The 56,478-nt window shown below is 72.5% G+C and carries 48 protein-coding genes (2 of these 48 running past the window's edge); 24 read left to right on the top strand and 24 right to left on the bottom strand.

Annotated features, from left to right (window positions below; all coding sequences use genetic code 11):
* A protein-coding gene (locus EDD54_RS17365; protein WP_133674029.1) for a methyl-accepting chemotaxis protein crosses the window boundary here: on the top strand, window positions 1-1,350 show its 3' portion. 345 nt of this gene lie to the left of the window's left edge; the window shows 1,350 of its 1,695 coding nt (coding positions 346-1,695); its start codon lies off the left edge, out of view; it ends in the stop codon at window positions 1,348-1,350.
* Between the two features lie 89 nt (window positions 1,351-1,439).
* Here EDD54_RS17365 and EDD54_RS17360 read toward each other — a convergent pair whose 3' ends face one another.
* The gene (locus tag EDD54_RS17360; protein WP_126538554.1) at window positions 1,440-3,089 is read right to left on the bottom strand and encodes a multicopper oxidase family protein; all 1,650 of its coding nucleotides are present in this window, start codon (window positions 3,087-3,089) and stop codon (window positions 1,440-1,442) included.
* Between the two features lie 150 nt (window positions 3,090-3,239).
* Window positions 3,240-3,635 (bottom strand): diacylglycerol kinase, encoded by a 396-nt coding sequence (locus EDD54_RS17355; RefSeq protein WP_126538552.1) that lies wholly within the window; start codon window positions 3,633-3,635, stop codon window positions 3,240-3,242.
* 144 nt (window positions 3,636-3,779) lie between these two features.
* Here EDD54_RS17355 and EDD54_RS17350 point away from each other — a divergent pair, with 144 nt between their 5' ends.
* Window positions 3,780-4,043 carry a hypothetical protein gene (locus tag EDD54_RS17350; protein ID WP_126538550.1) on the top strand — a complete coding sequence of 88 codons (264 nt, stop codon included), beginning with the start codon at window positions 3,780-3,782 and terminating at the stop codon, window positions 4,041-4,043.
* Between the two features lie 80 nt (window positions 4,044-4,123).
* On the top strand, window positions 4,124-5,842 hold the full coding sequence (gene ade, locus EDD54_RS17345) for an adenine deaminase (protein WP_126538548.1): 1,719 nt from the start codon (window positions 4,124-4,126) through the stop codon (window positions 5,840-5,842).
* 4 nt (window positions 5,843-5,846) lie between these two features.
* Here ade and EDD54_RS17340 read toward each other — a convergent pair whose 3' ends face one another.
* The gene (locus EDD54_RS17340; RefSeq protein WP_126538546.1) at window positions 5,847-6,779 is read right to left on the bottom strand and encodes a dihydrodipicolinate synthase family protein; all 933 of its coding nucleotides are present in this window, start codon (window positions 6,777-6,779) and stop codon (window positions 5,847-5,849) included.
* A gap of 390 nt (window positions 6,780-7,169) precedes the next feature.
* Here EDD54_RS17340 and EDD54_RS17335 point away from each other — a divergent pair, with 390 nt between their 5' ends.
* Window positions 7,170-7,541, top strand: coding sequence for an SPW repeat domain-containing protein (locus EDD54_RS17335; RefSeq protein ID WP_126538543.1), 372 nt, complete (start codon window positions 7,170-7,172; stop codon window positions 7,539-7,541).
* Window positions 7,542-7,758: 217 nt separating this feature from the next.
* On the opposite strand, the gene hutX is transcribed toward EDD54_RS17335, so the two are convergent.
* Genes hutX through EDD54_RS17320 form a run of 3 tightly spaced genes read right to left on the bottom strand, consistent with a single transcriptional unit; the run spans window position 7,759 to window position 10,747 of the window.
* Window positions 7,759-8,289 carry a heme utilization cystosolic carrier protein HutX gene (hutX, locus tag EDD54_RS17330; protein ID WP_126538541.1) on the bottom strand — a complete coding sequence of 177 codons (531 nt, stop codon included), beginning with the start codon at window positions 8,287-8,289 and terminating at the stop codon, window positions 7,759-7,761.
* Entirely contained in the window at window positions 8,286-8,630 is a 345-nt protein-coding gene (gene hmuQ, locus EDD54_RS17325; protein ID WP_126538539.1) for a heme-degrading protein HmuQ, read from the bottom strand. Before hmuQ ends, hutX begins: the two co-directional genes overlap by 4 nt.
* A 26-nt stretch (window positions 8,631-8,656) precedes the next feature.
* Entirely contained in the window at window positions 8,657-10,747 is a 2,091-nt protein-coding gene (locus EDD54_RS17320) for a TonB-dependent hemoglobin/transferrin/lactoferrin family receptor (protein WP_165644932.1), read from the bottom strand.
* Window positions 10,748-10,995: 248 nt separating this feature from the next.
* On the opposite strand from EDD54_RS17320, the gene EDD54_RS23260 reads away from it, so the two are divergent.
* Genes EDD54_RS23260 through EDD54_RS17305 form a run of 3 tightly spaced genes read left to right on the top strand, consistent with a single transcriptional unit; the run spans window position 10,996 to window position 13,758 of the window.
* Window positions 10,996-11,877 carry a heme/hemin ABC transporter substrate-binding protein gene (locus tag EDD54_RS23260; RefSeq protein ID WP_126538535.1) on the top strand — a complete coding sequence of 294 codons (882 nt, stop codon included), beginning with the start codon at window positions 10,996-10,998 and terminating at the stop codon, window positions 11,875-11,877.
* A complete protein-coding gene (locus EDD54_RS23255; protein WP_126538533.1) occupies window positions 11,874-12,953 on the top strand; it encodes a FecCD family ABC transporter permease in 1,080 nt (359 codons plus the stop codon). The genes EDD54_RS23260 and EDD54_RS23255 overlap by 4 nt, the downstream gene beginning before the upstream one ends.
* 4 nt (window positions 12,954-12,957) lie before the next feature.
* Window positions 12,958-13,758: a heme ABC transporter ATP-binding protein gene (locus EDD54_RS17305; RefSeq protein WP_126538531.1), complete on the top strand. Its 801-nt coding sequence runs from the start codon at window positions 12,958-12,960 to the stop codon at window positions 13,756-13,758.
* A gap of 14 nt (window positions 13,759-13,772) precedes the next feature.
* On the opposite strand, the gene EDD54_RS17300 is transcribed toward EDD54_RS17305, so the two are convergent.
* Window positions 13,773-14,639: a hypothetical protein gene (locus EDD54_RS17300; protein WP_126538529.1), complete on the bottom strand. Its 867-nt coding sequence runs from the start codon at window positions 14,637-14,639 to the stop codon at window positions 13,773-13,775.
* A 203-nt stretch (window positions 14,640-14,842) separates the two neighbouring features.
* Between EDD54_RS17300 and EDD54_RS17295 the strand changes: the two genes are divergently transcribed.
* Complete coding sequence (locus EDD54_RS17295) at window positions 14,843-17,167, top strand: S8 family peptidase (RefSeq protein WP_126538527.1); 2,325 nt, start codon at window positions 14,843-14,845, stop codon at window positions 17,165-17,167.
* Between the two features lie 122 nt (window positions 17,168-17,289).
* Entirely contained in the window at window positions 17,290-17,676 is a 387-nt protein-coding gene (locus EDD54_RS17290) for a hypothetical protein (protein ID WP_126538525.1), read from the top strand.
* 95 nt (window positions 17,677-17,771) lie between these two features.
* Here the strand turns inward: EDD54_RS17290 and EDD54_RS17285 are convergent, their stop codons facing one another.
* The 6 genes from EDD54_RS17285 to EDD54_RS17260 all read right to left on the bottom strand — a co-directional run bounded on the left by EDD54_RS17285 (window position 17,772) and on the right by EDD54_RS17260 (window position 28,972).
* A complete protein-coding gene (locus tag EDD54_RS17285) occupies window positions 17,772-20,159 on the bottom strand; it encodes a methyl-accepting chemotaxis protein (protein ID WP_126538523.1) in 2,388 nt (795 codons plus the stop codon).
* Window positions 20,160-20,371: 212 nt separating this feature from the next.
* Window positions 20,372-23,107 (bottom strand): bifunctional acetate--CoA ligase family protein/GNAT family N-acetyltransferase, encoded by a 2,736-nt coding sequence (locus EDD54_RS17280; protein WP_126538521.1) that lies wholly within the window; start codon window positions 23,105-23,107, stop codon window positions 20,372-20,374.
* A gap of 188 nt (window positions 23,108-23,295) precedes the next feature.
* Complete coding sequence (locus tag EDD54_RS17275; protein ID WP_126538519.1) at window positions 23,296-24,126, bottom strand: universal stress protein; 831 nt, start codon at window positions 24,124-24,126, stop codon at window positions 23,296-23,298.
* Between the two features lie 205 nt (window positions 24,127-24,331).
* A complete protein-coding gene (locus EDD54_RS17270; RefSeq protein ID WP_126538517.1) occupies window positions 24,332-26,497 on the bottom strand; it encodes a malate synthase G in 2,166 nt (721 codons plus the stop codon).
* A gap of 574 nt (window positions 26,498-27,071) precedes the next feature.
* Window positions 27,072-28,025 (bottom strand): choline/ethanolamine kinase family protein, encoded by a 954-nt coding sequence (locus EDD54_RS17265; RefSeq protein ID WP_126538515.1) that lies wholly within the window; start codon window positions 28,023-28,025, stop codon window positions 27,072-27,074.
* Complete coding sequence (locus EDD54_RS17260) at window positions 28,025-28,972, bottom strand: phosphotransferase family protein (protein WP_126538513.1); 948 nt, start codon at window positions 28,970-28,972, stop codon at window positions 28,025-28,027. Before EDD54_RS17260 ends, EDD54_RS17265 begins: the two co-directional genes overlap by 1 nt.
* Before the next feature lie 214 nt (window positions 28,973-29,186).
* Here EDD54_RS17260 and EDD54_RS17255 point away from each other — a divergent pair, with 214 nt between their 5' ends.
* The 4 genes from EDD54_RS17255 to EDD54_RS17240 all read left to right on the top strand — a co-directional run bounded on the left by EDD54_RS17255 (window position 29,187) and on the right by EDD54_RS17240 (window position 33,810).
* Window positions 29,187-30,587: an amidase gene (locus EDD54_RS17255; RefSeq protein WP_126538511.1), complete on the top strand. Its 1,401-nt coding sequence runs from the start codon at window positions 29,187-29,189 to the stop codon at window positions 30,585-30,587.
* On the top strand, window positions 30,584-31,804 hold the full coding sequence (locus tag EDD54_RS17250; protein ID WP_126538509.1) for an allantoate amidohydrolase: 1,221 nt from the start codon (window positions 30,584-30,586) through the stop codon (window positions 31,802-31,804). The genes EDD54_RS17255 and EDD54_RS17250 overlap by 4 nt, the downstream gene beginning before the upstream one ends.
* A 115-nt stretch (window positions 31,805-31,919) precedes the next feature.
* Entirely contained in the window at window positions 31,920-32,627 is a 708-nt protein-coding gene (locus EDD54_RS17245; RefSeq protein WP_126538507.1) for a hypothetical protein, read from the top strand.
* 40 nt (window positions 32,628-32,667) lie between these two features.
* Window positions 32,668-33,810, top strand: a complete 1,143-nt coding sequence (locus EDD54_RS17240; protein WP_126538505.1) for a M64 family metallopeptidase — start codon at window positions 32,668-32,670, stop codon at window positions 33,808-33,810.
* Between the two features lie 31 nt (window positions 33,811-33,841).
* Here EDD54_RS17240 and pdeM read toward each other — a convergent pair whose 3' ends face one another.
* The 3 genes from pdeM to xseA all read right to left on the bottom strand — a co-directional run bounded on the left by pdeM (window position 33,842) and on the right by xseA (window position 38,691).
* Window positions 33,842-34,567, bottom strand: a complete 726-nt coding sequence (gene pdeM, locus EDD54_RS17235) for a ligase-associated DNA damage response endonuclease PdeM (protein WP_245515801.1) — start codon at window positions 34,565-34,567, stop codon at window positions 33,842-33,844.
* Between the two features lie 85 nt (window positions 34,568-34,652).
* Entirely contained in the window at window positions 34,653-37,157 is a 2,505-nt protein-coding gene (locus EDD54_RS17230) for a ligase-associated DNA damage response DEXH box helicase (RefSeq protein ID WP_126538503.1), read from the bottom strand.
* A 97-nt stretch (window positions 37,158-37,254) separates the two neighbouring features.
* On the bottom strand, window positions 37,255-38,691 hold the full coding sequence (gene xseA / locus EDD54_RS17225; protein WP_126538501.1) for an exodeoxyribonuclease VII large subunit: 1,437 nt from the start codon (window positions 38,689-38,691) through the stop codon (window positions 37,255-37,257).
* Window positions 38,692-38,839: 148 nt separating this feature from the next.
* On the opposite strand from xseA, the gene EDD54_RS17220 reads away from it, so the two are divergent.
* Together EDD54_RS17220 and EDD54_RS17215 are read left to right on the top strand one after the other, a co-directional pair.
* Entirely contained in the window at window positions 38,840-39,451 is a 612-nt protein-coding gene (locus EDD54_RS17220; RefSeq protein ID WP_126538499.1) for a LysE family translocator, read from the top strand.
* A gap of 221 nt (window positions 39,452-39,672) precedes the next feature.
* Window positions 39,673-40,614 carry a DMT family transporter gene (locus tag EDD54_RS17215; RefSeq protein WP_126538497.1) on the top strand — a complete coding sequence of 314 codons (942 nt, stop codon included), beginning with the start codon at window positions 39,673-39,675 and terminating at the stop codon, window positions 40,612-40,614.
* A gap of 19 nt (window positions 40,615-40,633) precedes the next feature.
* On the opposite strand, the gene EDD54_RS17210 is transcribed toward EDD54_RS17215, so the two are convergent.
* Window positions 40,634-41,527: a LysR substrate-binding domain-containing protein gene (locus tag EDD54_RS17210; protein WP_126538495.1), complete on the bottom strand. Its 894-nt coding sequence runs from the start codon at window positions 41,525-41,527 to the stop codon at window positions 40,634-40,636.
* Window positions 41,528-41,757: 230 nt separating this feature from the next.
* Here EDD54_RS17210 and EDD54_RS17205 point away from each other — a divergent pair, with 230 nt between their 5' ends.
* The 4 genes from EDD54_RS17205 (at window position 41,758) to EDD54_RS17190 (ending at window position 43,968) form a co-directional block, all read left to right on the top strand.
* On the top strand, window positions 41,758-42,084 hold the full coding sequence (locus EDD54_RS17205) for a YjiS-like domain-containing protein (RefSeq protein WP_126538493.1): 327 nt from the start codon (window positions 41,758-41,760) through the stop codon (window positions 42,082-42,084).
* A gap of 177 nt (window positions 42,085-42,261) precedes the next feature.
* The gene (locus EDD54_RS17200; RefSeq protein WP_126538491.1) at window positions 42,262-42,600 is read left to right on the top strand and encodes a DUF1127 domain-containing protein; all 339 of its coding nucleotides are present in this window, start codon (window positions 42,262-42,264) and stop codon (window positions 42,598-42,600) included.
* Window positions 42,597-42,848, top strand: coding sequence for a hypothetical protein (locus tag EDD54_RS17195; RefSeq protein ID WP_321184135.1), 252 nt, complete (start codon window positions 42,597-42,599; stop codon window positions 42,846-42,848). The genes EDD54_RS17200 and EDD54_RS17195 overlap by 4 nt, the downstream gene beginning before the upstream one ends.
* A gap of 373 nt (window positions 42,849-43,221) precedes the next feature.
* Window positions 43,222-43,968, top strand: a complete 747-nt coding sequence (locus tag EDD54_RS17190; protein WP_126538489.1) for a 16S rRNA (uracil(1498)-N(3))-methyltransferase — start codon at window positions 43,222-43,224, stop codon at window positions 43,966-43,968.
* A 22-nt stretch (window positions 43,969-43,990) separates the two neighbouring features.
* Here the strand turns inward: EDD54_RS17190 and EDD54_RS17185 are convergent, their stop codons facing one another.
* Window positions 43,991-44,734, bottom strand: coding sequence for a type 1 glutamine amidotransferase (locus EDD54_RS17185; RefSeq protein ID WP_126538487.1), 744 nt, complete (start codon window positions 44,732-44,734; stop codon window positions 43,991-43,993).
* A 198-nt stretch (window positions 44,735-44,932) separates the two neighbouring features.
* On the opposite strand from EDD54_RS17185, the gene EDD54_RS17180 reads away from it, so the two are divergent.
* Entirely contained in the window at window positions 44,933-46,306 is a 1,374-nt protein-coding gene (locus tag EDD54_RS17180; protein WP_126538485.1) for a glutamate--cysteine ligase, read from the top strand.
* A 67-nt stretch (window positions 46,307-46,373) separates the two neighbouring features.
* The gene (locus tag EDD54_RS17175; protein ID WP_126538483.1) at window positions 46,374-47,060 is read left to right on the top strand and encodes a DUF937 domain-containing protein; all 687 of its coding nucleotides are present in this window, start codon (window positions 46,374-46,376) and stop codon (window positions 47,058-47,060) included.
* A 44-nt stretch (window positions 47,061-47,104) separates the two neighbouring features.
* Here the strand turns inward: EDD54_RS17175 and EDD54_RS17170 are convergent, their stop codons facing one another.
* From EDD54_RS17170 to EDD54_RS17150, 5 genes are read right to left on the bottom strand one after another with little or no spacing between them, the layout of a single operon-like run.
* The gene (locus EDD54_RS17170) at window positions 47,105-47,776 is read right to left on the bottom strand and encodes a LutC/YkgG family protein (RefSeq protein WP_126538481.1); all 672 of its coding nucleotides are present in this window, start codon (window positions 47,774-47,776) and stop codon (window positions 47,105-47,107) included.
* Window positions 47,773-49,194: a LutB/LldF family L-lactate oxidation iron-sulfur protein gene (locus EDD54_RS17165; protein WP_126538479.1), complete on the bottom strand. Its 1,422-nt coding sequence runs from the start codon at window positions 49,192-49,194 to the stop codon at window positions 47,773-47,775. Before EDD54_RS17165 ends, EDD54_RS17170 begins: the two co-directional genes overlap by 4 nt.
* A gap of 11 nt (window positions 49,195-49,205) precedes the next feature.
* Window positions 49,206-49,670 carry a DUF29 domain-containing protein gene (locus EDD54_RS17160; RefSeq protein WP_126538477.1) on the bottom strand — a complete coding sequence of 155 codons (465 nt, stop codon included), beginning with the start codon at window positions 49,668-49,670 and terminating at the stop codon, window positions 49,206-49,208.
* Window positions 49,671-49,709: 39 nt separating this feature from the next.
* Window positions 49,710-50,483, bottom strand: a complete 774-nt coding sequence (locus EDD54_RS17155) for a (Fe-S)-binding protein (protein ID WP_126538475.1) — start codon at window positions 50,481-50,483, stop codon at window positions 49,710-49,712.
* On the bottom strand, window positions 50,480-51,331 hold the full coding sequence (locus EDD54_RS17150; protein ID WP_126538473.1) for a GntR family transcriptional regulator: 852 nt from the start codon (window positions 51,329-51,331) through the stop codon (window positions 50,480-50,482). The genes EDD54_RS17155 and EDD54_RS17150 overlap by 4 nt, the downstream gene beginning before the upstream one ends.
* A gap of 199 nt (window positions 51,332-51,530) precedes the next feature.
* Between EDD54_RS17150 and EDD54_RS17145 the strand changes: the two genes are divergently transcribed.
* On the top strand, window positions 51,531-52,847 hold the full coding sequence (locus EDD54_RS17145) for a DUF3422 family protein (protein WP_126538471.1): 1,317 nt from the start codon (window positions 51,531-51,533) through the stop codon (window positions 52,845-52,847).
* Window positions 52,848-52,861: 14 nt separating this feature from the next.
* Here EDD54_RS17145 and EDD54_RS17140 read toward each other — a convergent pair whose 3' ends face one another.
* Window positions 52,862-53,797, bottom strand: coding sequence for a LysR family transcriptional regulator (locus tag EDD54_RS17140; RefSeq protein WP_126538469.1), 936 nt, complete (start codon window positions 53,795-53,797; stop codon window positions 52,862-52,864).
* Window positions 53,798-54,408: 611 nt separating this feature from the next.
* On the opposite strand from EDD54_RS17140, the gene EDD54_RS17135 reads away from it, so the two are divergent.
* Both EDD54_RS17135 and glcE read left to right on the top strand, forming a co-directional pair.
* Entirely contained in the window at window positions 54,409-55,902 is a 1,494-nt protein-coding gene (locus EDD54_RS17135) for an FAD-linked oxidase C-terminal domain-containing protein (RefSeq protein ID WP_133674026.1), read from the top strand.
* Window positions 55,902-56,478, top strand: the 5' portion of a protein-coding gene (glcE, locus tag EDD54_RS17130; protein WP_126538467.1) for a glycolate oxidase subunit GlcE. 608 nt of this gene lie beyond the right edge of the window; 577 of the gene's 1,185 nt are visible here — the first part of the coding sequence; the start codon lies at window positions 55,902-55,904; its stop codon lies off the right edge, out of view. The genes EDD54_RS17135 and glcE overlap by 1 nt, the downstream gene beginning before the upstream one ends.

The raw sequence follows: 56,478 nt of genomic DNA, 5'->3' as shown, positions 1-56,478 counted from the left end.
TCCGCCGCCGAAGTCGACGCCGCCATGGCGGGACCCTGCGGCAAGGCGATCCAGATGTCCAACAGCACGGACCCCGCCGAAAATGCCAAGGCACTCGACGTCATCGGCAACGAATGCGCGCCGCAGCTCACCAAGACCCAGACGGCCCTGGTCGGCTTCAACGACAAGCTGATCGCCGGTCTGAACAAGGAATCCGCCGACTACGCCGCCACCGCGCAGGCCAGCGCGCTGAAGTCGCTCGGCGGTGTCGCCCTCGCCACCGCCCTGGTGGTCGCGCTCGCGGTCTGGCTGATGCGCTCCGGCGTCACCGGCCCGCTGACCCGGCTGCTCGGCACCATGCGCCACCTGCAGGACGGCGACTATGCGGTGACCGTCGAGGGCCGCGAGCGCCGCGACGAGATCGGCGCCGTTGCGACCGGCCTCGAGGCCTTCCGCGAGGGTCTCGCCGCGGCCGAGGCTCAGCGCCGTGCCCAGGAGGCGGCCAAGGCCGCCGAGGCCGAGCAGACCCGCGCCCGTGCCGCCATGGCCGAGGCCTTCGTCGGCCGGATGCAGGAACTCGCGGCCTCCTTCGCCGCCTCGTCCGGCGAGGTCGCCGGTGCCGCCCGCAACCTGTCGGCCACCGCCGAGGAGACCTCGCGGCAGGCCCAGGCCGTGGCGGGCGCCGCCGAGGAGGCGTCGAGCAACGTCCAGACCGTCGCCGCCGGTGCCGAGGAACTCTCCGCCTCGATCCGCGAGATCGGCGGTCAGGTCGAGAACTCCAGCCGGATCGCCCGCGAAGCGGCCTCCGAGGCCGAGGCCAGCAGCCGCAACGTGCAGGCGTTGTCCGCGGCCGCCCAGCAGATCGGCGAGGTCGTCGAGCTGATCTCGAACATCGCCGCGCAGACCAACCTGCTCGCCCTCAACGCCACCATCGAGGCGGCGCGGGCCGGCGAGGCCGGCCGCGGCTTCGCGGTCGTCGCCGCCGAAGTCAAGGAACTCGCCAACCAGACCGCCAAGGCGACCGACGAGATCGGCCGCAAGATCGGCGAGATCCAGACCGCCACCAACACCACGGTGGACTCGATCTCCCGCATCGTCCGCACCATCGGTACGATCCAGGAGGCCTCCTCGGCGATCTCCGCCGCGGTCGAGCAGCAGGGCGCGGCGACCGGCGAGATCGCGGCCAACACCCAGCGCGCGGCGACCGGCGCCAACGACGTCACCGGCAACATCGCCGGCGTCGGCACCGCCGCCGAGATGACCGGCTCGGCCTCGACCCAGCTGATGAGCCTGTCCGACCGCCTCAACCAGCAGTCGTCGACGCTGCAGCGCGAGGTCTCCGACTTCGTGACGCGCCTCAAGGCCGCCTGACGGGGGCGACAGACCGGCGAAGGACCCGGAAACGAAGAGGCCCCGGCCGGAGCGATCCGGCCGGGGCCTTCTGGTTTCGGAGCTCGGTATCAGACCAGCTCGAACCAGCGCATCATCTCGCAATCCTCGTGTTCGAGGATGTGGCAGTGGAAGGCGTACTTGCCGGGATAGCCCTCGAAGCGGCCGATCAGGCGGATCGTCTCGCCGGGATGGAGCTGCCAGGTGTCCTTGACCACGCCCGGCCCCTCGGCGCTGCCGGCGGCCGGCGTGCCCGGCGGCGAGATCCGGCCGAGCAACTGCATCTGCGCGAGATGGACGTGGACCGGATGGGTGTCCACCGTCTCGTTGGTGAACTCCCAGATCTCGACGTCGCCGGCCTTCACCTTGAAGGGCAGCGGGTCCGACCACTGGATCTTGCCGGCCTCGTCGCGGATCGCCGGGGTGAAGCCGCCGGCGTTGACGCAGATCGCGGTGCCGGTGTTCGTCGCCTCGATCAGCGTGAAGCGGCGCGTCGCCTTGGCTGCGCTCTCGGGGATCTTCTCGAGGTACTGCGAGGTGGTCCAGCGCGTCTGCTGCGGTACCGACGGCAGCACCGTGCGCAGCTTGGTCGGCAGCGCGGCGGTGTGGCCGTAGGCCGAGCCGACGCGAAAGGCCATCACGTTCTCCGGCACCGCCGCGTTGCCGCCGCCCGGATAGGGCGCCGGCGCCAGCCGGTTGACGAGGACGATCCCCGCGCCGGGCCTGTCGCGCTGGAAGTCGGCCACGATCTCGACGCGCTCGCCCGGCGCGAGCCGCACCGACGTGCGGATCTCCGGTGCCGGCAGGAGGCCCTGGTCGGACGCGATCTGCGCGAAGGCGCGGCCGTCGGCGAAGGCGAGGTCGAGGAACTTCGAATTGCAGCCGTTGACGACGCGGAACCGATACTTGCCGCGGGCGACGTCGAGGTAGGGCCAGACCTTGCCGTTGACGACGTTGACGTCGCCGAAGAACTCCGGCGCGAGGTCGAGCGGGTAGGAGATCCGGCCGAGGCTGGTCAGCATCCGGTCCTGCACGATCAACGGCACGTCGTAGGCGCCCTTCGGCAGCGGCAGGGCGTTCTCCCAGCCGTCCTTGATCACGTAGGCGCCGGCGAGGCCCATCATCACGTTGAGCCGGGTGATGCCGAGCGCGTGGTCGTGGTACCAGAGCGTCGCCGCTTCCTGGAAGTTCGGGTAGAGGTAGGGCTTGGTCGAGCGGCCCGGCAGCACGATCTCCTCGGGCCAGCCGTCGGCGTCCGGCGGCACGCGGCCGCCGTGGAGATGGGCGACGGTGCGCGCCGCGTCGGGGCTGGTGCCGCCGATCCCCGGCCCGTGCGCCGCCGCGAAGGCCGGCGACCACAAGGGATGCGGCGCGTTCGGCAGGCCGTTGACCCATTGCACGTAGAGCGGACGGCCCGAGACCGCCGAGATCGTCGGCCCGGGATAGCTGCCGTTGTAGCCCCACACCGTCGAAAGCGGCAGGTCGCGGTGGAAGCGGTGAGCCAGCGTGCCGACCGTCATGCGGTAGACGTCCGCGGTCGGGTAGGGCCCGACGAGCGCCTTGCCGACGGGCTTTGCCGGCGGCGGCACCGGCAGCCGGTCGACGAAGGGCGTCAGCCCGGCGGCGGCGACGGCCGGACGGCCGCCCGGCAACGCCCCGGCCATGGCGGCGCCCGCCGCGAGCGAGGTACCCGCGAGGAAGCGCCTGCGCGTGATGGTCATGATGTCGAATTCCCCCCCGGCCCCGTGTCACGCCGCATCGCCCGGAAACATAGGGAATTGATTAAAATCTGGCAACAATTCGAGTCGATTTCGTACAAATGTCATACGAGATCGTCGGAATTGGGGGCAGGAGCACCCGCCTTCGTGCGCTCAACCGGCCACCAGCCACTTCGGGTCGAACCAGCGGTCGGCCGGGCCGTCGTAGGGCAGGCGATTGATGTCCCAGTGCCGGATGTGGCGGGCGTAGACGTCCCACACCGGCGGGCCGCCGCCGACGTAGACCACACGGTCGGGAAAGCGCGACAGCACCTCCTCGGGATCCTCGTGCGAGCGGATCACCACCAGCGTGCGGTCGCCGCGGGCGAAGTCCGGGATGGCGCCGATCGTCTTCGGGCCGGCGATCAGCACGTGGCCGCGGGTGATGTCGAAGAAGCGGGCGACGTCGGCGACGAACTCGGGCCGCTGGTCGCCTTCCCACGGCAGGTGACCGTGGAGACCGAGCTGGCCCGAGAGACCGATGGCGCAGATGGAACGGACGTCGGGCACGGGTTCTCTTCCTCCTCGGACGGGGGTTCCTTGAAGCACATCCCCCGCGGACGTGGGAAGCGCGGAACGCGGGGCGGGCGCATGCCGTTGTCGCACCGAAGGGAACGGCGGCGTGTCCGTTCCCGCGAGATCCGGAGCGTCCCCATGTTCGCCGCCCCCGCTTCCTTCCGCACCGCCCGCCGGACCACCGTCCTTCCCGCCGTGCTCTCCGCGATCGGCAATGCCGCGGGCCTGACCATCGCCCTGTTCGCGGCCTGGGCCTGCCTCACCGTCGTCGGCATGGCCGCGGTCGGCGGGCTCGCCAGCTTCGCCGGCGACCCGCTCGTCGCCCGCCTCGGCGACCGGATGGCCCTGATCGCCCTCCTGCCCACCGCCGCGATCGCCGCGCTGGCGCTGCTCGACGGCTGACGCGCGGGGAAGGGCTATCCAAGCGGGACCGGGGACGGGATAGTCGGAACGGACCGACCACCGCCGAGGAAGCCCCGCGCATGACGCAGCCCGACGCCGAAACGCTCGCCCGCATGATCGACGCCGGCCAGGGTCGCGTGCCCGCCGACCTCGTGGTGCGGAACGTCCGCCTCCTCGACGTCATGACCGGCGCGGTGACCGAGACCGACGTCGCGGTGGTGGCGGACCGCATCGTCGGCACCCACGCCTGCTACGACGGCATCCGCGTCGTCGACGGCCGCGGCCGTTTCTGCGTGCCGGGCTTCATCGACACCCATCTCCACGTCGAATCCTCGCTGGTGACGCCGTTCGAGTTCGATCGCGGCGTGCTGCCGCACGGCGTCACCACCGCGATCTGCGACCCGCACGAGATCGCCAACGTCGTCGGCACCGAGGGCATCCGCTACTTCCTCGCCGCCGCCGAGCGCACGGTGATGGACCTCAGGGTCAACCTGTCGTCCTGCGTGCCCGCCACCGACTTCGAGACCTCCGGCGCCCGGCTCGGCGTCGAGGACCTCCTGCCGCTCGCCGGTCATCCCAAGGTGATCGGCCTCGCCGAGATGATGAACTTCCCCGGCGTGCTCGCCAAGGCGCCCGACGTGCTCGCCAAGCTCGCCGCCTTCCAGGGCCGCCACGTCGACGGCCACGCGCCGCTGCTCGGCGGCCTTGCGCTCAACGGCTATCTCGCCGCCGGCATCCGCACCGACCACGAAGCCACCACCGCCCGCGAGGCACGCGCGAAGCTCGCCAAGGGCATGGCGATCCTGATCCGCGACGGCTCGGTCTCCAAGGACTTGCCGGCGCTCGCCGAGGTGCTCGACGAGAACACCTCGTCCTTCGTGGCGCTGTGCACCGACGACCGCAATCCGCTCGACATCATCGAGCACGGCCATCTCGACGGCATGATCCGGGCGCTGATCGCCCGCGGCCGGCCGCGCCACCACGTCTACCGGGCTGCCAGCTGGTCGGCGGCGCGGATCTTCGGCCTTTCCGACCGCGGGCTGGTGGCGCCCGGCTGGCGCGCCGACTTCGTGCTCGTCGACGACCTCGACCGCTGCGACGTCACCGACGTCGTCTCCGCCGGCCGGCTGGTCGAGCCGGCGTTGTTCGACGCCCGCGAGATCGTGCCGCCGGTCGGCCTCGGCTCGATGCGGGCGCCGGCGGTCGGCGCCGCCGACTTCCGGATCGACGCCCGCGGCAACGCCGGGCCGCGTCCGGTGATCGGCGTCGAGGCCGGGCTGATCATCACCCGCCGGCGCGAGGCGGTGCTGCCGGTCGAGGACGGCGCGGTGCGGCCCGATCCGGCACAGGATGTCGTCAAGGTCTGCGTCGTCGAACGCCACGGCAAGTCCGGCTCGATCGGCCGCGCCTTCGTCCACGGTTTCGGGATGCGACGCGGCGCGATCGCCTCCTCGGTCGGCCACGACAGCCACAACGTCACCGTGGTCGGCGTCGACGACGCCGACATGGCGCTGGCGGTCAACCGCCTCCAGGCGATCGGCGGCGGTTTCGCGGTCGCCGAGGGCGGCCGCATCCTCGCCGAACTGGCGCTGCCGGTGGCCGGGCTGATGAGCCTCGAGCCCTTCGCGGTGGTGCAGGATGCCCTCGTGGAACTGCGCACGGCCGCGCGCGCCCTCGGCTGCACGCTGCCGGAGCCCTTCCTCCAGGTCGCCTTCCTGCCGCTGCCGGTGATCCCGCACCTCAAGATCACCGACCGCGGCCTGTTCGACGTCGACGCCTTCGCCTTCGTGGAGGAGTGATGCCTTACAGTGGTCCGCGGACGCCGAGGCCGCGGCGGACGACGCGATCGTAGAGATAGTCGACCTCGGCGCGGGCGGCCGGCGTCAGACCGGCGCCCGGCCGGCGCTGCGCGTCGGAGGCGATGACGCCGCGGCGGGCGAGCACGTGCTTGCGCACCGCGAGGCCCGCGGCGGGCTGCTGCTCGTAGCGGATCAGCGGCAGGTGGGCGTCGAAGAGGTCGTGCGCCTCGTCGCGGCGGCCGGCGCGGGCGAGGGCGACGAGGTCGACCAGCATCTCCGGGAAGGCGTAGCCGGTCATGGCGCCGTCGGCGCCGCGCTCGGTCTCGAAGTCGAGGAACAGGCCGCCGTTGCCGCACAGGATCGAGATCCGCCGCATCGTGCCCTCGGCGGAGAAGCGGCGCAGCGTCGAGATCTTCTCGAGGCCGGGCCAGTCCTCGTGTTTCAGCATCACGCAGGACGGATGCGCCGCGACGATGCGGCGGATGACGCCCGGTGCGATCACGACACCGATGATCAGCGGATAGTCCTGCAGCACGAAGGGCACGTCGTCACCGATCGCGGCGACCGCCTCGGCGTAGTAGCCGACGATCTGGTCGTCGGTGCGCAGCGCCGGCGGCGGCGCGATCATCACGCCGGCCGCACCCACCTCCATCGCCTCGCGGGCGAGGGCGCGCATCGCCGCGAAGCCGGGTGCCGACACGCCCACCACCACCGGCACGCCGGCCCGGCCGATCACCGTGCGCGCGACCGCGAGCGACTCCGCCGGCTCGAGCTTCTGCGCCTCGCCCATGATGCCGAGGATGGTGATGCCGTCGACGCCGGCGCCGACGTAGAAGTCGGTCAGGCGCTCGAGCGACGGCAAGTCGAGCGCCCCGTCCGGGTGGAACGGCGTGGCGGCGATGGTGAAGACGCCGGATGCGGTCTCGTCGAGGGCCATGGCTGGGTGTCCGGAGGCGGGGGAGGGCGGGCGTCCAGGGAGCCGCCGCGGGCGGGGTTGTCAAGCGCCGCGGTGCGGCGGCCTGCGGGAACGCATGGCTGTCGGCGTGGTTGTCCGGATGAGCGCAAGGGGGGCGGCTCCGCGACGGGCGGGGTCCGGAGCCGCCGACGATCGGCGTCAGCGTTTCCGCATCCGGTCCCCGTCCCACGAAATCGACACGGGTCGGTCAGAATTCCGAAACGAAGGGCTGGCATTTTGTGCGCTGCGGTGGTGCACTGCGAAGGAAGGTCACGTCCACGCCCGCACCGTGGCGTACGTCCTCCCCAGATCGGCCCGACCTTCGGCACCTGGTTCCAACCGGCCCGCATAGACGAGAGGAGCGACTTCGACATGCAGGCCAGCAAGAGCACGCAGCGGACCGTGGTCCGCGTCCTCGCCGCCCTCGCCGGGACGGCCCTCCTGTTCTCGCCCTTCGTCCTCGGGCTGACCGCCGCGACCGCCGCGGCGTGGAGCGCCTGGGCGATCGGCTTCGCGATCTTCGCCGGCAACATGTCGATGGCCGTCGACGACCGCCGCCGGCCCGACGTCGCCAACCTGGCGCTCGGGGCCGCGGCGATCGTGGCGCCGTCGCTCGCCGGCTTCTCGGACGAGCCGGGTGCGCTGTGGATCCACGGCGTCACCGGCCTCGCGACGCTGTCGCTCGGCGCCTACGCCCTGTGGGCGCTGGTCGCCCCGCGCCGCGGCGCCGCCGAAGCCGCCTGATACCGAGCTCGCAAAGTTCCGACCTGTGGTCGGAGCTTTCCGGGCGAGGAGCGCCCGACCGGGCGCCGGCCTTATGGCCGAAACCTCGCAAATTCCCGACGAGTCGGGAGTTTGCGAGACTGGTATGAGTCGCCGCCGCGGTCCGCGACGGTCCCGAACGCGAAAGCCCCGCGCGAGCGATCGCACGGGGCTTGCGACGTTTCGTTTCGCGGGCGGGTCAGCCCGCCGCCATCAGCGCCTCGAAGCGGGCGAGGGCGTCCGGATCGAGGGCGCGCGCCGCGTCGCGCGGCACGAACACCTTGAACATCGCCTCGCCGTTCCCGTCGAGGAACCACACCGAGCAGGAGCGCCGGCCGTGGAACGGTCGGTCGACCAGCGCGATCGCCGCGCAGGCCTCCTTGCGGATGTGGCCGCCGATCGGGCTGTCGCCGTGGACGTTGAACCAGCCGTGGCCCTCGCTGCCGGCGGGAAGCGACCCCTTCACCTCCAGCACCACCGTGTCGGTGTGGACGATGAAGAGCACCTCCCGCCACGTGCCGAGCGCGGTCCAGACCTCGCCGAAGCGGTCGGCGGCGAGCAGCACCACCTCGCCGGAGGGCATGGCGGCGAGTACGTCTCGCGGGCTGACGCCGACGTCGCGGGCGATCGCCTCGACGATGCCGTCGGGCTTGGCGGCGAGCGCCGCCGCGAGCCGTTCGGCGCGCGTGTCGGCCGGTGCGGCCGGTGCGGCCGAGGCGGCCGCGCTCACGCCGCGGCCTCGTCGCTGCGGCGGCCGTCGCGGTCCTCGACCAGGATCACCTCGAAGCCCTCGAAATGCGGGCCGCCGAGGTAGTTGACCTTGGTCTCGCCGGCCCGGGCGTGGGCGGCGCGGAACTGCTCGGACTTGGTCCAGGCGAGGAAGTGCGCATGGCTCTCCCACACGGTGTGCGAGGCGTAGAGGCGGTGGTCCTCGGCGAGCGGGCCCTTGAGAAGGTGGAACTCGAGGTAGCCCGGCACCTCCGAGAGGCGGCGCTCGCGCTGGCGCCAGACGGTCTCGAAGGTCTCCTCGTGGCCGAGGGCGACGCGGAAGCGGTTCATGGCGATGTACATGGGACGATCCTCCAGTTGGAAACGGATCAGCCGCCGAGGCGGGCGTCGAGGGTGAACATGACCGAGAGACCCGGCGACGGGTCGTCGTTGAGGTACTCGGTGTACTGGACGTCGAAGACGTTCTTCACGTCCAGCCCCAGCGAGAGATTCTCGGTGAGTTCGTAGGACGCGAACAGGTTGACGAGGTTGTAGGCCTTGCTCGGCGAGGTGCCCGAGGGCACGTCCTTCTGGCCGGCGACCCACTCCCACTGGCCGCCGACGGTGAGCGCGTCGTCGAGGAAGCGGAAGCCGAGGGTGCCGACCACCTTGTCGGCCGGCACCGAGCCGAGCGCCTCGCCGGTGTCGTCGTCCTCGCCGTCGGTGTGGGCGTAGGTGAGGCCGGCGAAGGCCCGGCCCATGTCGTAGCTCGCCTCGAGCTCGACGCCCTGCAGCGTGGCGCTCGACACGTTCTGGTACTGGTAGGTCAGGCCGGTGCCGGGGACGAAGCCGACGCGGCCGTCGATGAAGTCGTCGACCGAATTGTGGAACCAGCCGGCCTTCAGGCGCAGGGCGTCGCCGGCGGTGAAGAGGTCGTCGCGGCGGAAGTTGACGCCGACCTCGAAGTTGTGCGCGGTCTCCGGCTTCAGGTCCGGGTTCGGCAGGAACACGAAGCCCGGATGCGGGCCCGACACCAGCGTCTCGGTGATCGACGGCGCGCGGTAGCCCTCTGCATAGGAGCCGTAGAGCTCGAGGCCGCGGGCGGCGGTGCCCTCGAACGGCGTGACGCCGACCGCGAGCTTCGGCGACAGGCGGGTGCCGTCGCCCTTCACGGCGTTGCCGTCGGCGTCGTCGCCGTCGAAGTCGTAGCCGTCGAAGCGCAGCGCGCCGGTCAGCTTCAGCCAGTCGGAGAAGGCCATCTCGTCCTGGACGAAGGCGCCGTAGACGGTGCGCTTGCCCGACGGCGTCGACACCGCGCCGGTGCCGCCGGCGACGTCGCGGGTGTCGACGTCGTCGGAGAACAGGTCGGCGCCGACGGTGACCGCGTGCGCGATCGGCCCGGTGTCGAAGCGGGTGGTGTTGGCCGCGTCGAAGCCGAAGGTGCCGACGTCGAAGCTGCGCTCGCGGCCGGCGTTGGTGCCGAAGACGTATTCCTCGGTCTTGTCCGTGCCGGTCCAGTAGCCCGAGACGTCGAAGTCGAACCACTTGTCGTCGGGGTTGTCGTAGCTCCACTTGGCCGCGGCGACCTGGTTGTAGACGGTGCTGTCGTAGGCCGAGGTGGCCGAGGCGGAGCGGGTGTAGTCGACGTGGTTGCCGAGGTAGGACGCGGTGACCTTGTTGAAGTCGTTGATCTGCATCTCGGCCTTGAGCAGGCCGTCGAAGTCGTCGTGCGGGGAGCCCGTGATCGGCTCGCCCTCGCCGTCCTTCAGCGTGGCGCTGCCCTTGTAGGAGAGGGCGCCGAGCACGGTGAACTGGTCGCTCAGGCGGTAGGCGCCGCGAAGGCCGGTCCGGCGACCGTCGCCGTTGGTCTCGTAGGAGGCGCGCGACTCGATCGCCCAGGTCTGGCCCTCGCCGAGCAGGTCGGCGGCCGACAGGCTGTCGAAGGAGACGACGCCGCCGATGGCGCCGGAGCCGTAGACGTTGGCGATCGGTCCGCGCACCACGGTCGCCTTGCCGATCAGGTAGGGGTCCGGCAGGAACACGCCGGTGGTGCCGTGGCCGTTCTGGCTGAAGTTCTGGCGCGCGCCGTCGACGGTGACGGCGACGCGGCCGGAGTCCTGCAGGCCGCGGATGTTGAGCAACGTGCTCTGGTCCGAGCCGTCGGTGGCGACCGCGACACCCGGGACGGCGGCGAGGAGGTCGGTCGCGCGCCGTGCCGAGGCCGTCGCCGGCTGGTCCGGCCGGACCACGCTGACGCCGCCGAGGGCTTCGATCGGGGCTCCCTCGGTGCGGTCGACCGACAGCGTGATGGTGTCGAGCGTGATGGTGCCGTCGTCCTGGCGGCAGGGCTGGCCGGCCGGGCACTCGACCGCCGGTTTCGCCGCGGCGCCTCCGGCTTCCTGCGCGAGCGCACCGGAGGCCGGCAGCGTCAGCGCCGTGGAGACGAGGAGGGTCAGGCGAAGGATCGGCGTTCTGGACATGGCTCCCCCATGGCCGCGGATCACGATGGACGCGCGGACCGGTGGCGCGACTGGCGCGCAAGACATTCGAGACTTTGGCGGAATCGGATCGGCACGATGGCCGTTCCGCGACCGGCCCTTGCGTCCATATTTAAAGCTGAGTATGGGAGTCAAGTTATTTGTTGCGAACGCCTCGCAACATTGGAACCGTTCCAAACCGCGCAACTGGCCGCCCCTCCGCCGGCGCGGCCCCGTCAGGAGACGCCTCGATGCCGCCCCGTCCCTTCCGCGCGCCGGCTCGTGCCGCCGCTCTCGCCCTCGCCGTCGTCGCCGCCCTGCCGGCGGCCGCGGCCGAGCGGATCGTGTCGATCGGCGGCGCCGTCACGGAGATCGCCTTCGCGCTCGGCGCCGCCGACCGCGTCGTCGCGGTCGACAGCACCAGCACCTTCCCGGCCGAGGCCGACGGGCGGCCGGACGTCGGTTACATGCGGCAGCTCGCCGCCGAGGGCGTGCTGTCGGTCGCGCCCGACCTCGTCCTGCTCCAGGCCGGCTCCGGCCCGCCCGACGCGCTGGCGGTGATCCGCGCCGCGGTGAAGGTTGCCGACGTGCCGGAGACGCCGAGCGCGGCCGGCATCGGCGACAAGATCCGCGCGGTCGGCACGGCGCTCGGCAAGTCCGCCGAGGCCGAGGCGCTCGCCGCCGACGTCGCCGCCCGCTTCGCCGCGCTGGAGCGCGAGGTGTCGGCGTTCGGCGAGCGACGGCGGGTGCTGTTCGTGCTGTCGATGTCGGGCGGGCGCATCGTCGCCGGCGGCCGCGACACCACCGCCGACGCCGCCATCCGGCTCGCCGGCGGGATCAACGCCGCCGACGGCTTCTCCGGCTTCAAGCCGATGGTGGACGAGGCGGTGATCGCCGCCGCCCCGGACGTCGTGGTGGTGATGAACCGCGGCGACCACGCGCTCGCCCCCGACGACGTCTTCGCGCTGCCGGCCTTCGCCTCCACCCCGGCGGCGGCCGGCAAGGCGCTGATCGCCATGGACGGGCTCTACCTGCTCGGCTTCGGCCCGCGCGAGCCGGAAGCGGTCCGCGATCTCGCCGCCGCGCTCTACCCGGGCCGGATCGCGCCCGCGACCGCGACGGTGGCGCCGTGACCGCGGTGGCCGGCCGTTTCCTCGCCGCCGCGCCGCCCGGCGACCGCGGCCGCCGCGGCCTCGTCGTGGTGCTGCTCGCGGCCGTGCTGGCGCTCGCCGCGGCGCTGGTCTCGCTCGCCGCCGGGCCGACCGGCGTCGGCCTTTCCGACCTCTTCGCCTGGCTCGCCGGCGACGCCGTTTCCGAGCGCGACCGCCTGATCCTCGAAGCGGTGCGGCTGCCGCGCGCGGCGCTCGGGGCCATGGTCGGCGCCGGGCTGGCGGTCTCCGGCGCGATGATGCAGGGCCTCTTCCGCAACCCGCTCGCCGATCCCGGCCTCGTCGGCGTCTCCTCGGGCGCGGCGACCGCGGCGGTGGCGGTGATCGTGCTGGGCGGCGCGCTTCCGGCGGCGCTGCCGGCGTTCTTCGGCCCCTATCTGCTGCCGACCGCGGCCTTCGCCGGCGGCCTCGCCAACACCGCGCTGCTCTACGCCCTAGCCACCCGGGGTGGGCGCACCGACACCGCGACGCTGATCCTCGCCGGCATCGCCGTCGCCTCGGTCGCCGGGGCGGTGACCGGCCTGATGCTGTTCATTGCCGACGACGCGGCGCTCCGCGACGTCGCGTTCTGGAGCCTCGGCTCGCTCGGCGGCGCCACCGCGACCAAGGTCGCCGCGGTCGCGCCCTTCGTGATCGGCGCGCTCGCCGCCACGCCCTTCGCCGCCCGCGGCCTCGACGCCCTGCTGCTCGGCGAGGCCGAGGCGGTCCACCTCGGCGTGCCGGTGGAGCGGCTGAAGCGGGTGGTGATCGTGGCCGTCGCCGCCGCCTCGGGTGCCACCGTGGCGGTGACCGGCGCGATCGGCTTCGTCGGCATCGTGGTGCCGCATCTCGTCCGGCTCGCGATCGGCCCCGGCCATCGCATGCTGCTGCCGGCCTCCGCCTTCGGCGGCGCGGCGCTGATGCTCGCGGCCGACGCGCTCTGCCGGGTCGTCGCCGCGCCGGCGGAGCTGCCGATCGGCATCGTCACCGCCGCGATCGGCGCGCCGGTCTTCCTCGCCATCCTGCTCGGCCGCTCCGGCGCCGACATTCGAGGGGAATGAAGCCATGATCACCGCCACCGGCCTTTCGCTCGACCGTGCCTGCCGCCGCGTCCTCGACGACATCTGGGTCGAGGTCACGGCCGGCCGCGTCACCGTCGCGGTCGGGCCGAACGGGGCCGGCAAGTCGACGCTCCTGAAGGTGCTCAGCGGCGAGCTCCGCCCGGGCGAGGGCACCGTGCTCCTCGGCGACCGCCCGCTCGCCGGATTCGGCCCTCGGGCGCTTGCGCGCCGCCGCGCCGTGCTGCCGCAGCACGGCGCCCCGACCTTCCCGCTCACCGTGCACGAGATCGTCGCGCTCGGCGCCCGCGCCGCCGGCGAGCGGCCGGCCGAGGCGGTCGAGCGCGCGCTCGCCGCGGTCGGCCTCGCCGGCTGGGGCGGGCGGTCCTACGCGAGGCTCTCCGGCGGTGAACGCCAGCGCGTCCAGTTGGCGCGGGCGCTGGCGCAGGTGCCGCGGCCGGTCGGCGACGACGGCCCGCGCGCGCTGTTCCTCGACGAGCCGACCTCCAACCTCGACCTCGCCCGCCAGATCGAGGTGCTGGAGGCCGCCCGCCGCTTCGCCCGCGGCGGCGGCGCGGTCTTCGTGGTGCTGCACGACCTCAACCTCGCCGCCGAATTCGCAGACGCCGTGGTGGTGATCGCCGCGGGCCGGATCGTCGACCGCGGCGCGCCGACCCCGGCCCTGTTCGAGCGCGTCGTCGCCGACGTCTACGATCTGCCGGGCGCGGCCTCGCGCATGCCGGCCTTCGGCACCGCCTACGTGCTGCCGCAGGCGCGCGCCGGTGCGCGCCCGGCGATCGGACGGTAGGCGCGCCCGTCCCGTCACTCGATCCGGAAGCCGCGCTCGGTCAGGAAGGCGCGGAGCGCCTCGGGAAAGGGCCGCTTCACCCACTGGTCGTCCGGGCAGGGCGAGGTCGCGACGGCGCAGACGTCGACGCCGTCGTCCTCGCCGGGCCGGTATTCCCTCTCGAACCGCCTCCAGGCCTGACGGCCCTCGCCGACGCGGGCCTTGGCGGCGATCCAGCCGGCCCACCAGCCCTTGCCGGCCTCGTCCGCCGCCGGCGCGTCGGCCTCGAGGTCGGCGAGAAAGGTTCGGTGCGCCTCGAGGAAGCGCGGCTCGGCCGAGACGTCGCGGACCTCGCCGCCGACGACCGCACGGATCGTCAGCGGCGCGAGGCTGCAGGCGTAGCAGTCGAAGGCGTAGAGGAAGTCGTTGTCGCGTTCGTGGAACTCGGCCTCGCCATCGCCGTCGAGGTCGTCGAAGGCGCCGCCGTCGCCGTCCCACTGGCCGAGGTCGACGACGCGCCAGCGCCCATCGGCGTCGCGGTCGGCGACGGCGAGCGCGGTGCAGCAGTGCGCGCCGCCGGTGAAACTCGAGAACACCGCCTCGGGGCCGCGGTTCGACGGGTCGATCTCGACGAGGGTCGCGGTGCCCTGCGGTTCGTCCATGCCCGCTGGCTCGCCGACGTGCTCCAGCAGCACCGCGCCGCCGGCCTCGATCCGGAACACCGGCGCGGGCGCCTCGTAGTCCTCGATCTTGCGGGTCTCCATGTGGAGCGTGACGGCGAAGTCCGCCGCCGAGAGGCTCGCGGCCGTGGCGTGGGTGCCGAGCTCGGCCGTCGCGGTCCAGGCCGCGGCGGGCAGGGGGGCGAGGAGGAGCGGGGCGAGGAGGATTGCGAGATGGCGCAAGGACGGGATTCCGGTGGGTCGGGCGACAATCCTATGCGGCGGCCTCGTAAAGGAAAACGGGTGCGGATGGCAGGTTCGGCGAAGATTCCTTAACCACCGACTCGCAAACCCGGCCGCCGCTCCGCGTCGCGGCTGCTTTCCGTTGCGCCCCGTTAACACCGCCAAGTTCACGGTGGTCACCTGTCATCGGGGGTGTCGTGATCATGCGGTGGGTTTCGACTTTGCTCTCGGCGCTCGCGCTGACGGCGGCGGGTGTCGGCGGGGCGGGCGCGGCGGATGCGGCGCTGCGGGCGAAGGCGCCCGAGGCGGCCGCGATCGAGGCCACGGTCGCCCGTCGCGGCGAGGTGCCGATCATCGTCGAACTGCGCCGGCCGGCCGCGGTCGCCGCGGTGGCCGCCGACGCGCCCGCGGCGATCGCCGCCACGCGCGCCGCCGTCGACGGGTTCCTCGCCCGTCACGTCGGCTCCGCCGCGGCCGCCGCCGCCCGGACCGACCTCCGCCGCCCGGTCAAGCGGATGACCTACGTGCCGATGGTGGCGCTGACCGCCACCGCCGCCGACCTCGCCCGCATCGCCGCCGACCCGGCGGTTGCGCGCGTCCATCCCGACGTCGCCGTGCCGCCGACGCTCGCGGAGAGCGTGCCGCTGATCGGCATCCCCACCGTCTCCGCCACCGGCCAGACCGGCCAGAACGCCGTCGTCGCCGTGCTCGACACCGGCAGCGACCTCGACCATCCCTTCATACAGCCGAAGATCGTCGGCGAGGCCTGCTTCTCCACGACGTCGGCGCAGTCGCAGTCGCTCTGCCCGAACGGCTCGAACAGCCAGAGCGGCACCGGCGCCAGCGCCGCCTGCGATCCCGCGGTCGGCGGCTCCGGCTGCAACCACGGCACCCACGTCGCCGGCATCGCGGTCGGCGCCGCCGGCGTCCCGGGCGCGCCGCCCCAGGGCGTCGCCGCCGGCGCGGGCCTGCTGTCGATCCAGGTATTCAGCTATTTCCCCGGCCAGGGTGTGCTGTCGTGGTCGAGCGACCAGATCGCCGCGCTCGAATACGTCTACGCCCACCGCGACGACTTCTCCGGCCGCAAGGTCGCGGCGATCAACATGTCGCTCGGCGGCGGCGCCTATTCGGCGAGCTGCCCCGAGAGCCCGCTGACCTCGATCGTCGGCACGCTGCGCAGCGCCGGCATCCTCACGGTGATCGCCGCCGGCAACAACGGCTACGACACCCAGATGAGCTCGCCGGCCTGCACGCCGGGCGCGCTCTCGGTCGGATCCTCGACCAAGACCGACGAGCGTTCGAGCTTCTCCAACGTGTCGTCGATCACCACGGTGTTCGCGCCGGGCTCGTCGATCAACTCGTCGGTGATCGACGGCTACTCGATCTACAACGGCACCTCGATGGCGACGCCGCACGTCGCCGGCGCGGTCGCGGTGCTGCGTTCGGCCTTCCCCGACGCCACCGCCGACCAGATCGTCGACGCGCTGGTTTCGACCGGCAAGGCGGTCTCGACGCCGGTCGGCGCCAAGCCGCGCATCGACGTCGCCGCGGCCTTCGTGGCGCTCGGCGCCGGTGGCGGCGGCGGTTCGGGTCCGACGAGCAACATCTCGGTGTCGCCGACCGACGCCGTCACGATCGCCCGCACCGGCACCACTTCGGACATCACCAGCTTCGGCATCACCGTCGCGGCGGTGTCGGGCAAGCCGAAGTGGAAGCTCACGGGCACGCCGAGCTGGTTGAAGGCGAGCCCTACCAGCGGCACGGCCACCACCGCCGGCACCACGGTGAAGTTCAAGGTGAGCCTGCCGCGGACCCAGACCGAGACGCTGACGGGCACGCTGACTTTCACCGAGGTCGGCGGCAGCGGCGACCCGATCGAGGTGCCGGTGACGCTGGACCTCGTGGCGCAGACCCTGTCGGTCACGCCCGCGAGCGACGTCGAGATCACCAACACCAACGGCGTGACCGTGACGCCGGCGAGCTTCGACGTCGTGCTCGCGACCAACGTCGGCGCGACGCCCTACAAGATCACCGGCCTGCCGTCCTGGCTCCGGGCCAAGGCGAAGAGCACGACGGCGACGCAGGACGGCGTGACGATCACCCTGACGCCGGTCGCGTCCAAGGGCATGTCGGACCAGAGCGCGACGATCACCTTCGCCCAGACCAGCTTCAGCATGGCGACCGCCACGCTGAACGTGATCAACCACTACGTCGAGCAGACCCTGACGCCGACGCCCCAGGCCGACACCACCGTCACCTGGAGCGACTCGGAGACCTTCTCGCCGAGCGTGATCCCGATCACCCTGGTCACCAGCGGCGGCGAGGCGACCTGGACCATGACCGGCACGACGTCCTGGCTGATCGCCGACCAGAAGACCGGCGTGACCGACGAGAACGGCACCACGATCAACCTCACCGTCGCTCCGCCGTCCTCGCTCCGGCGCAACCTGACGACGACGCTGAAATTCCAGATCAAGGGCGTGCGCAAGTCGGTTTCGGTGCCGATCGTGCTGACCAAGCGGCCGTGACGGCGGCGGTTCGGCGCAGTTTCCGTTGACGGAAATCAAGGCCCGCCGGCGACGGCGGGCCTAGTCTCGTAGCCGGATCAGAACGGACGGGACCGCCGTCCGCGACCGACGAGGAGCGCCCGATGTCCGACCTGCCCCGCCACCTCCACCGGGTGAGACTGGAACTCGCCCGCACCAAGGGCTTCCCCGACGGGTCGAGCGCCCACGGCTACGAGTTCGTCGCCCCGCTCGACGCCGAGGGCCGGCTCGACCCGGCGCTGTGGCGGACGACGCGCGAGCGCTGCCGGGTCCGCCGCTTCTGGGCCGGCGACGACGACGACCTCGGCCGCCTGGAGCTCCGGCGCGGCAACTGGTTCTTCCACTACGACCCCGAGGCCGACGAGGACGACGAGGCCGGCTACAAGCTCGCCCAGCACACCTTCAACATCGGGGACTACGTCTCGATCCGCGACGACGACGGCGAGCTCCACACCTTCCGCGTGGTGGCCGCGGACGCCCTGCCGGGCTGAGGCCGCCACGAGGATACGCCGGGTGGAACGGACGAGGGCCCGGGAGCGACGCTCCCGGGCCCTCGAATGTGCCCGTCCAGGTTCGGAACCGCGCGTCAGGCCGCCATCACGTTGGTCAGGAAGCGGTCGACCGCGATGCGCAGGCGCTCGCTCTGCTCGTTGACGTCGTTGGAGACGGCGAGGACCTGGGCGGCCGACTGGTTGGTCTCGCCGACGACCCGGGTCAGCGCCTGCGCCTCCTGGGCGACCGAGCGGGTGCCGTTGGCGGTGCGCTGGGCGTTGCTCGAGATCTCCTCGGTGGCGCGGCCCTGCTCGACCACCGCCTCGGCGATCGCCGAGGTGGATCGGTCGACGTCGGACATGGTCTCGGTGATGGTGCGGATCGCCTGGACCGCCTCGCCGGTGGCGCCCTGGATCGAGGCGATCTGCGAGGCGATCTCCTCGGTCGCCTTGGCTGTCTGCGAAGCCAGTTGCTTGACCTCCGAGGCGACCACGGCGAAGCCGCGCCCGGCCTCGCCGGCGCGGGCGGCCTCGATGGTGGCGTTGAGGGCGAGCAGGTTGGTCTGCTCGGCGATCGCCTTGATCAGGGCGACGACGTCGCCGATCCGGTCGGTGGCGCGGGCGAGGCCGACGATGATCGCGTCGGAGGCGCGGGCGTTCTCGCCCGCCTTGTGCACGACCATGGTCGCGGTCTCGGCCTGACGGCTGATCTCGCCGATCGAGGCGGCGAGTTCCTCGGCGGCGGCGGCGACGGTCTGCACGCCCGAGGACGCCGCCTCGGACGCCTCGGCGGCCGTGCCGGCGCGGCCGGTGGCCTCCTCGGCGATGGCGGCGAGGGCGCGGGCGGTCGCCTCCATCTGGTCGGCGTTGCCGCCGACGGCGGCGACCAGCACCTCGATCTCCGCACGGAAGTCGGCGATCAGCGCCTCGATGCGCTCCTGGCGCGCGCGCCGGGCCGACTGCTCCGTTTCGGCGACCTCGGCGAGGCGGCGGCGCTCGATGGCGTTGTCGCGGAACACCCGGACCGCCTTCAGCATACCGCCGATCTCGTCGCCGCGCTCGGCGGCGTCGATGGCGACGTCGGTGTCGCCGGAGGCGAGCCGGCGCATGGCGGCGGTGACGCCGGTGATCGGCCGCGAGATGACGCGGGAGAGGCCGAAGGCGACGGCGAAGGCGAGCGCGAGCGCGACGCCGACCGCGGTCAGCATCGCGGTGACGCTGGCGCTGCGCTCGGTGCCCGCCGCGGTGGCGCGGTCGTCGACCACCGCCTTGATCGCCTCGGCCGCCGCGGCCGATGCCGTGCGGGCGGCCTTGTGCGCCTCGTCGAACGCCTTGCTGGCGGCGACCAGCTGGGTGAAGGCCGAGCCGAAGGACGTCGCGGCCTTGCCGGCGTCCGGCAGGCCGGCCGCCTTCATCTCGGCGATCTTGGCGGTTATCTCGGTCTTCAGCGTGCTGACGGCGAGCTTGCCGCCGTCGGAGGGTGCGAGGCGGTAGTTCATCGTCTCGATCGACAGCTTGTCGACGAGGCCGCCGAACACGATGCCGAGGTCGCGCACGGTCTCGGCCTTGGAGCGCTCGGCGTCCTGGATCTCCTTGGACCGACCGGAGGCGCCGGCGACCGTCTTCTGGTTGGCGCCGAGCGTGTCGGCGAGCTGGAGGATGCTGGCGAAGGCCTTCGCGGCCTCGGCGCGCTTGGCCTGGATCTCCGTCATGTCCTGCGATTCGGCGATCTTGCGCATCACCGCGGTCACGGCCTTGACCTGGTCGCCGAGCTGCTGGGCCGTCGCCTCGACCGTGGTGCCCTTCGCGGCCTCGACGATCTTCTGCGCCGCCTGTCGCAGCGTCGGCAGCGCCGCGCGGACGGCGGTGAACTCCTTGGCGTCGGCGGTCGCGAGATAGTTCGACAGCGCCAGCGACGCCTTCAGGCTGACGATCTGCGCCTGGGTGGCGAGGTCGAACACGGCCCGGGCGCTCTCGTAGCTGGCGCCGAGCTCCTCGGCCGCGGTCTTGGCCGTGTTCGCCTTGGCGAGGGCGGAGGTCTCGATCGAGCTGCCGAGCTGGCGCAGGTTGGCGAGCGCGCCGGTCAGCCCCTTGGCGGCGGCGTCGATCTTCGACGAGGCGCTCTCCAGTCCGGCGATCGCCGTGCCGAGACCCTCGACCGCCGCGACCGGTGCGGCGAGGCGCGGATCGGAGGGGTCGCCGAGCCCTGAGAGACCGTCGCGGGCCTCGGCGAGCTTGGCGCGGATGTCGGCGACGATGGCCGCGTCGCGGCTCTCGAGGAAGGCGTTGACGCCGTTGCCGGCGTCGTTGACGTCCGCGAGGATGGCCGCGGACCGGCTGGTCATGTCGACGGCACGGCCGAGGCTGTCGAGCCCGACGAGGCCGACGCCGCTGACGGCGGCGGCCACCAGCGTCAGCGTCAGCACGCCGGCGCCGATCTTGAGCGCGATCGAACGGTTGGCGATGATCCCTGAAAACTTCATGTTCCTGTCGTCCCCGACCGCAGTCGACGGCCTTCTGGCCACTCCCGCGCCAAAGATCGGACATGAAGGGTGAACGGATTGTTGAGACGCGATACGAAAGACGGAGACAATCTTAGGCAGAGATCGGGTCCGATCGTCAGAAGAGCTCAGTAAATCGATCGTTGTACGGAGGGGCGGCGTGACGCACAGGTCGGGCGGACCGTGACAACGTGTCAGCCGAGCGTCGGATCGGCCGCCACCGCGGCGGCAAGGTCGAGTCGGACGGCCATGATCTCGGGGCTCTCGGTCTCGGGATGGGCCTCGAAGCCGAGCGAGGCGCACATGTCGAGCATGGTGGTATTCTCCCGCAGCACCTCGCCGCGGATCTCGGCGTAGCCCTCGCGGCGGGCGAAGCGGACGATCAGGCGCATCAGTTCCCAGCCGAGGCCCATGCCCTTGAGGTCGGAGCGCACCGCGATGGCGTATTCGCCGTGGTCGCGGGCGGCGTCGCCGTGCAGGCGCACCGCGCCGAGCATCTCGTCGCGGGCGGGGTCGATGGCGATGAAGGCCATCGCGCGGGCGTAGTCGATCTGGGTCAGGCGGGCGATGAAGGCGTGGCCGAGTTCGCGCACCCTGGCGAAGAAGCGCAGGCGCATGTCGTCGTCGCTCATCCGCGCGAAGAAGGCGGGATAGAGCCGCTCGTCCTCCGGCTTCAGCGGTCGGACCAGGATCTCGGTGCCGTCGCGGAGGACGAGACGCTGCTCCCACTCGCTCGGATAGGGCCGGATCGCGAGGCGCGGATGGCCGACCGAGGGCACCACCCGGTGGATCTCTGGCGCGGTGTCCGCCCGGACCGAGATGCGGGCGTCGACGGTGACGATTCGCTCGTGGTCGGCGATGATCGGGTTGAGGTCGATCTCGCGGATCCGCGGCTCCTCGGCGACCAGCTGCGACAGCTTGACGAGGCCGAGCGCCAGCTTCTCGCGGTCGACCGGCTTGCGGTCGCGGTAGCCGGCGAGCTGGCGCGACACCCGGGTGCGCCCGATCAGGTCGAGCGCGAGGTTGACGTCGAGCGGTGGCAGGGCCAGCGCCTTGTCGTTGATGACCTCGACCGCGGTGCCGCCGCGGCCGAACACCAGGATGGGCCCGAACACCGGGTCGTCGGCGACGCCGGCGATCAACTCGACGGCCTTCGGCGCCACGATCATCGGGTGCAGCGTCACGCCCTCGATGCGGGCGTCGGGCCGGGCGGCGCGGGCGCGCTCCAGGATGCGGGCGGTCGCGGTGGCGACCGCTTCCGGAGAGGTCAGTTCGAGCTCGACGCCGCCGACGTCGGACTTGTGGACGATGTCCGGCGAGGCGATCTTGGCGACGACGGCGCGGTAGGTCGCGAGCAGGTCGCGCGCCTTGGCTTCGGCGTCGGCCGGGTCGAGCGCCGGCACCGCCGGCACCGCCTGGACGTCGTAGGCGGCCAGCACCTCGGAGACCTCGGTGGCGGTCAGCCACGAACGGCCGTCGCCGATCGCCTTGTCGATCGCGGCGCGGGCGCGGGCGCGGTCGGGCGTGAAGCCGGCGAGCAGGTCCGGCGGCGTCGCCGTCAGCGTCTCCTGCGCGTCGGCGTAGCGGATCAACTGCATCAGCCCTTCGATCGCCCGGTTGGGCGTGCCGAGCACGGGGATCTTCGCCTCGGTGAAGATCGCCTCGGCGGCCGGGTCGTTGCCGAGCCAGCAGGCGATCACCGCCTTGCCGCGGAAATGGGTGCGCTTGTACTGCCGGATCGAGTCGACCACGGCGCTGGCGCAGTCGCGCGAGGAGGCGAGGGCGGTAGGGCAGTTCATCACCACGACGGCGTCGACGCCGGGATCGGCGAGCACGGCGTCGAGGGCGGCGCCGTAGCGCGCCGGCGGCGCGTCGCCGACGATGTCGACCGGGTTGGCCTTCGACCATGTCGGCGGCATCGCCGCCTCGAGGGCGGCCATGGTCTCGGGCGCGAACTGGGCCAGGGTACCGCCGAGGTCGACCAGCCGGTCGACCGCGAGCACGCCGACGCCGCCGCCGTTGGTCACCACCGCGACCCGCTTGCCCGGCACGCGCGGCACGAGGCTCAGCGTTTCGGCGGCGGCGAACAGCTGGCCGAGGTCCTCGACGCGGAGCAGGCCGGCGCGGCGGAAGGCGGCGTCGTAGACCGCGTCGACGCCGGCGAGCGCGCCGGTGTGCGAGGCGGCCGCCTTGGCGCCGGCGGTGTGCCGGCCCGACTTGATCACCACGACGGGCTTGGTGCGCGCGGCCGCGCGCGCCGCCGACATGAAGGCGCGGGCGTCGCGCACCGCCTCGACGTAGAGCAGGATCGCCCGGGTGTTGTGGTCGAGGGCATAGTAGTCGAGCATCTCGGCGAAGCCGACGTCGATGGCGTCGCCGATCGAGACGAGGCCGGAGAAGCCGATCTCGTTCTTCTCGGCCCAGTCGAGCACGCTGGTCAGGATCGCGCCGGACTGGGAGATCAGCGCGAGGTCGCCCTTGCGCGCCATCCGCTGGGCGAACGAGGCGTTGAGCCCGCTGCCGGGGGCGAGGACGCCGATGCAGTTCGGACCGATCACCCGCATGCCCCGCGCGAGCGCGGCGTCGATCGCCTGCTGGCCGAGTGAGCCGGGACCTTGGCCGAGGCCGGCGGAGATGATCACCAGCGCCTTGGCGCCGCGGGCGCCGAGCCGTTCCACCGCGTCGACCACGCCGGCGGCGGGCACAGCGATTACGCCGAGGTCGGGGGCGGCCGGCAGCGCCTCGATCGAGGCCAACAGCGGCGCGCCGTCGATGTCGCCGCCGCGCGGGTTGACCAGCATGACGCGGTCGCCGTAGCCGGCGATCAGATTGCGCGCGACGATGTTGCCGACGCTGCCGGCCTGGGTGCTCGCGCCGACCAGCGCGACGCGGGACGGGCGGAAGAAGGCTTCGAGGGCGTCGAGGGACATCGATCGGGTCTCGGCTCCCGTGGGAGGGGATCAGGCGCTCGGCTCCCGACGCGCGTCGCTTCTCTCCGGCCGGGGGCCGCGGGCGACGCGTCGTGGCGCCGGTCTGCCCGACCGGCGCCGATCTTTCCATCGGCAACGTTGCGGACCCGTGAAGACCCGCGTCCGCATTCGTCCCGACCAGGGGCGTCTCAGTGCACCATCAGCGTCGGCACTTCCATGCGGTCGAGCATGGTGCGGGTGGCGCCGCCGATGATGAACTCGCGCAGGCGCGAATGGCCGTAGGCGCCCATGACGCAGAGGTCGGCGCCGACCTCGCGCAGATGCGCGATCAGCGTCTGCCCGACGTCGCCGGCGTCGCGCGCCACCGTGCGGATCTCGACCTCGAGGCCGTGGCGGGCGAGGTAGGTGGCGACGTCGGCGCCGGGCTCGCCCGACCACGACTTGGCGCTCGCCACGATGGTCACCTCGACCGCCGAGGCCATCTGCAGCACCGGCATGGCGGCGTGGACCGCGCGTGCGGCGGTCGACGAGCCGTCCCAGGCGATGACAACGCGGCCGAACTTCGGCGTGGCGCGGTAGCCGTTCGGCACCACCAGCAACGGCACGCCGGCGTCGAACAGCATCGCCTCGATCAGGCCGGCGCGCATCGGCTCGGGCTGGTCGACGTTCTCCTGGCCGATCACCACCAAGTCCGACAGGTGCGCCTGGGCGACGATCGGCTGGGTGGCGCCGGCGAGCAGCGTCTGGGTGCGCGCCTCGGCGCGCACGTCGGCGGCGGCGGCCGCGGCGGCGAATCGCGCGGCGGCGGCCTTGGCCTGGCGCTCGGATTCCTCGAGCGCGCCGACGATGTAGTCGGCCGGAATCGGCGCGGCGAGGAAGCCCGGTGCGAGCGGCTCCATGGCGAGCGCGAGGCCGGTGACGTGGGCCCCGGTGCCCGCCGCGAGCGCGAGGGCCGCGTTCGGCCCGGGCATGGCGTCGTCGAACACGTCGACGATGGTGAAGATGTCCTTGATGGCCATGGGATTCGCCTCGTCCGTGGAAAACCTGGAAACGCCCGGGCCGGCCCGCGGGGTCCGGCCACCCGCGGAAGTGATCGCACGTCCGGGCGGGGACATCCTTGCGTTCGATCAAGGCGGGGCGTGGGCGGAGCCGGAAACGGCGCCGGCCGCCGCGCGGGAAGAACGCGCGGCGGCCGGCGGATCGGCTGTCGGGGGCGGGCGGGGATCAGCCGGCGAGGCGCTTGGCCTCGCGGCGGCGGGCGTGCAGCACCGGTTCGGTGTAGCCGTTCGGCTGCTCGCGGCCCTTCAGGACGAGGTCGAGCGCGGCCTTGAAGGCGATCGAGCCCTCGAAGTCGGCGGCCATCGGCCGGTAGGCGGGATCGCCGGCGTTCTGGCGGTCGACCACCGCGGCCATGCGGCGGAAGGTGTCCATCACCTGCTTCGGTGTGACGATGCCGTGATAGAGCCAGTTGGCGATGTGCTGGCTGGAGATCCGGAGCGTGGCGCGGTCCTCCATCAGCGCGACGTCGTGGATGTCCGGCACCTTGGAGCAGCCGACGCCCTGGTCGATCCAGCGCACGACGTAGCCGAGGATGCCCTGGGCGTTGTTGTCGAGTTCCTCCTGGACCGCGTCCGGGCTCCAGTTGGTGTCGCGGGCGAGCGGGATCGTCAGGAGCGCCGCCTCCGAGGCGCGCGGCCGGTCGAGGAGGGCGCGCTGGCGGCCGCGGACGTCGACGTCGAGATAGTGCAGCGCGTGCAGCGTCGCCGCCGTCGGCGAAGGCACCCAGGCCGTGGTGGCGCCCGCGAGCGGATGGGCGCGCTTCTCCGCGAGCATCGCCGCCATCCGGTCGGGCGCCGCCCACATGCCCTTGCCGATCTGGGCGCGGCCCGGCAGCCCGCAGGCGAGGCCGGCGTCGACGTTGCCGTCCTCGTAGGCCGCGATCCAGGCGGTCGCCTTCATCTCGGCCTTGCGGACCATGGCGCCCGCCTCCATCGACGTGTGGATCTCGTCGCCGGTGCGGTCGAGGAAGCCGGTGTTGACGAAGACGACGCGGTCGCGCGCCGCGCGGATGCAGGCCCGGAGGTTGACCGAGGTGCGGCGCTCCTCGTCCATGATGCCCATCTTCAGCGTGTTGCGCGCCATGCCGAGCACGTCCTCGACCGCGGCGAACAGCCGGTCGGCGAAGGCGACCTCCTCCGGCCCGTGCATCTTCGGCTTGACCACGTAGACCGAACCGGCCGGGCTGTTGGCGCGCCGGCCGGCCGGGCCGACGTCGTGCAGCGCGATCGCCGCGGTGACGGCGGCGTCGAGGATGCCCTCGGGGATCTCGCGGCCTTCGCCGTCGACGACGGCGTCGGTGGTCATGAGGTGGCCGACGTTGCGGACCAGCATCAGCGCCCGGCCGCGCAGCGTCAGGGTCCCGCCGTCCGGCGCGGTGAAGGCGCGGTCGCCGGCGAGCCGGCGCACGACAGTGCGCCCGCCCTTCTCGAAGCGCTCCTCGAGATCGCCGCGCATCAGGCCGAGCCAATTGCGGTAGACGACGACCTTGTCCTCGGCGTCGACGGCGGCGACGGAATCCTCGCAGTCCATGATGGTGGAGAGCGCGCTCTCGACGACGACGTCGGCGACGCCGGCCGGATCGTTGGCACCGATCGGCCGCGCACGGTCGATCACCACCTCGACGTGGAGGCCGTGCTTTTCGAACAGGATCGCCTCCGGCGCCGCCGCGGGGCCGCGGTAGCCGGCGAAGCGGGCGGGATCGACGAGGCCGGTCTCGGTGCCGTCGGCGAGGCGGACGACGAGGCGGTCGCCGTCGACCGTGTAGGAGACGACGTCGGCGTGGCCGCCGATCGTCAGCACCGCGACCTTGTCGAGCTCGGCCTTGGCGCGGGCGACGACGGCGGCGCCGCGGGCCGGGTCGAAGCCGGCTCCGACGGGTGCGCCGGGGACGGCGTCCGTGCCGTAGAGCGCATCGTAGAGGCTGCCCCAGCGTGCGTTGGCGGCGTTGAGGGCGTAGCGGGCGTTCATCACCGGCACGACCAGCTGCGGGCCGGCGAGGGTGCCGATCTCGGGATCGACGTTCTCGGTGCCGATCGTGAAGGCCGGCCCCTCGGGCACGACGTAGCCGATCTCGGCGAGGAAGGCGCGATAGGCGGCGATGTCGACCGGCCGCGCCCGGTTGGCGCGGTGCCAGGCGTCGATCTTCGCCTGCATCTCGTCGCGGACGGCGAGCAGCCGGCGGTTCTCCGGCGCGAAGTCGCGGACGATCCGGGCGAGCCCGGCCCAGAAGGCCGCCGGCGTCACGCCGGTGCCCGGCAGCGCCTCGGTCTCGACGAAACGGTGCAGCACCGGGTCGATCCCCAGCCCCTCGACGACGATCCGAGCGCTCATCACCACCTCGCGAAAGAAACAAAGGTGCGCGCCTTCGCCGCACCAACGATGGACCACTAGATGCGGCGGACGGCGATCCTTGTCGAGGCGGCGAAAGAGCGAAGGATTGTTTCCGTGAGGGAGAAGGTGGGGAGGGCGGTAGGCAGTGGGCAGTAGGCAGTAGGGCTTCGGCAGTCGGCAGTCGGCAGTCGGCAGTCGGCAGTCGGCGGTCGGGATGTCGGCCGATCGACGGTCACGAACTCGCCATGGCCCCCCCCCCTTGTGGGGGAGGGTTAGGGAGAGGGGTATGCGCGGCGTCAGGCGGTGCGGCGGTAGGGGCGTGGGTGACCCCTCTATCCAACTCTCCCCCACAAGGGGGGGGCGTGGGTGACCCCTCTATCCAACTCTCCCCCACAAGGGGGGGAGAGGGCAGGGCGGGCTTCCGTGCGAGCCGAATATGGCGGCGCCGTTGGGGGCGCGTTTGCCGGTACGGCGAGCGCGGTCGCCGAACTCTCGTCTCGGAGTCGAGCATTCCACGGCCCGGACACGCGGCCGGCAGCCCTACTGCCTACTGCCGAAGCCCGACTGCCCCCCTTCACATCGCCCGGAGCCACGTGTCCCAGCGCGGATCCGCCATGACGTCGCGGGCGCGCATGTATTTCCAGATGCCGTATTTCTGGTAGTCGAAGTCCCAGGTGTTGAGCTTGCGGTTGACGACCGCCCAGGACGCCCACTTGACGTCGGCGAGGGCGCGGCTGACGACGATGCGGGCGACCGTGGCGGGGCGGACCTCGCCGCAATAGGTCTCGATCAGCTCGAGGGTCTTGGCCTCGTCGTAGAACATCTCGGCGAACAGCACGCCGAGTTCGTAGGCGCGCTCGTTGTTGGAGGCGAACTCGTAGTCGATCAGCTTCATCGGCTTGCCGGCGCCGACGGCGTCGATCAGGAAGTTGCCGGGCATCGGGTCGTTGAAGCAGGGCACGACGTCGAGGCCGGAGGCGAGGAAGGCGGCCTTGGCCTCGCCGTAGCGGTGCAGGATCCAGTCCATCGCCGGCGGGAAGTGGGCGCCGAGTTCGCGGCCCTGCTCGACGTGCTCTTCGATCATGTCGAACACCGTCTTGGTGAGCGACAGCATCGGCCCGGCGTGCAGGCGGCGGTAGATGTCGAGCACGCCGGCCTGGATCGCCGGATCGGCGAAGTCGGCATTGGTGCAGGCGCGGTAGCCGACCAGGAACTCGTGCACCTCGAGGCCGTCGGCGGGGTCGAAGAACACCACCTCGGGGGCGACGCCGATGGCGTGGGCGTTGCGCGCGGCCTCGTTGGCGGCGAGGCGGTCGATGAACATCTCCGAGCCGGGCCCGGGGATCTTCAGGAAGAACGAGCGCGCCTCGCCCTCGACCTCGACCAGCCAGTTCTGGTTCATGATGCCGCCGACCAGCGGCCGGTAGCGGAAGCCGCGGCCGGCCCAGGCGGGCACGCGGGCGGCGGCGGCCTCGAGGGCCTTCTCGTGGACGGTGGCGGCCTCGCCGGCGCTCCTGTACTCGGCCATCAGAGCCTCCTCAGCATCTCGGAAAAGCGCGGGTCGCGCAGGCCCATCCGGCAGCGCACGAAGCGCCAGCTCGCGAACTTGTAGAACTCGAAGGTCTCGCGCAACGACCGCCGGGCCACCACCGCGCCGATCAGGCCCCAGCGCAGGTCGTCGGCGATGCCGTAGATGCGCGCCCGATTGAACGCACGCTCTTCGAAGCCGCCGGTCGCGCGGGCGAAGGCGTCGCGGCGCTCCGGATCCTGGTCGAAGGCCTCGGTCAGGAAACCGCCGAGGTCCTCAAGCGGATCGGCCATGGTGGCGCGGTCGAAGTCGATCAGGCGGACCTCGCCGGCGTCGGAGATCATCAGGTTGGAGACGTTGGCGTCGCCGTGGATCGGCACCGGCGCCGCGGCGACCGGCGCCACCGCGGCGGCGGCGACCGCCATCTCCGACACCAGCCAGCCGGTGTCCGCCGGCAGTTCGGCGCCGCAGGCGCGGGCGTCGTCGTGGAAGCGTTCGATCTCCTCGAACACGCTCACGCTGCGCGGCAGCGCCGGCGCGGCCTGGAACTTGGCGCGGGCGGCGACCACCGCGTCGACGATCGCCGGGTCGAGCAGGCGGTCGAGCGTGCCCACCCGCCAGCCGGCGCCGAGGTCCTCCATGACGAGGACGCCGGCGGCGACGTCGGCGAGGTGCACCTTCGGGCCGACGCCGAGGTCGGAGGCGTGGCCGGCGGCGGCGAAGGCGGTGGCGACGTCGATGTAGAAGGCGGCGTCCTCGTCCATCACCTTGACGAACAGGCTTCGGCCGTCGCCGTCGACGACGCGCCAGGGCCAGCCGTCGACGCCGCGCCAGCTCGGCGAGGCCAGGATCGGGATGGCGGGCTCGGCGGTGACGGCGACGCCGCCCCAGCCCGGCACCGCGGCGACCGCGGCCCTGACGCGGTCCTGCTGTTCCTCTGGTGTCATTCCGGCAACCCCGCCCCTCGTGCGCGCGCGTGATCCCGCGGCGAGCGAAACGCCCGCCACGTCAGCAGACTAGCCGATCGGGGCCGGCATGGGATGACCGCCGTTCCAGTTTGTCTTGCCTCCGGCATCGCCGCACTGGCGGACGGCGCCGGCCATCCGCTATGGGCCGGAGAGACGCCGCGGCCGTCCTCGTCGCCGCCTCCGGGAGTAGCTGATGTCGATCGCGAGCCTCGTCGCCCTCTCCGTGCGGGACCTCGTCGAGGCCTTCGCGAGCGGGCGGATCTCGCCGGTGGAGGCGATGGCCGTGGTGCTCGACCACGTCGAGGCCGCCAACCCCAAGGTCAACGCGCTGTTCTCGATCCGCCCCGAGAGCGCCTTCGCCGCCGCCCGCGCCGCCGAGGCGCGCTATCGCGCCGGCCGCCCGCTGGGCCCCCTCGACGGCGTGCCGGTGACGGTGAAGGACAGCGTCTCGATGATCGGCTGGCCGCACACCCACGGCATCGCCGCCAACGCCGACCGTCCGCCCTCGACCTACGACGCCCCGCCGGCCCTCGCCCTGATGGAGGGCGGCGCGGCGATCTTCGCCAAGACCACGATGCCCGACTGCGGCCTGCTCGCCGCCGGCGTCTCTTCGCTGCACGGCATCACCCGCAATCCCTGGGGGCTCGCCTGGAACACCGGCGGCTCGTCGGCCGGCGCCGGCGCCTCGCTCGCCTGCGGTATGGGCTTCCTGTCGGTCGGCACCGACATCGCCGGCTCGGTGCGCCTGCCCGCCGGCCACTGCGGCCTCGCCTCGCTGAAGCCGACCCACGGTCGCGTCGCCCACCTGCCGCCCGACACCATGCGCATGGCCGGCCCGATGGGCCGCGCCGTCGAGGACGTCGCCCGCATGCTCTCCGTGCTGACCCGCTTCGACGAACGCGACACCTGGGCCTTCCCGGACGAGGGCGTTCCCTACCACGACCGGCTCGACCGCGATCCGGCGGGCCTGCGCGTCGGCGTGCTCGCCGACCTCGGCTTCGGGCTCCGCCCGGAACCGGCGGTGCTGGCGACACTCGAGCGCGCCGCCGCCCTGCTCGCGGGGGCGGGCGCCGTGGTCGCGGCGATGCCGCCGCCCTTCGACGAGGACGTCTACGCCCCGATCGACCTCTATCTTCAGGTCCGCGGCTATCTCGAGTGGTCGGAGCTGTCGCGCCACGACGACGGCGCCATCGACCCCACGGTGAAGGCCTGGGCGATGCCCGGCCGCGACCATTCGGCAACCGAACTCTACGCCGCCCTCGGCGCCATCACCCGGATGAAGGCACGCCTGCTCCAGGCTTGCGAGCCCTACGACTACCTGATCTCGCCGGTGCTGCCGGTTGTGAACTTCCCGGCCGAGGAGCCCGGCGTGTTCCGCGAGCGTCCGCTCGGCCACACCGGCTTCACCGCCGTGTTCAACCAGACCGGCCAGCCGGCCGCCACCGTCTGCATGGGCTTCGACGAGCGCGGCCTGCCGATCGGCGTCCAGGTGGTCGGCCGGCGCACCGACGACCTCGGCGTGCTCCAGGTCGCCCGGATCCTGGAACGGCTGCGCGGCTTCTCGATCGACTGGCCGCTGGAGCCCAGGGCATGAGCGATCTCCACGGCCTGATCGACGCCTTCGCCGCCTTCGGCGACAGCGGCGACGGCGGCGTCCGCCGTCTGACCGGCACCACCGAGGACGCCGCCGCCCGTGCCCTGCTCGCCGCCGAGTTCCGCCGCCGCGGCTTCGCGCTCGCCGTCGATGGCATCGGCAACATGTTCGGCCGCGCCGGCCTCGCGCCGGAGGCCGCCGAGGTGGTGCTGACCGGCTCCCATCTCGACAGCCAGCCGACCGGCGGTCGCTACGACGGCACCTACGGCGTGATCGCCGCGACGCTCGCCGCCGACGCGCTCCGCGCCCGCGCCGCCGCGAACCCCGACGCGGTCCGCCGCGACGTCGTGGTGGTGAACTGGACCAACGAGGAGGGCGCGCGCTTCCAGCCGAGCCTGACCGGCAGTTCGGTATTCACCGGGGCCCTGCCGCTGGACACGGCCCGCGACCTTCGTGACGGTGCCGGCGTCGCCCTCGGCGCCGCGCTCGACGCGATCGGCTGGACCGGTGACGCCGCGCCGGCCTTCGACATCGCCCGCTACGTCGAACTCCACGTCGAACAGGGCGACCGGCTGGAGCGCGCCGGTGCCGCGATCGGCGTGGTCACGGCCTGCTGGGCCGCGCGCAAGCTGTCGATCGTGTTCCAGGGCGCGCCGTCGCACACCGGCCCGACGCCGATGCCGCGTCGCCGCGACGCGCTCCGCGCCGCCGCCCGCGCGATCGAGGCGCTGCACGGCCTCGTCGCCGACGATCCCGACACCCACGTCTCCGCCGCGCGGATCTCCGTGGAGCCGAACTCGCCCAACGTGGTGCCGGCCCGCGTCCAGGTCTGGTTCGAGGTCCGCCACCGTGACGTCGCCCGCACTGCCGCGATCGGCGACGCCTTCCTCGCCGCGGCCGTCGCCGGCGCGGAGCCGCTGGGCGTCGCCGTCGAGGTCGCGATCGACGAACGCCGTGCCGCCCAGATCTTCGACCGGGACGGCACCGCCCTCGTCGCCGCCGCCGCCCGCCGCCTCGGCCTTCCCGCGATCGACACCGAGACCGTCGCCGGCCACGACGCCGTGGCGCTGATGCGCAAGATGCCCTCGACGCTGATCTTCGTCCCGAGCCGCGGCGGCCTCAGCCACTGCCCCGAGGAATACACCGCCCCGGCCGACCTCGACGCCGGCGTGGCCGTGCTCACCGAAGTGCTGTGGGATCTCGTGACGGCGGGGTGAAACGTGTCGGCGCTGTCGAACATGCAACCAATGATGGCATAATTGACAAGGCGCCGATACCGCGTCTAATCTTCCGTCCGGAAACGTCGGCAAGACGTCGTCGGGGGATGCGCAGATGGCTCGGAGGATGGTCGCCCGCCTGTGCGCGGTGTTCGTCGCGCTCTGCGCCGTCGCGGCGCCGGCGGCGGCGTCCGATGTCCTGCTCGCTCTGGCGGGCGTGAAGGCGACCGGCACGACCATGACGGCGTTGGTCGGCGAGCGCCTGTCGGGGATCCCTTTTACGGTGATCGAGGCGACGCCGACGTCGATGCGGCTCAGGACGTCGGAGATCGGCTATTTCAAGCTGCTGGCCGACGCCCGCATCACCCGGGTGCGCAAGCTCGAGGGCGCGGCGCTGCCCGACGCGACGGCGTCGGTACGCCACACCGCCTATACCCTGCGCCTGCGGACCGACGGCGTCGATCCGTTGCCGTTCCGAATGGCCGTACCGTCGATCCGTACGGCCGTGCCGCTCGGACGCCGGAGCGCCCCCGGACGGATCGGCGCCAATGCCGTCTCGCTGCCGCGCTACGGCATCGAGTTCCGCGCCGTCGGGGCGGACGGTTCGGTGCTCGGCAGCACGGTGATCGAGGATCCGCGCACGCTGCGCCACGAGCCGACCACGACGGACGGTCGCCACCTGACCTCGGCGACCTTCCGCAGGACCGACGCGATCGTCACGGTGGTGATCGCGGAGAGCGGAACCGCGCGACGGATCGAGATCCGCAACCGCCGCGGCTCGGCCGAGCAGTCGCGGCTGATCGGGACGGTCGCATTGCCGTGACGTCGCCGGAGTCGGCGACTGGAGGGACGGGGGAGGGGCCATGATCGCGAGGGCGTTCGCGCGCGCGTCGATCGCGCTCGCGGCGACGGTGGTCGCCGTCTGGACCGCCACGGCCGAACCCGTGGTGCGGATGGAGCAGCACGGTCCGGTCGACAACCGGATCGACGTGGTCATCCTCGGCGACGGCTACACCCAGGCCGAGCAGACCCTGTTCCAGACCGACGCCGAGACCTTCCGGGACGTCCTCGTCGCGACCCCGCCGTTCTCCGACTATCGCAAGTACTTCAACGTCAAGCGGATCTTCACCGCCAGCGTCGACTCCGGCGCCTCCAAGCCCGAGGGTGCGCGCAATACCGCGCTCGGCGCCGCCTACAACTGCAACGGCATCCGCCGGCTGATCTGCGTCGACGCCCGCAGGGTCGAGGACGTGCTCGCCCGCAGCGTGGCGGTCGAAGGGCGCGATCTCGTGGTCGTCCTCGTCAACGACCCGGAATACGGCGGCAGCGGCGGCGCCTACGCGGTGACGTCGGCCTCGCAATCCGGTGCGTTCTTCTCCGACACCCTGATGCACGAGATCGGCCACGCCTTCGGCGGCCTCGGCGACGAGTATTCCGACGACGGCAACTGCGGCGTCTACACCGGCCCCTACCCGAACGTCGACGACACCATCACCGCGCGGATCTCGTCGGCGAAATGGTCGCGGTGGGTGCCGCTCGGCGTGGTGTTCCCGTCGCCCGACGGCGCCGCCTACGTCGGTGCCTTCCGTGGCGCCAACCACTGCGACACCGTCTGGCACCGCCCGACCACATCCTCGAAGATGCGCAACAATCCGGAACCCTACCGGGAGGTCAACACCGAGGAACTGGTCGACCAGATCTACTGGCACGTGCTGCCGATCGACGGTCGGACACCCGACGTGATCGACGTGAACGTCACCGCCGGCACGTCGACGCGCTTCGCGGTCGACGTGATCGACCGCAACCTGCCGGGCATGACCTACACGTGGCGCCTCGACGGCACGGTCGTCGGCACCACGCGCACCATCGATCTCGACGGTCGCGCCTTCCCGGTCGGCGACAGCCACCTCGACGTGATCGTCGAGGACCGCTCGCCGCTGTCGCGCCTGCCCTTCCTCGGAGGCGTGGTCGCCGTGCCGTTCTGGTCGGTGCACCGGGCGCGGTGACGCGGGCCGTGGCCGGCTCTTCGCGGCCCCTTCAATCCGGCAGCAGGGTCGCGGCGCGGACGGGGTGGACGCGGGCGTCGCCGATCATCCAGGCGATCAGGCGGGCGCGGTCGAACAGGCCGTGCCAGGCGGGGTCGAGCACGTTGAGGCCGCCGGTGTAGGCGCCGAAGGCCGGCAGCACGCAGCGGCGGCCGTCGAGCGCGAAGGCGCGCCGGCGGAGCGCCCGGCCGCGGACGCCGACCTTGGCCGCCGGGTGCAGGTGGCCGGCGATCTCGCCGGGCGCCGCGCCACGGCTCGGCTCGTGGCGCAGCACCAGCGGGCCGATCGCGACCACGTCGGCCGCGGTGCCGCCGAGGCCCTCCGGCGGCGCGGGGTCGTGGTTGCCGGAGACCCAGATGAAGTCGACCGCGGCGGTGATCGCGCGGATGCGGGCGCGGTCGTCGTCGGCGAGCCGGCCGGCGGCGCGGCCGTCGTGGAAGGCGTCGCCGAGCGAGACCACGCGGCGCGCGCCCGTGCGCCGGATCGCGTCCTCGAGCGCCGTGAGCGTCGCCCGGGTGTCGTAGGGCGGCAGGAACAGGCCGCGTCCGGCCCGCGACGAGCCCTTCTCGAAGTGGAGATCGGCGACGACCAGCAGGTCTTCGCCGGGCCAGTGCAGGGCGCCGGAGAGGTCGAGCCGGACGGCGGCGCCTTCGAGGCGGACGAGGCCTTCGCGGGTGAGCACGGGGGGATCGTCGTCGCGACGGAGGACTGCGGTCAAGACGCGTCTCCGCGGCGCGGCCGGCTCGTCACGATGGTGCTCCTCGTCTCGCCCGCGCCCATTCGCCCGGTTCCCTTCCGCGCCTTCACGCCATCGCCTCGGCGACGAGGTCGTCGGCCGCCTCGCGCAGGAGGGCCTCCTCGCCGTCGCCGGCCACCCGCTCGCGGCCGATCTCGAGCATGATCGGCACGGCGAGCGGCGAGATCCGCTCCAGCCTCTTGTGCACGATGCGGCCGCCGATTCGCGACAGCATGTCGGAGAGGCGGGAGAGGTCGAGGAGGCCGGTGGCGGCGTCGGCCCAGGTGGCGCGCATCAGCACGTGGTCGGGTTCGTGGCGGCGCAGCACGTCGTAGATCAGGTCGGTGGAGACGGTGACCTGCCGGCCGGACTTCTCCTCGCCGGGATGGTTGCGCTCGACGAGGCCGGAGATCAGCGCGCAGGCGCGGAAGGTGCGCTTCAGGAGGTAGCTCTCGGCCATCCAGGCGTCGAGGTCGTCGCCGAGCATGTCGGGGTCGAACAGCGCCTCGGGCGACGGTGCGCCCGTGGCGAACAGGTGGCCGAGGTCCGAGAGCGCCCAGACCGCGAGCGAATAGTCGGTGGCGACGAAGCCCATCGGCCGGGCGCCGAGCCGCTCGAGCCGGCGCGTCAGCAGCATGCCGAGGGTCTGGTGGGCGAGCCGGCCCTCGAAGGGATAGGCCACCATATGGAAGCGGCCGGCGCGCGGGAAGGTCTCGATCAGCAACTGGTCGCGCCGCGGGAGCACCGACTTCGCCCGCTGGATCTCCAGCCAGTCCGCCACCTGCCGCGGCAACTTCGACCACTCCGCGGGATCGGCGAGCATCCGCCGGACGCCGTCGGCGAGGAAGGTCGAGAGCGGGAACTTGCCGCCGGCGTAGACCGGGATCCGCGCCTCTTCGGCGGGGGCGCGGGTGACGATGACCTCGTTCTCGCGGATGCCCTCGTAGCGCAGCACCTCGCCGGCGAACAGGAAGGTGTCGCCGGCGCTCATGGTCTCGCAGAAATACTCCTCGATCTCGCCGAGCACCCGACCGCCGCGCAGCGGTCCGACCCCGCGCGCCCGGCCGCCGAGCCTGACCTTCAGCAGCGGCGCCTCGACGATGGTGCCGACGTTGAGCCGGTACTGCTGGGCGAAGCGCGGGTGGGTGAGCCGGAAGCTGCCGTCGGCGGTCGCCTTGATCTTGGCATAGCGCTCGTAGGTCCTGAGCGCGTAGCCGCCGGTGGCGACGAAGTCGACGACCCGGTCGAAGCCGTCGCGGTCGAGGTGACGGTAGGGATAGGCCGAGACCACCTCGGCGTGGAACGCCTCGGGCCGGAACGGGCCGGCGACGGCGCGGCCGAGCACGTGCTGGGCGAGCACGTCGAGCGCGCCGTCGCGGATCGGCGGCGTGTCCTGGGCGCCGAGGTAGTTGGCGTCGAGCGCGGCGCGGCACTCCAGCACCTCGAAGCGGTTGGCCGGCACCAGGATCGCCTTCGACGGCTCGTCCATGCGGTGGTTGGCGCGGCCGATGCGCTGGGCCAGCCGGCTCGCGCCCTTGGGCGCGCCGACGTGGATCACGAGGTCGACGTCGCCCCAGTCGATGCCGAGGTCGAGCGTCGAGGTCGCCACCACGGCGGCGAGCGAGCCGGCGGCCATCGCCGCCTCGACGCGCCGGCGTTGGCCGACGTCGAGCGAGCCGTGGTGGACGGCGATCGGCAGGCCGTCGTCGTTGGCCTTCCAGAGCTCGGCGAACAGCATCTCCGCCTGCGAGCGGGTGTTGACGAAGACGAGCGTCAGCTTGTGCGCGGCGATGGCGGCGAGGATCGCCGGGATCGCCCAGCGCGCCGAATGGCCGGCCCACGGCACGCGCTCGTCGGTCTCGAGAATGGTGATCTCCGGCCGCGCCCCGCCCTCGACGACGACGAGGTCGGCGAGCGCCGTCGGCGCGCCCGGCGCTTGCGGCACCAGCCAGGCGCGCAGCTGGTCAGGCTCGGCGACGGTGGCCGACAGCCCGACAGTGCGCAGGCCCGGCGGGGCGAGCGCGCGCAGCCGGGCGAGGCCGAGCGCCAAGAGGTCGCCGCGCTTGGAGGTGACGAGGGCGTGCAGCTCGTCGAGGATCACGGTGGAGAGGTCGGCGAAGAAGCTCTCGGCGTCCTTGGCGGCGATCAAGAGCGCGAGCTGCTCCGGCGTCGTCATCAGGATGTCCGGCGGGGCGAGCTTCTGGCGCTGGCGCCGCGACGCGGAGGTGTCGCCGGTGCGCGTCTCGATATCCACCGGCAGCGCCATCTCGGCGACGGGGCGCCCGAGATTGCGCTCGACGTCGACCGCGAGCGCCTTCAGCGGCGAGACGTAGAGCGTGTGGACGCCACGCCGGCGCGTGCCCGGCTTCCACTTCGGCCGGGCCGAGAGGTCGATCAGCGACGGCAGGAAGCCGGCCAGCGTCTTGCCGGCGCCCGTAGGCGCGATCAGCAGCGACGACCGCCCGGCCCGGGCATGGGCGAGCAGCGCCAGCTGGTGCGGCCGCGGCGCCCAGCCGCGCGCGGCGAACCAGGCGGCGAAACGGGGCGGGAGAGGCGGCGCGGCGTCGGTCACGGCGCGAGGATAGAGGAGAACGGAACGGGAATGAAGGGCCGTGGAACGGCGTTGGCCGAGGCCGTCCGCACGGCGCCCGAACGGCGGCGGGCCGGTCTCAGAACAGCGAGCCCTGGTCGGGCCCGCCGCGCTTCGCCTTCGGCTTGCGCGCGCCGGAGGCGGCGGCCGGCGACGGTTCGGCCGGCTCGCCCTCGGCGGTGACGGCGATCCGGCCGTCGGCGAACTCGACGTCGAGCCGGGCGCCGGCGAGGACGGCGGCGGCGGAGAACACCGGCCGTCCCTCGCCGTCGCGGACGAGGGCGAAGCCGCGGCGCAGCGTCGCCTTGTGGTTGACGGCGTCGAAGATGGCGACGGCGCGGTCGAGCCGGGCGTGGTCGCGCCGCAGCGCCTCGGCGACGGCGCGGGCGGCCCTCGCGGCGAGCGCGCCGAGACGTTCGCGGTGGAGCGCGTTGGCGCGCTCGAGCCCGCCGAGCCCGAGCCGGGCGGCGACGCGCTCGAAGCGGCGGCCGTGGACGGTGGTGTTGGTCCTGAGCGCCGCGACGAGGGCGAGGCCGACGGCGTCGAGGCGCTGGCGCGGCAGGGCGAGCACGTCGGCCGGCTTCGGCAGCGCACGGGCCGCGGCGAGGAGACGCGTGCGCCGGAGGTCGATCCCGCGGTGGGCGGCGCCGTCGAGCCGGCGGGCGAGATCGGCGGTGCGGTCGAGGAGTTCGCGGCGCACCGGCACGGCCATCTCGGCGGCGCCGGTCGGCGTCGGGGCGCGGACGTCGGCGACGTGGTCGATCAGCGTCCAGTCGGTCTCGTGGCCGACCGCCGAGATCAGGGGGATCGAGCAGTCGGCGGCGGCGCGGACCACCACTTCCTCGTTGAAGCCCCAGAGGTCCTCGAGGCTGCCGCCGCCGCGCGCTACGATCAGCACGTCGGGCCTCGGGATGTCGCCGCCCTCGGGCAGGGCGTCGAAGCCGCGGATGGCCGCGGCGACCTCGGCGGCCGACGTCTCGCCCTGGACGCGGACCGGCCAGACCAGCACGTGGACGGGGAAGCGGTCGGCGAGCCGGTGCAGGATGTCGCGGATCACGGCGCCGGTCGGCGAGGTGACGACGCCGATCACCTTCGGCAGGAACGGCAGCGGCCGCTTGCGCGCGGCCTCGAACAGGCCCTCGGCGGCGAGCTTGCGCCGGCGCTCCTCGAGCAGGGCCATCAGCGCGCCGACGCCGGCCGGCTCCATCTGCTCGATGACGATCTGGTACTTCGACGAGCCCGGGAAGGTGGTGAGGCGGCCGGTGGCGATCACCTCCATGCCCTCCTCGGGCCGAAAGCGGATCTTGCCCATGGTGCCGCGCCAGATCACCGCCTCGATGCGAGCGCCCTCGTCCTTCAGCGAGAAATAGGCATGGCCGGAGGAATGCGGGCCGCGGTAGCCGGAGATCTCGCCGCGGACGCGGACGAAGCCGAATCGCTCCTCGATCTCCCGCTTCAGCGCGAAGGAGATTTCCGAGACGGTGTATTCGGCGACGTTGGTGACGGGTTCGCTCATGGCGGGGAGGGGGCCACGGCGCGCGCGCCGGGTCAAGCGCGCGATGCGCGCCGCCGCCGCCCGTCGCCGTGCTCCGCGGGATTCGGGTGGCGGGCCGGGCGGACGGCGTGCTAGCGCTCCGGGCATCCCGCCGCTCGGATGCCGTGCCATGGACGCCACCACGCTCTTTGCCTTCTCGCTCGCCTTCGCGATCGCCGCCGCCTCCCCGGGGCCGGGTATGGCCGCCGTGGTCGCGCGCGGGCTCGGCGGCGGTTTCCGCGGCGCCTTCCCGATGGTGCTCGGGCTCGTCGTCGGCGACCTCGTCTACCTCTCCTTCGTCACCTTCGGCCTGGCGGCGCTGGCGCAGCGCTTCGGCACGGTGTTCCTGGTGGTGAAGTGGGCGGGCGCGGCCTACCTGCTCTACCTCGCGGTCAAGCTCTGGACCGCGAAGCCGAACCCGGACGAGGTCCGCGCCGCCGCCGCCCAGGGTTTCGTCCGCACCCTGCTCGCGGGGCTGTCGCTGACCCTCGGCAACCCCAAGACCATGGTGTTCTACATCGCCCTCCTGCCGACGCTGGTGCCGCTCGAGCGGATGACCGCGGTCGGCTTCGCCGAACTGGTCGGCATCGTCATGGTGCTCCTGACCGCGATCGGCTCGGCCTACGCCGCGGCGGCGGCCGGCGCGCGCGAGATGTTCCGCAGCCCGCGCGCCCTGCGCCGGCTGAACCGCACCGCCGGCACCGTCATGGCCGGCGCGGCGGCGGCGATCGTGGCGCGCTGAGGACCCGCGCGCCGCCCATTCTTCGCCGTTCCTGATGGATCCATCACGGCAAGCGATGGGTGCCATTCCAAACCATCGTTTGACGTGAAGACCCGTCCGCCGCAGAAACGGGGAGCCGGCCGCTCCCGCGGCGCGGCGTCGCGGCCCCGACGGCTCTCCCGAGCGCTCCCGGCCGAGCCGAGAGATATCGCCCCCCGAGCCACCGCGTCCGAGGTTCGCCCATGACTGCCGTCTCCCCCGCCGCCGCGGCCGTCGCCGCGCGGTCGGAACCGCGTTTCACCCTGTTCGACTTCGTGCTCTATGCCGTCACGGTGTTCGCGTGGTCGACGAGTTGGATCGCGCTCAAGATGCAGGTCGGCGTGGTGGCGCCGGAGGTGTCGGTGGCCTGGCGCTTCCTGCTCGCCGCCGCGGTGATGCTCGGCTGGGTCGTCGCCACCGGCCGGCCGCTGCGCTTTCCCCTCGCCGACCACCTGCGCTTCGCAGCCCTCGGGGCGCTGATCTTCTCGACCAACTTCTACCTGTTCTATCTCGGCGGCGCCTATCTCGCCTCCGGGCTGCTCTCGGTGGTGTTCTCGCTCGCCTCGGTGTTCAACCTCGTGCTCGCCGCCGTCGTGTTCCGCCAACGCATCGAGCCGCGGGTCGCGCTCGGCGCCGCGATCGGCTTCACCGGCATCGGGCTGGTGTTCTGGCCGGAGATCGCCGGCGTCACCTTCAGCCACGAGGCGGCGATCGGGCTCCTGCTCTGCACCCTCGGCACCCTGTTCTTCTGCTCGGGCAACATGATGTCGACCGCGATCCAGCGCCGCGGCGTGCCGCTGATCTCCACCAACGCCTGGGGCATGGTCTACGGCGCGGCGATCATGGTGGTGCTCGCCCTCGTCAACGGGCGGACCTTCACGGTGGAGTGGACGCTGCCCTATCTCGGCGGCCTCGTCTGGCTGTCGGTGGTGTCCTCGGTGATCGCCTTCGCCTGCTACCTGACGCTACTCGGCCGGATCGGCGCGGCGCGCGCGGGCTATTCCACCGTCATCTTCCCTATCTTCGCCCTCGTCATCTCCACCCTGTTCGAGGGCTACGTCTGGACCCCGCTCGCCGTCGTCGGCCTCGCCGCCGTCGTCGCCGGCAACCTGATCGTGCTGACGCGCAAGCGGCGGGGCGCCTGAGCGTCCCCGCCTCGCCCGCTCACTCCGCCGCGATCGGCAGCGGGTTCGTCGCCGCGCCGAGGTTGCCGAGGGAGGTGGCGATATGGGTGGCGAGGGCGTCGTGGATCGAGTGCTTGGCGTGGTCGGCGCGGATCAGCGCGATCTCGGCGGCGGCGAGGTCCGGGAAGCCGTCACGGGGGCCGAGGATGCGCATGTTCATGCGGATCGCGCTCTCCGGCAGAACCGAGACCGCGAGGCCCGCCAGCACCGCGCCGGACAGCGCCATGGCGTGGCCGCTGGTATAGGCGATGCGGAAGCGGCGGCCGACGCCGTCGAGGGCGCGCACCGCTTGCGAGCGCCAGCAGCAGCTGTCGGGGCCGAGCGCCAGCGGCACCGGGTCGAGCTCGTGGGTGCAGTGGTCGCGCGCGGAGACCCAGTAGAGCGGCTCGCGTCGGATCAGATCGCCGCGGATGTCGCCGGCCTCGCCGTGGGTGATGATGCCGAGGTCGAGCTCGCCCTCGCGGATCATGGCGTGGACGGTGCGGGTCGGCTGGCACTCCACCGCGATCTCGATCATCGGGTTGATGCGCGAGAAGCCGGCGAGCACGGTCGGCAGCAGCCGGTCGGCGTAGTCGTCGGGCAGGCCGAGGCGGATCGAGCCGGTCAGGCCCGGATCGGAGAAGGCCGCCAGCGTCTCGTCGTTGAGGCGGATCATCCGGCGGGCGTATTCGAGCAGGCGGCGGCCGTCCTCGGTCAGGCGGCTCTGGCGGCCGTCGCGGGTGAAGATCGGCCGCCCGACGCGCTCCTCGAGCCGGCGCATCTGCATCGACACCGCCGACTGCGTCTTGTGCACCACGTCCGCCGCGGCGGTGAACGAGCCGATTTCGGCGATCGCCAGGAAGGTGCGCAGCTGGTCGAGGTCGAGAACGTTCATGGCTTCCTCCCCGCGGTCGCGGATCGTCGGTTTTCGGGTCGCGGCGACGTCCTCGCCATGCGAGACAGGTGAACGTCGAACCATCACCGACCGTGATGGCTCACATTACAAACATTCGTTGGACTGATCAATAACGGTCCGGCAGAGTGTCACCATCCCCAGAGGGCGGGTCTTCCTCCCGGAAACGCACGTTTCCGGGCCCGCTCTCCCCATGCCCGAAGGAGGGCGCGATGACCCTGATCCTCGACCGCACCCCCGCCGCGCGCAGCGGCCTCGCCGTCCTCGTCGGGCGCGCGGCCGACGCCGTCGCCGGCTTCGCCGCCGCGGCCGCCCGCGTGGTCGCCGCCGAGGTCGACCGCCGCCGCACCATGCGCCTGCTCGAGTGCGACGACCACGTGCTGCGCGACATCGGCCTCAGCCGTTCCGACGTCGTCTCCGCGCTGCTGACACCGGCTGGCGAGAAGGCGAGCGATCGTCTCGCCGAGGCCCGCGACACCCGCCGCGGCTTCGAGCGGGCGCAGGCCCGGGAGGCCCGTCGGGCGGCCCGCTCGTCCTGACGGGCGGTCACCCGATCCATCAGAGGTTCCGATCGGTTCCATCCAGAACATTCGTTGGACCGATCGGTGCTTCCGGTTCAGGCTCTGTCCCGTTCCCGAACCCACCGTCCCCACCTCCAGCCCGCCCGCGCCGGCCACGCGCGGACCAACGTCCTATTTCTGCCCGTGGAGGCGACGATGACCGCATTTTCGAAGACCTCGGCCCGGACCCATTCCGGTTTCCCGCTGACCGCCGCCGTCTGGCGCGGCCTGTCGAACGCCGTCGCCCTCGCCGTCACGGTCATCCGCAACCGCGCCGCGGTGCGCTCGCTCGGCGATCTCGACGACTATCTGCTCGCCGACATCGGCCTGACCCGGGCGGACCTGCGCGAGGCGACGGCGGTGCCGCTGACGGACGATCCGTCGCGGCTGCTCGCCGCCCGCGTCAACGGCGCGCTCGATCATCAGGCCCGCGGCGTGCCGACCCCGCGCGTCGCCACCGACGGGGCGCGGCCCCGCAGATGGAGGGCGTCGTGAGGAGGCTCTCGCTCGCCGACTGCGTCAACGACGTCTGCCCGTGGACCGGCAAGCCGGTCTCGGGCACGGCCCTGACGCTCTACAAGGGCAAGGTCGTCGGCTTCGCCGACCGGGCCGCCCGTGACGCCTTCCTCGCGGCCATGGTGGCCTTCGAGACGGCGATCCTGGCCCCGCCGGTGCTGAAGACCTGCACGCGCCCGCTGCCGGGCATGCTGCTGCCGTCCGCGCCGGTGCCCGCCGCGGCCTGACGCAAGCCGTTCCCGCCGGCGCGATCCTCGCGCCGGTCCCCCGCACACGCCTTCGGACGGGACCATCCCGCGCACCCCGGTGCCGTCCGACGACGGGTCCGGATCGCCTCCCGGGCGGTCCGGACCCACCCGGTTCCGGCCCCCTGCCGGCTCGTTCGCGAGGTCGCTCGCGCGCCTCGCGATCACGACTGCGGGCGACCTCTAGCCATCGGAGGTCGCCCGCTTTTTCATCGGCGCAGCGCCGTGCTAGAGCATTCTCCGACCAAGTCGTACGACTTGGTCGACGAGAGAGTGCTCCATCTCATCGAATCGGGAGCGACTCCCCATCGACCTGACGCATCCTTCAGGTCCGAAGGCGCTCCAGATCGCGGCCATGGCCCATTCCGACTTCCGCACCCCCCGTCTCCACGTCGCCGGTCCGCTCGCCGAGGGCGCCCGGATCGCGCTCGACCGCGATCAGGCCAACTATCTGCTCGCGGTGCTCCGGCTCGACGCCGGCGCGGCCGTGCTGGTGTTCGACGGGACGTCGGGCGAATTCCGCGCGCGCGTCGAGCCAACCGGCAAACGAGGCGCCGACCTCGTCGTCGAGGCGCGGACGCGGCCGCAGCCGCCGGTGCCGGACCTCCTGTGGCTGTTCGCGCCGCTGAAGCACGCCCGGCTCGACTACATGGTGCAGAAGGCCGTGGAGATGGGCGTCGGGCGGATCCGCCCGGTGATCACGCGCCACACCCAGGCGACGCGCGTCAACGTCGAGCGCATGCGCGCCAACGTGGTCGAGGCCGCCGAGCAGTGCGGCGTGCTGCACGTGCCCCCGGTCGAGGCCGAGGAGCGGCTCGAGCGCGTGCTCGACCGCTTCCCCGAGGATGAGCCCGGCCGCCGGCTGATCTTCTGCGACGAGGGCGAGGACACCACCAACCCGACCGCGACGCTGACGGCGCTCGGGCGCGGTCCGGTCGCGGTGCTGATCGGCCCGGAGGGCGGCTTCGCCGAGGAGGAGCGTCGACGCCTCAGGGCGCTGCCCTTCGTGACGCCGATCCCGCTCGGTCCGCGCATCCTCAGGGCGGACACCGCCGCCGTGGTGGCGCTGACGATGATCCAGGCCACCATCGGCGACTGGTGAGCAACCTGCCGCGCCCGCCGGGTCAGCCGGGCCGGCGCAGCGCGCCGGCGCGCTCGGTCGCCATCTCGGCCGCGAGGCGAACCCAGGCACGGGCGATCTCGAGGCCGACGGCGTCGGCGAGCGGGCCGAGTTCGGCCTCGACGCGCGCGTGCTCGGCCGGCCACTCGGGCGCGCCGTTGGCGAGGAGTTCGGCGTAGGCGGTGGTCCAGTCGGCGACGACGCCGCGGTCGGCCTCGAAGTGGAACTGGACGCCGTAGACGGCGCGGCCGATTCGGAACGCCTGGTTCGGCGTCTGCGCGGAGGACGCCAGGTGCGTCGCGCCCTCGGGCAGGTCGAAGGTGTCGGTGTGCCAGTGGAACATCGGCGCGCCGTCGCCGATGGCGGCGATCAGCGGGTCGCGGCGGCCGGCGTCGGTCGGCGTCACGGCGCGCCAGCCGATCTCGATCGGCCGGCCGAGGATGTTGCGGCCGCCGTGGCCGCGCGCCACGATCTGCGAGCCGAGGCAGATGCCGAGCACCGGCTTGTCGGCGGCGCCGAAGGTCCGCGTCAGCTCCGCGAGCGCCGGCAGGTAGGGATGGGCGGCGTCGGCCAGCGCGTCCTGGCCGCCGCCGAGCACGACGATGCCGTCGTGTCCCTCGGCGTCCGGCGGCAGGGCGTCGCCCTCGTACATCAGACGGAGGTCGACGGCGGCGTCGGCCTCGGCGAGGGCACGGCCGACGAGGCCGAGATGGGTGCCACGGTAGTTTTCGACGACCAGGATCTTCATGCGCTTGTCGACATCGGCGGGCTATTCGGAGGAAGCCGCAGCATAGCCCACCCGCGGGCGGTCCGCGCCAGCGAAAAACGACCGCCCGCCATGCCGTTCCGCCGTCGCGCCGTCCTCGCCGGGACGTGATCGGCGGCCCCGATTGAAAGCCACCGGGCCGCCCGCTAGGGTGCCGCCCCCTGAAGCCGGAATCCACCCATGGCGCGCGACACGTCCGACGATACGCCGATCACGTCCCGCGACGATCTCGTCGAGCGACTGGCCACCGGCGCGAAACCGCGCAGCGCGTGGCGGATCGGCACCGAGCACGAGAAGGTCGGCTTCCGCCGCGCCGATTTCTCGCCGGTGCCCTACGAGGGCCGCGGCGGCATCCGCCAGCTGCTCGACGGCATGGCTGGCCTGCTCGGCTGGGAGCCGATCCTCGACCGCGGCCTGCCGATCGGCCTCGCCGATCCCGCCGGCGGCGGCGCCATCAGCCTGGAGCCCGGCGGCCAGTTCGAGCTGTCGGGCGCGCCGCTCGAGACGCTGCACCAGACCTGCGCCGAGACCTTCTCGCACATGGCGCAGGTGCGCGAGATCGCCGATCCGCTCGGCATCGGCTTCCTCGGCCTCGGCATCAGTCCGGTGTGGTCGCTGGCCGACACGCCGGTGATGCCGAAGTCGCGCTACGCCATCATGTCGTCCTACATGCCGAAGGTCGGCAGCCGCGGCCTCGACATGATGTTCCGCACCGCGACCGTGCAGGTGAACCTCGACTTCGGCTCCGAGGCCGACATGGTCGCGAAGATGCGGGTGTCGGTGGCCCTGCAGCCGATCGCGACGGCGCTGTTCGCCAACTCGCCGGTGCTCGACGGCCGGCCGACCGGACGGCTGTCGGAGCGCTCGGAGATCTGGCGCGACACCGACAACGCCCGCTCGGGCATGGTGCCCTTCGTGTTCGAGGACGGCTTCGGCTTCGAGCGCTACGTCGACTGGGCGATCGACGTGCCGATGTATTTCGTCAAGCGCGGCGACACCTACCACGAGGCCACCGACGTCACCTTCCGCCAGTACATGTCCGGCGCGCTGCGGAACCGCGTGCCCGATGGCATGCCGACCCGCGGCGATTGGGACAACCACCTCTCCACGCTGTTCCCCGAGGTGCGCCTGAAGCGCTTCCTCGAGATGCGCGGCGCCGATTCGGGCCCGACCCGGCGCATCCTGGCGCTGCCGGCCTTCTGGGTCGGCCTGCTCTACGACGACGTCGCCCTCGCGGCCGCCTGGGACGTGGTGAAGGACTGGACCGCCGAGGAGCGCCAGACCCTGCGCGACCGCGTGCCGACCACCGCGCTCGCCACTCCGTTCCGTGGCCGCACCGTGCTCGAGATCGCCCGCGAGGTGCTGGCGATCTCGCGCGAGGGACTGCGGCGGCGCGCCGTCGTCAACGGCCAGGGCGCCGACGAGACCACCTATCTCGCCCCGCTCGAGGAGACCGTCGCGCTCGGCCGCACCCCGGCCGAACTGCTGCTCGACAAGCTGGCCGGCCCCTGGAAGGGCGATCTCTCCAACGTCTTCCGCGACTACGCCTATTGACGGCCGGGCCGCGGTTTGACGGCGGGGCCGGATGGTCCGATCATCCGTGACCGAAGAGGAGTCGCGGATGTTCACCTTCGCCGATCTGATGCGCCAGGCCCAGGGCGGGCAGGCGATCGACAATCTCGCCAAGGCCTACGGCCTGAGCCGGCCCGAGTTCGACAAGCTGATGGGCACGCTCCTGCCGGTGTTCGCCCTCGGTATGAAGAAGTCGGCGGCCGACATGACCTCGCCGGCGGCCTTCGCCGAGATGCTCGACCCGGACAAGTTCCGCGCCGCCTACGAGGACGCCCGCGCCGCCGTGTCGCCGGCCGCCACCGAGGCGGCCCGGCTGGCGCTCGAGAAGATGTTCGGCTCCGGCGACGCCGCGAGCGTGCTCGCCCGGCAGGCCTCGGCCATGACCGGCCTCGGCGTCGACGTCGTCTCCAAGGTGATGCCGGCCATGGCCGCCACTCTGTTCGGCGGCCTTTCCAAGGAGCTCGAGGGCACGCCCTTCGCGCCCTTCCTGAAGACCGCCAAGGCCGGTGACGCCGCCGCCGCCTTCGGGGCGCTCGGCAACCCGATGCGCGACGCCATGGGCGCCTTCCTCAAGGGCTATGCCGAGGGCAAGCCCGGCGTCAAGCCGGCCGAGCCCGAGGCGCCGCAGTGGCCGCCGGGCATGGAGGGCTTCGGCAAGCTGTTCGAGGCCGGCGTCGAGATGAACGAGGCAGGCCGCAGCTTCTTCGAGCAGTGGATGGGCGGCCGCAAGGGCTGAAGTCCCGTGCGAGGAAGCCCCGGCACGCCAGGGCTTTCCGCCCGTCAGCCGACGACGATCACGTGCAGGCTGCGCGGGCCGTGGGCGCCGAGCAGAAGGGTCTGCTCGATGTCGGCCGAGCGCGACGGGCCGGTGATCAGGTTGACCGTGCGCGGCATCCGCCCGGCGCCGTAGCGGGCGCGCAGACCGTCGAACACGCTCTCGAGGTCGCCAACCACCGCGGCGGCGTCGACCAGGACGACGTGGACGTCCGGCAGGAAGTTGAGCGTGGTCGGGTTGTCCGGCCCCGACACCAGCGCCAGCGTTCCGGTCTCGGCGACGCCGGCCTCGGCGTGGCCGACGCAGACGAGGTCGGTGCCGGCGCTCGGCCCGTGCGAGATCGTCAGCTGCGGCTGGCTCGCCCAGTCGATCGCGGCGAGGCGGGGATCCTCGCCCATGCGCACCGCCTGCGGCAGGTTGCCGGCGCGCAAGTATTCGGCGAGCGCGGCGGGCACCGCCGCGGCGTCGGCGAGGCGCACGACCGTGGCGGCGGCGGCCGCGACCTTCTCCAGGAACAGCCGGATCCGCGCCTCCGGGTCTAGCTGCGCGCGGGCGGGCACCACGCCGCGCGGGGCGCGGACCAGCCGGTCGGCGACCGCGGCGCGGCGGGTCGTGTCGGCCTCGCCGACGCCGGCGGAGCGGCGGATGCGGGCGAGGATGGCGTCGCGGGCGGTCATGACGGGCGCTTCTCCCGAGCGTATCGGCTCATGAAGGTGCCGCCCTCGGGGGCGGGCATGTCGCGCCAGTCGGTCCAGCCGCCGGCGAGCGGCAGGGCGGAGACCCGTCCGCGTCGGCGGCCCATGAGCGCCAGCGCGCGCGCCGCGGTGCGGGCGGCGAGGCGGTAGAGCTTCGGGCGGCGGACGAGGAAGGCCCAGGCGGCGAGGCCGTAGCGTGCCGGCGTCGGCTGGAGGTGGCGCTCGAACTCCTTCTCGCGCCAGTGCCGCATCATCTTCGGCAGCGGGATCCGCATCGGGCACACGCTCTCGCAGCGCCCGCAGAAGGTGGAGGCGTTCGGCAGGTTGCCGCCCTTGTCGACGCCGATCAGCGTCGGCGTCAGCACCGCGCCCATCGGGCCGGGATAGACCCAGCCGTAGGCGTGGCCGCCGATCGCGTGGTAGACCGGGCAGTGGTTCATGCAGGCGCCGCAGCGGATGCAGCGCAGCATGTCCTCGAACTCGGTGCCGAGCATCGACGAGCGGCCGTTGTCGAGCAGCACCACGTGGTACTCGGCCGGCCCGTCCGGGTCGTCCGGCCGGCGCGGTCCGGTCGAGAGCGTGGTGTAGACGCTCATCTCCTGGCCGGTCGCCGAGCGGGCGAGCACGCGCAGGATCTGCGCCACGTCCGACAGCGTCGGCGTGATCTTCTCGATCGAGGCGACGACGACGTGGACCTTCGGCAGGATCTGCGTCAGGTCGCCGTTGCCCTCGTTGGTGACGATGATCGAGGTGCCGGTCTCGGCGACCAGGAAGTTGGCGCCGGTGATGCCGACGTCGGCGGCGAGGAACTTGGCGCGCAACTCGCCGCGCGCCTCGGCGAGCAGACTGGTCGGCTCGGTCAGGTCGCGCTTCGGGTCGAGGTGGGTGTGGACGCGGCGAAACTCGGCCTCGACCTGATCCTTGTTGAGATGGACCGCCGGCGCGATGATGTGGCTCGGGTGCTCGCCGCGCAACTGGATGATGTACTCGCCGAGGTCGGTCTCGACCGGGATCACCCCGTTCTTTTCGAGGTGGTCGTTGAGGGCGATCTCCTCAGAGATCATCGACTTGCCCTTGGTCACCGTCTTCGCGCCCGCCTTGCGGCAGATGTCGAGCACGATGCGGCGGGCGTCCTCGGCGCTCTCGGCCCAGTGCACGTGGCCGCCGGCCTCGACGACCTTGCGCTCGTAGGCCTCGAGATAGAGGTCGAGGTGCTTCAGCGTGTGGTTCTTGATGTCGCGCGCGGCGTCGCGCAGCGCCTCGAACTCCGGCAGCGCGTCGGCGGCGGCCCGCCGGCGGACGACGAAATTCTTCTCCACGTGGCTCATCGCCTTCTGGAGAGGGGCGTCGTGCAGCGCCTCGTGGGCGTTGGTCGAGAAGCGGGGGGACGTGATCTGCATGGAGGGGAACGTCACTCGGGCAGGAAGTCGTCGTCGCGCAACTGGTCGAGCGACCACGGGCAGGCGACAGGGAAGGTCGAGCGCGGCAGGCCGGTCTCGGCCGCCGCCTCGCGGACGGCGCGCGGGTAGACGTAGGCGACGATCGCCGCCGCCTTCACGGCCAGCGACGGGTTGTCGGCCTCGCGGTCGGCGACGTTGTCGCGCTCGCGGCCGATGGTGACCTGCCAGGACGCGGTGCGCTTCTCCGGCTGAAAGCGCCACTTCAGGAGATGGGCGATCAGGAGCCGGTAGGACGAGCGCAACGCGTGGAGCTGTTCATTGCCCATGCTCTCGAGCTCCTCGATCACGTTGGGCAGGTCGACCTCGTCGAAGCGCCGCTTCCGCAGCAGGTCGGCCTGCTCGAAGCACCACTGGAAGAAGTCGTCCTCGTAGTCGGTCTGCTCGGCGAAGAGCGGCTTTTCCTTCGCGCGTCCCATGGGCGTCTCCCGTGTCCCGGGCGGGGATCCACTATCGCATCATTTCCGGCGCGGCGCCTCGCCGATCGCCGGGCCGTCGGCCATGCCGGCCAGTACCTCGGCGACGTGGCGGACCTCGACGCCGGAGCCCTCGCGCTTCAGCTTGCCGGCCATGTTGAGGAGGCATCCGAGGTCGCCGGCGAGCAGCGTGCCGGCGCCGGCGGCCCGGATGTTGGCGGTCTTCTTCGACACGATCGTGTTGGAGATCTCGCCGTACTTGACGCAGAAGGTGCCGCCGAAGCCGCAGCAGACGTCGCTGTCGGCCATCTCCTTCACCGTGACGCCGTCGACGCCGGCGAGCAGCGCGCGGGGCTGGGCGTGGACGCCGAGCTCGCGCAGACCCGAGCAGCTGTCGTGATAGGTTACCGAGCCCTCGAAGGCGGCGGCGACGCTGCGGACACCGAGCACGTCGACCAGGAAGCTGGTCAGCTCGAAGGTGCGGGCGGCGAGCGCGTCGGCGCGCGGCCACCAGTTCGGGTCGCCGTGGAACAGCTCGGGATAGTGGTGCTTGACCATGCCGCCGCAGGAGCCAGACGGCACCACCACGTATTCGAAGCCCTCGAAGGCGCCGATCACCGCCTCGGCGAGGGCCCGGGCGTCGGCCCGGTCGCCGGAATTGTAGGCCGGCTGGCCGCAGCAGGTCTGCACCTCCGGCACGTCGACGACGCAGCCGGCGTCCTCGAGCAGCTTGATCGCGGCGAAGCCCACCGTCGGGCGGAACAGGTCCACCAGACAAGTCACCAGCAGCGCCACGCGCGGTTTCCGATCCGTCATGCCGTCCGTCCCCTCCGTCCGCCGGGCGCCGTCGTTTCCGTGAGACCGAGCGCGGGTCCGCGCCCGCCGCGTGGTCCGTCGAGCCGGGCCTCGGCGACCGCGCGGCGCCGTGCCGACACCGCCGCGCGGGCGTCGGCCTCCTGCCGCGCGGCCACCTCGGCCGCGACGTAGTCCATGTGCGCCGCCGCCGCCGCCCGGGCCGCCGCGCCGTCGCCGGCGAGGATCGCCTCGGCGACGGCGTGGTGCTGGGCGTGCAGCCGGTCGCGGCAGTCGGCCTCGCCGTAGAGCAGGGCGCGATTGTAGAACACCCCGTCGGCGAGCAGACGGTAGCAGGCCCGGAGCGTGTGCAGCAGCACCGTGTTGTGGGTGCAATCCGAGACCGCGAGGTGGAATTCGACGTCGAGTTCGGCCTCGCGCTGGACGTCGCCGGCGGCGTGGGCCTCGTCGAGCCGCTCCAGGATGCCGCGGAGAAGGGCGCGGTCGTCCGCGTTCGCGCGCTCGGCGGCGAGACCGGCGGCGATGGCGTCGACCTCGCGACGAAAGGCCAGGTAGTCGGCCTGGACACGCGGATGGGAGCGCACCAGCGCCACCACCGGCTGGCGGAACACCTCGCCGATGACGTCGGCGACGTAGGTGCCGCCGCCGTGCCGGCTCTCGACCAGCCCGCGGGCGGCGAGGTCGTCGAGTGCCTCGCGCAGGATCGGCCGCGAGACGTCGAGGGCGCGCGCGAGTTCGCGTTCGCTCGGCAGCCGGTCGCCCGGACGGAGGACGCCGTCGAGGATCAGGCTCTCGACCTGCGCGACCACGACGTCGGCCGTTCGATTCTGGGCGACCTCGCGATAGATCATCGGCGAAGGCTCGTGAAGGGGCTTGCCCGTCGGTCCGGGCAAGGGCAATGTAGCGACCGGAAGGAAAGTGGTCAACCGAGCAGACCACTTGCCGCGCTCCCGGATCGCCCCCAAGGTCGTCGTGGACAGCCGACGTGCCCGCGGGTGGAATGCCGCGCGGCGCCGGACCGAATCCGGCCGGGGGGATCGGGGTGGGACGATGACGGCGAACGGCAACACGGGAGCGGGGCACGTGGCGTGGCCGACCCATCCGCTGCGCTCGCGGATCCTGGGCGAGGTCCACGCCCGGCCGTTCCGCCTCGTCCAGACGCCGCGCGTCTTCCTGCACTACGCCTTCGAGACGCCGCCCGCCGCCGCGGCCGCGGACCGCGCCTTCCTCAACGCGTTCTGCCAGCGCCACGGCCTCGACGGTCCCGGCCCCGAGCGCAAGGTGCACCAGATCGAGGTCAACGGCGGCACGCTGCGCTGGGAGCAGTTCACCGAGTTCACCTCCTACACCTTCGACGTCGCGCCGCGGCCGGGCGCCGAGCCGTTCCAACCGGTCGCCGACGATCCGTTCGGCGCCGGCTTCGTGCCGCCGGGCGAACTGATGGTGGCGACCCGGCTCGACCTGGTGCCGGAGGCCGCCTTCGCCGGCGACGCGCGCGGGCCGATCGGCAGCTTCGAGGAGGTCTGGGTGTCGGCCTCGCAGGTGGTCGACGGCACGGCGCTGATCGTCACCGACTTCCGCGTCGACCGCGACGGCCGCACCCGGATCCTGGTGGTCGACCGCGGCCTGCACGCCCGTCAGGCCGGCGCGCTGGTGCAGCGGCTGCTCGAGATCGAGACCTACCGCACCTTCGCCATGCTCGGCCTGCCCGAGGCGCAGACGCAGGGACCGGTCATTGGCCAGATCGAGCGGAGCCTCGTCGAGATCTCGCGCGAGATCCGCCAGACCACCGGCCTCGAGAAGAACCGCAAGTTGCTCGGCGACCTCACGGCGCTCACCGCCGATCTCGAGGCCTCTGCCGCCGCCTCGGCCTACCGTTTCGGCGCCTCGCGCGCCTACGACGAGATCGTGGGCCTGCGCCTCGCCGCCGTGCGCGAGGAGCCGTGGGAGGGCTATTCGACCTGGGGCGCCTTCCTCGCCCGCCGTACCGCGCCGGCGATGCGCACCCTGCAGGCGCTGCAGGACCGCCAGCACGACCTGTCGCAAAAGCTCGGCCGCGCCGCCAACCTCCTGCGCACCCGCGTCGACGTCGAGCTCGAGCAGCAGAACCGCGACGTGCTGGAATCGATGAACCGCCGCGCCCGCCTGCAACTGCGCCTGCAGCAGACCGTCGAGGGCCTGTCGGTAGCGGCGGTCAGCTACTACGTCGTCGGCCTGATCGGCTATCTCGCCAAGGGCGGCCACGCCTTCGGCGTCGAGATCGATCCCGGCGTGCTCACCGCGATTGCGGTGCTGCCGGTGGTGCTGGCGGTGTTCCTGGTGGTGCGCTCGATCCGCCGCCACCATGCAGGCGAGGACCACGGATGACGCCCGCGCGCGGCTCACTCCGCCGCCTCGGCGCGGCCCGTCAGCGCCTCGAGGCCCTCGTCCCAGTAGGGCTTCGGGCCGTAGAGGCCGGCGAGATAGTCGATGAAGAGCCGCACCTTGGCCGGCAGGAAGCGCCGGCTCGGATAGACAGCGTGCACGGCGACGTGGCGCGAGCCGCGGTAGCGCGGCAGCACCACCTGCAGCTTGCCGGCCGAGAGCTCCGGCCCGACGTCCCAGGTCGAGCGCAAAGCGATGCCGACGCCGGAGAGGCAGAGCTCGCGCACCACCTCGGAGGAATTGGTCTGCACCGCCGCGTTGGCATGGACCGCGACCTCGCCGTCCGGCCCCTCGAGGCGCCAGGGATCCTGGTGCGCGGCGGCGAGGCAGACGTGGGTCTCGAGGTCGGACAGCCGCTGCGGCACGCCGTTGCGAGCGAGATAGGCCGGGCTGGCGCACAGGAAGCGGTGGTTCGGCGCGAGCCGGCGGACGACGAGACTGGAATCGGCGAGCGCGCCGATCCGGATCGCGAGGTCGAAGCCGTCGCCGACCACGTCGACGAACTCGTCGGAGAGGACGAGGTTGAGCTTGAGGCCGCGGTTCTTCTCGAGGAAGGCGCCGAGCACCGGCGCGACGTGCAGCCGGCCGAAGGTGGTCGGCGCCGAGATCTTCAGCGTGCCCTGCGCCATCGCCGACCGCCGGGACACGTAGGCCTCCGCCTCCTCGATCGAGGCCAGCACCTGGACGATGCGCTCGTGGAAGCCCTGGCCCGCTTCGGTGAGGGCGATCTGCCGGGTGGTGCGCTGCAGGAGCAGCGTGCCGAGCCGCTCCTCGAGCCGCCGGATCCGCTTCGACACCACCGCCGGCGTCAACCCCAGCGCCCGCCCCGCCGCCGACATCGACCCCGTGGCCACCACCTTGGCGAAGATCGCGAGGTCCTGGATGTCCTGCACGGCCACTCTCCCGTTCGACGGGAGATTAGGCGGCGGCAGGCAGGCGGGGGAAGGGGGGAGGAAGTCGGGCGTCGGCAGTGGGCAGTCGGCAGTTGGGCTTCGGCAGTAGGCAGTGGGCAGTGGGCAGTAGGGGCGTCGCGGCGGTGGCCCCCTCTCCCCGTCCCTCCCCCACCAGGGGGGAGGGACGGGGAGAGGGGGTGGCTTGCAGGCGCGCCCGGCGGAGGCGTTTCGTCGAGCGCGGTTGGGCCTCTTCCGTCGTCTCCCGCACGAGCGGGGAGGGGACGGGGGGGACGGTCGGTGTGTGCCGTTCTGCCCGGACTCATGTTCTTCGCCCCTGGCCGACCCTGCCCGGCCGCCCTTCGGCTGCGCGGAACATCTCCACATCGTCCCCTCCCCCCTTGTGGGGCAGGGACAGGGAGAGGGGTGGGCCGGGGCGCCGACGGTCCGATGCGGGCCGCCCGTGTGGCGCAACGCTGCCGCCATCGATCCGTCCTCCCGTTGCAAAGCGAGCGCGAGCCGTCTCCACCGCCGCGACCTCCCGACTGCCGACTGCCTACTGCCGACTGCCGAAACCTGACCGCCCGACTGCCGCCCCCAACCCCGAGGCCCCCATGTCCCATCCCGTGATGCCCGAACCCGATGCCGGGACGCTGGCGCGTCGTGGTGAGATCGTCGCGGCGATGCGGCGGATCGTGCCGGACGGCACGATCGACGGCGCGGTCGGCATGAAGCCCTACGAATCCGACGGGCTGACCGCCTACAGGACGGTACCGCTGGTGGTGGTGCTGCCCGAGACCGTCGAGCAGGTCGCGGCGGTGCTGGCCTGGTGCCACGCCCACGACGTCAAGGTGGTGCCGCGCGGGGCGGGGACGTCGCTGTCGGGTGGGGCGCTGCCGCTCGCCGACGGCGTGCTGATGTCGATGATGCGCTTCAACCGGGTCAAGCGGGTCGACTTCGAGAACCGCGTCGCGGTGGTCGAGCCGGGCGTGACCAACCTCGGCATCACCCGCGCCGTCGAGCACGAGGGCTTCTACTACGCCCCCGATCCCTCCTCGCAGATCGCCTGCTCGATCGGCGGCAACGTCGCGGAGAACTCCGGCGGCGTGCACTGCCTCAAATACGGCCTGACCACCAACAACGTGCTCGGCGTCGAGATGGTGCTGATGACCGGCGAGGTCCTGCGCATCGGCGGCGCCCATCTCGACGCGCCGGGCTACGACCTCCTGGCGCTGATCGTCGGTTCGGAAGGCCTGCTCGGCGTCGTCACCGAGGTGACGGTGCGGATCCTGCGCGCGCCCGAGACCGCGCGCGCCGTGCTGGTCGCCTTCGACAGCGCCGAGGCTGCGGGCCTGACCGTGGCCGACGTCATCGCCGCCGGCATCATCCCGGGCGGCATGGAGATGATGGACAAGCCGGCGATCAACGCCGCCGAGGATTTCGTCCGCGTCGGCTACCCGCGCGACGCCGAGGCGCTGCTGATCGTGGAACTCGACGGTCCGCCCGTCGAGGTCGACCATCTCCTCGCGCGCGTCGAGGCGATCGCGCGCGGGCGCGGCGCCACCGACTGCCGGGTCTCGACCTCGGACGCCGAGCGCATGGCCTTCTGGGCCGGCCGCAAGGCCGCCTTCCCCGCGGTCGGACGGATTTCGCCGGACTACTACTGCATGGACGGCACCATCCCGCGCCGCGAACTGCCGACGGTGCTGGCGCGGATGCGCGAGCTCTCGGTGAAGCACGGCCTGCGCGTCGCCAACGTCTTCCACGCCGGCGACGGCAACCTGCACCCCCTGATCCTCTACGACGCCAACGCCCCCGGCGAACTCGAGGCCGCCGAGGCACTCGGCGCCGACATCCTCCGGCTCTGCGTCGAGGTCGGCGGCGTGCTCACCGGCGAGCACGGCGTCGGCATCGAGAAGCGCGACCTGATGCCGGCGATGTTCACCGAGACGGACCTCGCCCACCAGATCCGCGTCAAGTGCGCCTTCGACGAGAAGCACCTGCTCAACCCCGGCAAGGTCTTCCCCGAACTCCACCGCTGCGCCGAACTTGGCCGCATGCACGTTTCCGGCGGCCGGCTGCCGTTCCCCGACATCCCGAGGTTCTGATGGAGAGGCCCGTCACCGACGAGGACGTCCGCGCGGTCGTCGCCGACGCCGCCGCGTCCGGCACCCCGATCGCCCCGCGCGGCCACGGCACCCGCGCCGGCCTCGGCCGGCCGGTCGAACACCGCCCGCTCGACCTCTCCGCCGTCACCGGCATCGTCGCCTACGAGCCGGCCGAACTGGTGCTGACCGCCCGCGCCGGTACGCCGCTCGCCGAGATCGCCGTGGCGGTCGACGCCGCCGGCCAGGAACTCGCTTTCGAGCCGCCGCTCGCCGGGCTCGCCCACGGCGAGGCCGGCGCCGGCACGGTCGGCGGCCTCGTCGCGACGGCCCTGTCCGGTCCGCGCCGGATCCGCGCCGGCGCGCTGCGCGACCACGTGCTCGGCGTCACCGCCGTCTCGGGGCGCGGCGAGATCTTCCGCGCCGGCGGCAAGGTGGTGAAGAACGTCACCGGCTACGACCTCTCCAAGGGCCTCGCCGGCTCCTTCGGCACGCTCGCGGTCCTCACCGAGGTGACGCTGAAGGTGATGCCGAAGGCCGAGACCGCGGCCACGGTGCTCCTCGCCGGCCTCTCCGACG

The organism is Oharaeibacter diazotrophicus (assembly GCF_004362745.1).
Lineage (GTDB): Bacteria > Pseudomonadota > Alphaproteobacteria > Rhizobiales > Pleomorphomonadaceae > Oharaeibacter > Oharaeibacter diazotrophicus.
The sequence above is the reverse complement of the archived record's forward strand: the minus strand, read 5'-3'. Positions and strand labels throughout refer to the sequence as shown.

Excerpts from the sequence above, each read along its gene's own strand:
- EDD54_RS17360 (WP_126538554.1), bottom strand. The coding sequence starts at position 3,089 with ATGACCATCACGCGCAGGCGCTTCCTCGCGGGTACCTCGCTCGCGGCG.
- EDD54_RS17350 (WP_126538550.1), top strand. The coding sequence starts at position 3,780 with ATGTTCGCCGCCCCCGCTTCCTTCCGCACCGCCCGCCGGACCACCGTC.
- ade (WP_126538548.1), top strand. The coding sequence starts at position 4,124 with ATGACGCAGCCCGACGCCGAAACGCTCGCCCGCATGATCGACGCCGGC.
- EDD54_RS17340 (WP_126538546.1), bottom strand. The coding sequence starts at position 6,779 with ATGGCCCTCGACGAGACCGCATCCGGCGTCTTCACCATCGCCGCCACG.
- EDD54_RS17335 (WP_126538543.1), top strand. The coding sequence starts at position 7,170 with ATGCAGGCCAGCAAGAGCACGCAGCGGACCGTGGTCCGCGTCCTCGCC.
- hmuQ (WP_126538539.1), bottom strand. The coding sequence starts at position 8,630 with ATGTACATCGCCATGAACCGCTTCCGCGTCGCCCTCGGCCACGAGGAG.
- EDD54_RS17320 (WP_165644932.1), bottom strand. The coding sequence starts at position 10,747 with ATGTCCAGAACGCCGATCCTTCGCCTGACCCTCCTCGTCTCCACGGCG.
- EDD54_RS23260 (WP_126538535.1), top strand. The coding sequence starts at position 10,996 with ATGCCGCCCCGTCCCTTCCGCGCGCCGGCTCGTGCCGCCGCTCTCGCC.
- EDD54_RS17305 (WP_126538531.1), top strand. The coding sequence starts at position 12,958 with ATGATCACCGCCACCGGCCTTTCGCTCGACCGTGCCTGCCGCCGCGTC.
- EDD54_RS17295 (WP_126538527.1), top strand. The coding sequence starts at position 14,843 with ATGCGGTGGGTTTCGACTTTGCTCTCGGCGCTCGCGCTGACGGCGGCG.
- EDD54_RS17290 (WP_126538525.1), top strand. The coding sequence starts at position 17,290 with ATGTCCGACCTGCCCCGCCACCTCCACCGGGTGAGACTGGAACTCGCC.
- EDD54_RS17285 (WP_126538523.1), bottom strand. The coding sequence starts at position 20,159 with ATGAAGTTTTCAGGGATCATCGCCAACCGTTCGATCGCGCTCAAGATC.
- EDD54_RS17280 (WP_126538521.1), bottom strand. The coding sequence starts at position 23,107 with ATGTCCCTCGACGCCCTCGAAGCCTTCTTCCGCCCGTCCCGCGTCGCG.
- EDD54_RS17275 (WP_126538519.1), bottom strand. The coding sequence starts at position 24,126 with ATGGCCATCAAGGACATCTTCACCATCGTCGACGTGTTCGACGACGCC.
- EDD54_RS17270 (WP_126538517.1), bottom strand. The coding sequence starts at position 26,497 with ATGAGCGCTCGGATCGTCGTCGAGGGGCTGGGGATCGACCCGGTGCTG.
- EDD54_RS17265 (WP_126538515.1), bottom strand. The coding sequence starts at position 28,025 with ATGGCCGAGTACAGGAGCGCCGGCGAGGCCGCCACCGTCCACGAGAAG.
- EDD54_RS17260 (WP_126538513.1), bottom strand. The coding sequence starts at position 28,972 with ATGACACCAGAGGAACAGCAGGACCGCGTCAGGGCCGCGGTCGCCGCG.
- EDD54_RS17255 (WP_126538511.1), top strand. The coding sequence starts at position 29,187 with ATGTCGATCGCGAGCCTCGTCGCCCTCTCCGTGCGGGACCTCGTCGAG.
- EDD54_RS17250 (WP_126538509.1), top strand. The coding sequence starts at position 30,584 with ATGAGCGATCTCCACGGCCTGATCGACGCCTTCGCCGCCTTCGGCGAC.
- EDD54_RS17245 (WP_126538507.1), top strand. The coding sequence starts at position 31,920 with ATGGCTCGGAGGATGGTCGCCCGCCTGTGCGCGGTGTTCGTCGCGCTC.
- EDD54_RS17240 (WP_126538505.1), top strand. The coding sequence starts at position 32,668 with ATGATCGCGAGGGCGTTCGCGCGCGCGTCGATCGCGCTCGCGGCGACG.
- xseA (WP_126538501.1), bottom strand. The coding sequence starts at position 38,691 with ATGAGCGAACCCGTCACCAACGTCGCCGAATACACCGTCTCGGAAATC.
- EDD54_RS17220 (WP_126538499.1), top strand. The coding sequence starts at position 38,840 with ATGGACGCCACCACGCTCTTTGCCTTCTCGCTCGCCTTCGCGATCGCC.
- EDD54_RS17215 (WP_126538497.1), top strand. The coding sequence starts at position 39,673 with ATGACTGCCGTCTCCCCCGCCGCCGCGGCCGTCGCCGCGCGGTCGGAA.
- EDD54_RS17210 (WP_126538495.1), bottom strand. The coding sequence starts at position 41,527 with ATGAACGTTCTCGACCTCGACCAGCTGCGCACCTTCCTGGCGATCGCC.
- EDD54_RS17205 (WP_126538493.1), top strand. The coding sequence starts at position 41,758 with ATGACCCTGATCCTCGACCGCACCCCCGCCGCGCGCAGCGGCCTCGCC.
- EDD54_RS17200 (WP_126538491.1), top strand. The coding sequence starts at position 42,262 with ATGACCGCATTTTCGAAGACCTCGGCCCGGACCCATTCCGGTTTCCCG.
- EDD54_RS17190 (WP_126538489.1), top strand. The coding sequence starts at position 43,222 with ATGGCCCATTCCGACTTCCGCACCCCCCGTCTCCACGTCGCCGGTCCG.
- EDD54_RS17185 (WP_126538487.1), bottom strand. The coding sequence starts at position 44,734 with ATGAAGATCCTGGTCGTCGAAAACTACCGTGGCACCCATCTCGGCCTC.
- EDD54_RS17180 (WP_126538485.1), top strand. The coding sequence starts at position 44,933 with ATGGCGCGCGACACGTCCGACGATACGCCGATCACGTCCCGCGACGAT.
- EDD54_RS17175 (WP_126538483.1), top strand. The coding sequence starts at position 46,374 with ATGTTCACCTTCGCCGATCTGATGCGCCAGGCCCAGGGCGGGCAGGCG.
- EDD54_RS17170 (WP_126538481.1), bottom strand. The coding sequence starts at position 47,776 with ATGACCGCCCGCGACGCCATCCTCGCCCGCATCCGCCGCTCCGCCGGC.
- EDD54_RS17165 (WP_126538479.1), bottom strand. The coding sequence starts at position 49,194 with ATGCAGATCACGTCCCCCCGCTTCTCGACCAACGCCCACGAGGCGCTG.
- EDD54_RS17160 (WP_126538477.1), bottom strand. The coding sequence starts at position 49,670 with ATGGGACGCGCGAAGGAAAAGCCGCTCTTCGCCGAGCAGACCGACTAC.
- EDD54_RS17155 (WP_126538475.1), bottom strand. The coding sequence starts at position 50,483 with ATGACGGATCGGAAACCGCGCGTGGCGCTGCTGGTGACTTGTCTGGTG.
- EDD54_RS17150 (WP_126538473.1), bottom strand. The coding sequence starts at position 51,331 with ATGATCTATCGCGAGGTCGCCCAGAATCGAACGGCCGACGTCGTGGTC.
- EDD54_RS17145 (WP_126538471.1), top strand. The coding sequence starts at position 51,531 with ATGACGGCGAACGGCAACACGGGAGCGGGGCACGTGGCGTGGCCGACC.
- EDD54_RS17135 (WP_133674026.1), top strand. The coding sequence starts at position 54,409 with ATGTCCCATCCCGTGATGCCCGAACCCGATGCCGGGACGCTGGCGCGT.